General features: G+C 67.9%; 47 protein-coding genes and 2 tRNA genes (1 of these 49 cut by a window edge). 25 read left to right on the top strand and 24 right to left on the bottom strand.

The annotated features are described in order from the left end of the window. Positions 1 to 34 precede the first annotated feature (34 nt). Entirely contained in the window at positions 35 to 466 is a 432-nt protein-coding gene (locus BLT64_RS14255; protein ID WP_011747253.1) for a MarR family winged helix-turn-helix transcriptional regulator, read from the bottom strand. A 142-nt stretch (positions 467 to 608) separates the two neighbouring features. Here BLT64_RS14255 and hmgA point away from each other — a divergent pair, with 142 nt between their 5' ends. The 3 genes from hmgA (at position 609) to BLT64_RS14245 (ending at position 3,711) form a co-directional block, all read left to right on the top strand. Continuing rightward, a complete protein-coding gene (hmgA, locus tag BLT64_RS14250; protein WP_011747252.1) occupies positions 609 to 1,970 on the top strand; it encodes a homogentisate 1,2-dioxygenase in 1,362 nt (453 codons plus the stop codon). 325 nt (positions 1,971 to 2,295) lie between these two features. Continuing rightward, the gene (locus BLT64_RS26415; RefSeq protein WP_011747251.1) at positions 2,296 to 2,634 is read left to right on the top strand and encodes a hypothetical protein; all 339 of its coding nucleotides are present in this window, start codon (positions 2,296 to 2,298) and stop codon (positions 2,632 to 2,634) included. Between the two features lie 27 nt (positions 2,635 to 2,661). After that, positions 2,662 to 3,711, top strand: a complete 1,050-nt coding sequence (locus BLT64_RS14245; protein ID WP_011747250.1) for a linear amide C-N hydrolase — start codon at positions 2,662 to 2,664, stop codon at positions 3,709 to 3,711. Positions 3,712 to 3,975: 264 nt separating this feature from the next. On the opposite strand, the gene BLT64_RS14240 is transcribed toward BLT64_RS14245, so the two are convergent. From BLT64_RS14240 to BLT64_RS14220, 5 genes are all read right to left on the bottom strand, one after another. Further along, positions 3,976 to 4,052, bottom strand: a tRNA-Met gene (locus tag BLT64_RS14240). A 207-nt stretch (positions 4,053 to 4,259) separates the two neighbouring features. After that, positions 4,260 to 5,102: an ATP-binding protein gene (locus BLT64_RS14235; RefSeq protein ID WP_011747249.1), complete on the bottom strand. Its 843-nt coding sequence runs from the start codon at positions 5,100 to 5,102 to the stop codon at positions 4,260 to 4,262. Continuing rightward, complete coding sequence (gene tatC, locus BLT64_RS14230) at positions 5,095 to 5,937, bottom strand: twin-arginine translocase subunit TatC (RefSeq protein WP_011747248.1); 843 nt, start codon at positions 5,935 to 5,937, stop codon at positions 5,095 to 5,097. Before tatC ends, BLT64_RS14235 begins: the two co-directional genes overlap by 8 nt. Next, entirely contained in the window at positions 5,938 to 6,441 is a 504-nt protein-coding gene (gene tatB, locus BLT64_RS14225; protein WP_011747247.1) for a Sec-independent protein translocase protein TatB, read from the bottom strand. Between the two features lie 18 nt (positions 6,442 to 6,459). Then, positions 6,460 to 6,738, bottom strand: a complete 279-nt coding sequence (locus tag BLT64_RS14220; RefSeq protein WP_011747246.1) for a twin-arginine translocase TatA/TatE family subunit — start codon at positions 6,736 to 6,738, stop codon at positions 6,460 to 6,462. Between the two features lie 166 nt (positions 6,739 to 6,904). Between BLT64_RS14220 and BLT64_RS14215 the strand changes: the two genes are divergently transcribed. Next, on the top strand, positions 6,905 to 7,516 hold the full coding sequence (locus tag BLT64_RS14215) for a MarC family protein (RefSeq protein ID WP_011747245.1): 612 nt from the start codon (positions 6,905 to 6,907) through the stop codon (positions 7,514 to 7,516). After that, entirely contained in the window at positions 7,516 to 8,091 is a 576-nt protein-coding gene (locus tag BLT64_RS14210) for a retropepsin-like aspartic protease family protein (protein ID WP_011747244.1), read from the top strand. The genes BLT64_RS14215 and BLT64_RS14210 overlap by 1 nt, the downstream gene beginning before the upstream one ends. Before the next feature lie 53 nt (positions 8,092 to 8,144). Here the strand turns inward: BLT64_RS14210 and BLT64_RS14205 are convergent, their stop codons facing one another. Together BLT64_RS14205 and BLT64_RS14200 are read right to left on the bottom strand one after the other, a co-directional pair. Then, positions 8,145 to 8,594 carry a DNA polymerase III subunit chi gene (locus tag BLT64_RS14205; RefSeq protein ID WP_011747243.1) on the bottom strand — a complete coding sequence of 150 codons (450 nt, stop codon included), beginning with the start codon at positions 8,592 to 8,594 and terminating at the stop codon, positions 8,145 to 8,147. Further along, complete coding sequence (locus BLT64_RS14200; RefSeq protein ID WP_011747242.1) at positions 8,594 to 10,195, bottom strand: leucyl aminopeptidase; 1,602 nt, start codon at positions 10,193 to 10,195, stop codon at positions 8,594 to 8,596. Before BLT64_RS14200 ends, BLT64_RS14205 begins: the two co-directional genes overlap by 1 nt. 129 nt (positions 10,196 to 10,324) lie before the next feature. Here BLT64_RS14200 and lptF point away from each other — a divergent pair, with 129 nt between their 5' ends. The 6 genes from lptF to rsmA all read left to right on the top strand — a co-directional run bounded on the left by lptF (position 10,325) and on the right by rsmA (position 18,189). Next, a complete protein-coding gene (lptF, locus tag BLT64_RS14195) occupies positions 10,325 to 11,473 on the top strand; it encodes an LPS export ABC transporter permease LptF (protein ID WP_011747241.1) in 1,149 nt (382 codons plus the stop codon). Further along, positions 11,470 to 12,591: an LPS export ABC transporter permease LptG gene (gene lptG / locus BLT64_RS14190; RefSeq protein WP_011747240.1), complete on the top strand. Its 1,122-nt coding sequence runs from the start codon at positions 11,470 to 11,472 to the stop codon at positions 12,589 to 12,591. Before lptF ends, lptG begins: the two co-directional genes overlap by 4 nt. After that, positions 12,591 to 15,005, top strand: a complete 2,415-nt coding sequence (locus BLT64_RS14185; RefSeq protein ID WP_011747239.1) for an LPS-assembly protein LptD — start codon at positions 12,591 to 12,593, stop codon at positions 15,003 to 15,005. The genes lptG and BLT64_RS14185 overlap by 1 nt, the downstream gene beginning before the upstream one ends. Continuing rightward, positions 14,950 to 16,308, top strand: coding sequence for a peptidylprolyl isomerase (locus BLT64_RS14180; protein ID WP_260154932.1), 1,359 nt, complete (start codon positions 14,950 to 14,952; stop codon positions 16,306 to 16,308). The genes BLT64_RS14185 and BLT64_RS14180 overlap by 56 nt, the downstream gene beginning before the upstream one ends. Before the next feature lie 67 nt (positions 16,309 to 16,375). Then, a complete protein-coding gene (gene pdxA, locus BLT64_RS14175) occupies positions 16,376 to 17,344 on the top strand; it encodes a 4-hydroxythreonine-4-phosphate dehydrogenase PdxA (RefSeq protein ID WP_011747237.1) in 969 nt (322 codons plus the stop codon). Continuing rightward, positions 17,341 to 18,189: a 16S rRNA (adenine(1518)-N(6)/adenine(1519)-N(6))-dimethyltransferase RsmA gene (gene rsmA / locus BLT64_RS14170; protein ID WP_011747236.1), complete on the top strand. Its 849-nt coding sequence runs from the start codon at positions 17,341 to 17,343 to the stop codon at positions 18,187 to 18,189. Before pdxA ends, rsmA begins: the two co-directional genes overlap by 4 nt. Positions 18,190 to 18,192: 3 nt before the next feature. Here rsmA and BLT64_RS14165 read toward each other — a convergent pair whose 3' ends face one another. The 3 genes from BLT64_RS14165 to prfA form a co-directional block, all read right to left on the bottom strand. Then, entirely contained in the window at positions 18,193 to 18,981 is a 789-nt protein-coding gene (locus BLT64_RS14165) for a DUF4167 domain-containing protein (protein ID WP_011747235.1), read from the bottom strand. Between the two features lie 247 nt (positions 18,982 to 19,228). Further along, the gene (prmC, locus tag BLT64_RS14160; RefSeq protein WP_011747234.1) at positions 19,229 to 20,056 is read right to left on the bottom strand and encodes a peptide chain release factor N(5)-glutamine methyltransferase; all 828 of its coding nucleotides are present in this window, start codon (positions 20,054 to 20,056) and stop codon (positions 19,229 to 19,231) included. 4 nt (positions 20,057 to 20,060) lie between these two features. Continuing rightward, complete coding sequence (prfA, locus tag BLT64_RS14155) at positions 20,061 to 21,116, bottom strand: peptide chain release factor 1 (RefSeq protein ID WP_011747233.1); 1,056 nt, start codon at positions 21,114 to 21,116, stop codon at positions 20,061 to 20,063. 192 nt (positions 21,117 to 21,308) lie between these two features. Between prfA and BLT64_RS14150 the strand changes: the two genes are divergently transcribed. Then, the gene (locus BLT64_RS14150; RefSeq protein ID WP_011747232.1) at positions 21,309 to 22,331 is read left to right on the top strand and encodes a cytochrome-c peroxidase; all 1,023 of its coding nucleotides are present in this window, start codon (positions 21,309 to 21,311) and stop codon (positions 22,329 to 22,331) included. Positions 22,332 to 22,403: 72 nt separating this feature from the next. On the opposite strand, the gene BLT64_RS14145 is transcribed toward BLT64_RS14150, so the two are convergent. Further along, the gene (locus BLT64_RS14145) at positions 22,404 to 22,985 is read right to left on the bottom strand and encodes a YceI family protein (RefSeq protein ID WP_011747231.1); all 582 of its coding nucleotides are present in this window, start codon (positions 22,983 to 22,985) and stop codon (positions 22,404 to 22,406) included. Positions 22,986 to 23,273: 288 nt separating this feature from the next. Between BLT64_RS14145 and rpsF the strand changes: the two genes are divergently transcribed. From rpsF to BLT64_RS14125, 4 genes are all read left to right on the top strand, one after another. Continuing rightward, positions 23,274 to 23,669, top strand: coding sequence for a 30S ribosomal protein S6 (gene rpsF, locus BLT64_RS14140; RefSeq protein ID WP_011747230.1), 396 nt, complete (start codon positions 23,274 to 23,276; stop codon positions 23,667 to 23,669). Between the two features lie 18 nt (positions 23,670 to 23,687). Beyond that, a complete protein-coding gene (rpsR, locus tag BLT64_RS14135) occupies positions 23,688 to 23,915 on the top strand; it encodes a 30S ribosomal protein S18 (protein WP_011747229.1) in 228 nt (75 codons plus the stop codon). Positions 23,916 to 23,927: 12 nt separating this feature from the next. Further along, positions 23,928 to 24,512 (top strand): 50S ribosomal protein L9, encoded by a 585-nt coding sequence (gene rplI, locus BLT64_RS14130; RefSeq protein WP_011747228.1) that lies wholly within the window; start codon positions 23,928 to 23,930, stop codon positions 24,510 to 24,512. 160 nt (positions 24,513 to 24,672) lie between these two features. Then, complete coding sequence (locus BLT64_RS14125; RefSeq protein WP_011747227.1) at positions 24,673 to 25,467, top strand: hypothetical protein; 795 nt, start codon at positions 24,673 to 24,675, stop codon at positions 25,465 to 25,467. Between the two features lie 202 nt (positions 25,468 to 25,669). On the opposite strand, the gene tig is transcribed toward BLT64_RS14125, so the two are convergent. Continuing rightward, positions 25,670 to 27,004, bottom strand: coding sequence for a trigger factor (gene tig, locus BLT64_RS14120; protein WP_041529783.1), 1,335 nt, complete (start codon positions 27,002 to 27,004; stop codon positions 25,670 to 25,672). A gap of 766 nt (positions 27,005 to 27,770) precedes the next feature. After that, positions 27,771 to 29,096: a glutamate--tRNA ligase gene (gltX, locus tag BLT64_RS14115; RefSeq protein WP_011747223.1), complete on the bottom strand. Its 1,326-nt coding sequence runs from the start codon at positions 29,094 to 29,096 to the stop codon at positions 27,771 to 27,773. A gap of 78 nt (positions 29,097 to 29,174) precedes the next feature. Here gltX and BLT64_RS14110 point away from each other — a divergent pair, with 78 nt between their 5' ends. Both BLT64_RS14110 and BLT64_RS14105 read left to right on the top strand, forming a co-directional pair. Beyond that, positions 29,175 to 29,582, top strand: a complete 408-nt coding sequence (locus BLT64_RS14110) for a metallopeptidase family protein (RefSeq protein ID WP_011747222.1) — start codon at positions 29,175 to 29,177, stop codon at positions 29,580 to 29,582. Next, complete coding sequence (locus BLT64_RS14105; RefSeq protein ID WP_011747221.1) at positions 29,582 to 30,541, top strand: 1-phosphofructokinase family hexose kinase; 960 nt, start codon at positions 29,582 to 29,584, stop codon at positions 30,539 to 30,541. The genes BLT64_RS14110 and BLT64_RS14105 overlap by 1 nt, the downstream gene beginning before the upstream one ends. Here the strand turns inward: BLT64_RS14105 and BLT64_RS14100 are convergent. From BLT64_RS14100 to rpmH, 10 genes are all read right to left on the bottom strand, one after another. Beyond that, complete coding sequence (locus tag BLT64_RS14100; protein WP_011747220.1) at positions 30,538 to 31,056, bottom strand: SixA phosphatase family protein; 519 nt, start codon at positions 31,054 to 31,056, stop codon at positions 30,538 to 30,540. The genes BLT64_RS14105 and BLT64_RS14100 overlap by 4 nt on opposite strands. A 108-nt stretch (positions 31,057 to 31,164) precedes the next feature. Next, entirely contained in the window at positions 31,165 to 32,064 is a 900-nt protein-coding gene (gene argB, locus BLT64_RS14095) for an acetylglutamate kinase (RefSeq protein WP_041530094.1), read from the bottom strand. Positions 32,065 to 32,156: 92 nt separating this feature from the next. Further along, a complete protein-coding gene (yihA, locus tag BLT64_RS14090; protein WP_011747218.1) occupies positions 32,157 to 32,807 on the bottom strand; it encodes a ribosome biogenesis GTP-binding protein YihA/YsxC in 651 nt (216 codons plus the stop codon). Continuing rightward, the gene (locus BLT64_RS14085) at positions 32,804 to 33,562 is read right to left on the bottom strand and encodes an MOSC domain-containing protein (protein WP_011747217.1); all 759 of its coding nucleotides are present in this window, start codon (positions 33,560 to 33,562) and stop codon (positions 32,804 to 32,806) included. The genes yihA and BLT64_RS14085 overlap by 4 nt, the downstream gene beginning before the upstream one ends. Next, positions 33,559 to 35,466, bottom strand: a complete 1,908-nt coding sequence (gene yidC, locus BLT64_RS14080) for a membrane protein insertase YidC (protein ID WP_011747216.1) — start codon at positions 35,464 to 35,466, stop codon at positions 33,559 to 33,561. The genes BLT64_RS14085 and yidC overlap by 4 nt, the downstream gene beginning before the upstream one ends. A 222-nt stretch (positions 35,467 to 35,688) precedes the next feature. Then, complete coding sequence (locus BLT64_RS14075) at positions 35,689 to 36,960, bottom strand: EAL domain-containing protein (RefSeq protein WP_011747215.1); 1,272 nt, start codon at positions 36,958 to 36,960, stop codon at positions 35,689 to 35,691. Positions 36,961 to 37,020: 60 nt separating this feature from the next. After that, positions 37,021 to 37,914 carry a tRNA 2-thiocytidine(32) synthetase TtcA gene (ttcA, locus tag BLT64_RS14070; protein ID WP_011747214.1) on the bottom strand — a complete coding sequence of 298 codons (894 nt, stop codon included), beginning with the start codon at positions 37,912 to 37,914 and terminating at the stop codon, positions 37,021 to 37,023. A 51-nt stretch (positions 37,915 to 37,965) separates the two neighbouring features. Next, positions 37,966 to 38,208, bottom strand: coding sequence for a membrane protein insertion efficiency factor YidD (yidD, locus tag BLT64_RS14065; protein WP_011747213.1), 243 nt, complete (start codon positions 38,206 to 38,208; stop codon positions 37,966 to 37,968). Further along, positions 38,205 to 38,651, bottom strand: a complete 447-nt coding sequence (rnpA, locus tag BLT64_RS14060; RefSeq protein ID WP_041529782.1) for a ribonuclease P protein component — start codon at positions 38,649 to 38,651, stop codon at positions 38,205 to 38,207. Before rnpA ends, yidD begins: the two co-directional genes overlap by 4 nt. Before the next feature lie 32 nt (positions 38,652 to 38,683). After that, the gene (rpmH, locus tag BLT64_RS14055; RefSeq protein ID WP_011747211.1) at positions 38,684 to 38,821 is read right to left on the bottom strand and encodes a 50S ribosomal protein L34; all 138 of its coding nucleotides are present in this window, start codon (positions 38,819 to 38,821) and stop codon (positions 38,684 to 38,686) included. A 238-nt stretch (positions 38,822 to 39,059) separates the two neighbouring features. Between rpmH and BLT64_RS14050 the strand changes: the two genes are divergently transcribed. From BLT64_RS14050 to BLT64_RS14025, 7 genes are all read left to right on the top strand, one after another. Continuing rightward, positions 39,060 to 40,496 (top strand): ATP-binding protein, encoded by a 1,437-nt coding sequence (locus BLT64_RS14050; RefSeq protein WP_011747210.1) that lies wholly within the window; start codon positions 39,060 to 39,062, stop codon positions 40,494 to 40,496. Positions 40,497 to 40,580: 84 nt separating this feature from the next. Then, positions 40,581 to 40,657 (top strand) — tRNA-Arg (locus BLT64_RS14045). 554 nt (positions 40,658 to 41,211) lie between these two features. Then, positions 41,212 to 41,727 carry a DUF2478 domain-containing protein gene (locus BLT64_RS14040; RefSeq protein WP_041530093.1) on the top strand — a complete coding sequence of 172 codons (516 nt, stop codon included), beginning with the start codon at positions 41,212 to 41,214 and terminating at the stop codon, positions 41,725 to 41,727. A 24-nt stretch (positions 41,728 to 41,751) separates the two neighbouring features. Next, the gene (locus BLT64_RS27635) at positions 41,752 to 41,886 is read left to right on the top strand and encodes a hypothetical protein (RefSeq protein ID WP_011747207.1); all 135 of its coding nucleotides are present in this window, start codon (positions 41,752 to 41,754) and stop codon (positions 41,884 to 41,886) included. Next, entirely contained in the window at positions 41,879 to 42,340 is a 462-nt protein-coding gene (gene tsaA / locus BLT64_RS14035; RefSeq protein ID WP_011747206.1) for a tRNA (N6-threonylcarbamoyladenosine(37)-N6)-methyltransferase TrmO, read from the top strand. The genes BLT64_RS27635 and tsaA overlap by 8 nt, the downstream gene beginning before the upstream one ends. After that, the gene (locus BLT64_RS14030; RefSeq protein ID WP_011747205.1) at positions 42,337 to 43,368 is read left to right on the top strand and encodes an iron ABC transporter substrate-binding protein; all 1,032 of its coding nucleotides are present in this window, start codon (positions 42,337 to 42,339) and stop codon (positions 43,366 to 43,368) included. The genes tsaA and BLT64_RS14030 overlap by 4 nt, the downstream gene beginning before the upstream one ends. After that, a protein-coding gene (locus BLT64_RS14025; protein WP_230998701.1) for a FecCD family ABC transporter permease crosses the window boundary here: on the top strand, positions 43,361 to 43,964 show its 5' portion. Its footprint extends 389 nt past the window's final position; the window shows 604 of its 993 coding nt (coding positions 1-604); the start codon lies at positions 43,361 to 43,363; its stop codon lies off the right edge, out of view. The genes BLT64_RS14030 and BLT64_RS14025 overlap by 8 nt, the downstream gene beginning before the upstream one ends.

Here is a 43,964-nt window from a genome sequence, read left to right as displayed (position 1 = left end):
CGTTCCCCCGCCCTGGGCCGGCTGTTCGCCCTGTTTAGTCGCGGTTTTCCCTTTGGTCGATTTTGGCGAGGGCGCGGTCGAGGGCTTCGGCCTCCGGTCCCAGCTCGGCCAGCAGGTCCGCCTGGAAGGCCTCGGCGATGCGGCCGAGCCGCGCCATCAGCGCCCGGCCCGCAGGCGTCAGCTCCAGCGCGACCAGCCGGCGGTCGGCCGCGTTGCCCGATTTCCGCACCAGCCCCGCCTCTTGCAGCCGCGAGGCGGCGCGGCTGACCATCGACTTGTCCAGATGCACCCGCGCCGTGATGTCGCGCACGCTCACCGCGCCGGAATGGGCCAGATGCGCCAGAACCCGCCATTCGGGCGTGCTCAGCCCCGCTTCGGCCTCGTAAAGCGCGGCAAAGCGGCGGCTCAGCCGCGCGGCCGCCACGGACAGGCGATAGGGCAGGAACCGGTCCAGATCGAATGACATGCGCTTCTCCTTGGCCGGCAGAACAGCAGAAAGCCGTTGCGCCTGCAATAAAGATCGGCCCGGATGCAGATCCGCATTGACATCGTTGCCATCGCAATGACATAATCGTTGCAACTGCAATGACACCGCAGGGAGGAGCCCCATGACCCAGCACGACCTGCCCCCCGGCATGACCCGCGCCGCCGTCGCCACCGGCACGCATCCGGGCTACATGCCCGGCTTCGGCAACGATTTCGAGACCGAGGCGCTGCCCGGCGCCCTGCCGCAGGGCCAGAACAGCCCGCAGAAATGCGAATACGGGCTTTATGCCGAGCAGCTGTCGGGCACCGCCTTCACCGCGCCGCGCGGCCAGAACGAGCGGACCTGGTGCTATCGCATCCGGCCCTCGGTCCGCCATACCGGCGATTTCGCGGCGATCGATCTGCCGCATTGGAAGACGGCGCCGAACCTGCGCGACGACATCGTCAGCCTGGGCCAGTATCGCTGGGACCCGATCCCGGTCCCGGAGGAGGAGCTGACCTGGATCACCGGCATGCGCAGCATGACCACGGCCGGCGACGTGAACATCCAGGTCGGCATGGCGTCGCATGTCTACCTGGTCACCCGCTCGATGCAGGACGAATATTTCTTCTCGGCCGACAGCGAGTTGCTGGTGGTCCCGCAAGAGGGCCGGCTGCGCTTCTGCACCGAGCTGGGGGTGATCGACCTGGAGCCGCGGGAAATCGCCATCCTGCCGCGCGGCCTGGTCTACCGCGTCGAGGTGCTGGAGGGCCCGGCCCGCGGCTTCGTCTGCGAGAATTACGGCCAGAAGTTCGACCTGCCGGGCCGCGGCCCGATCGGCGCCAATTGCCTGGCCAATCCGCGCGACTTCAAATGCCCGGTCGCCGCCTTCGAGGACCGCGAGGCGCGCTCGCGCGTGGTGATCAAGTGGTGCGGCCGGTTCCACGAGACCTGGATCGACCACAGCCCGCTGGACGTGGTGGCCTGGCACGGGAATTACTGCCCCTACAAATACGACCTGCGCACCTATTCGCCGGTGGGCGCGATCCTGTTCGACCATCCCGACCCGTCGATCTTCACCGTGCTGACCGCGCCCTCGGGCCAGGAGGGCACGGCGAATATCGACTTCGTGCTGTTCCGCGAGCGCTGGATGGTGGCCGAGCACAGCTTCCGCCCGCCCTGGTATCACAAGAACATCATGTCCGAGCTGATGGGCAACATCTACGGCATCTACGACGCCAAGCCGCAGGGCTTTGCGCCGGGCGGCATCAGCCTGCACAATTGCATGCTGCCGCACGGCCCGGACCGCGACGCCTTCGAGGGCGCCAGCAACGCCGATCTGAAGCCCGAGAAGCTGGAGGAGACCATGAGCTTCATGTTCGAGACCCGCTTTCCCCAGCACCTCACCGAATTCGCTGCGCGCGAGGCCCCGATGCAGAAGGACTATATCGAAGTCTGGAACCGGCTCGAGAAGAAGTTCGACGGAACGCCAGGCGTCAAGTGAGGCCCCAAGGTCGAAGGCCGAGGGCCGAGGGCCGAGAGCCGGGGATATTTGCACAAGAAAGAAGGAGGCCGGATGTGGCTCTATTGCGGTCCTGGCTCGAAAGCGCCGCAAAGGCCAGCAGCATCCAGCCGCCCAGAGAGCATCGGACGCCGGGAGCACGGCACGGCCCACGAAACCAGGCCCGGCATTACCACCTGCCGGGTCGTCAACGGTGGAGCCCACGAACCTGAAGCCGATCTCGCCTGACTTGCCGGCAGCGATGATCCATAGTCACCCATGAAAGGCCGCCTGACCAGGAAGAACGACCCAGGTCGGGGGATATGGCATGAGACGAAATCCACTCGTCATCTCCACAGCGCTTGTCCCGGACCGACTGCGCCGCCTGCCTCTGCCGAAAACCGCTGGAACGGACGGACCGCCCCCATGTCTGGCCCACCGGATCGGGCGAGGATATGGCCCCATTCAACGCGCGCCCTCGGTTTCCTTCGACAAGTTCCTTTCCGATGTCCTCGACGACCTGGACAACCCGCTTTTCCTGTCGGGACATGCCCGCAAGGATCGCCTCGTCTTGCTGGGCGACATCAGCTATTCGTCAATGGACGTGGACTATGAAAGCGGCGGCACGCGGCTCGACGTGACCATGGCCGAACCGCTTTCGGCATGACCTGGCGTTTCTGAGCGGAGATGGACGATGTTTCGAAAACTGGCCGCAGCCTTTGCGCTGACCGCGACCCTGACGGCCCCCGTGGCCGAGGCCTGCACCCGCGTGACCTATCTCGGCCCGGAGGGGCGCGTCCTGACCGGCCGCTCCATGGACTGGAGCATGCCGATGGTGAGCAATCTCTGGCTGTTTCCCAAGGGCATGAAACGCGACGGCGCGGCCGGGCCGCGTTCGGTCGAGTGGGTCTCGAAATACGGCAGCGTCGTCGTGTCGGGCTATGACATCTCGACCGTGGACGGCATGAACGAGGAGGGGCTGGTGGCGAACATGCTGTGGCTGCTTCAGTCGCGATACCCCGAGGATGACGGGCAGACGCCGCGCATGTCGCTGGCCGTCTGGGCGCAGTTCTTCCTGGACAATTTCGCGACCGTGGACGAGGCGGTGCAATATCTGCGCGCGCATCCCTTCGACACGGTGACCAAGGACGTTCCCGCCCAGCCCGGCAAGCTGACCACGGTGCATCTGTCGCTGTCGGATGCGACGGGCGACAGTGCGATCCTGGAATGGATCGACGGCGAATTGCAGATCCATCACGGCCGCCAGTATCGCGTCATGACGAACGACCCGCCCTATGACCAGCAACTGGCGATCACCGATTACTGGAAGGGGATGAACCCACGCGAGACCCTCCCCGGGACCACCCGCGCCGCCGACCGCTTCGTGCGCGCCAGCACCTATGTCGACATGGTCGCGCAAAGCGACGATCCGCGCATTGCCGCCTCCGCGGTGTTCAGCGTGGTGCGCAATGCCTCAGTCCCCTACGGCGTCAGCATTCCCGACGCGCCCAACCTGTCCACCACGCGCTGGCGGGTCGTGGCCGATCAGAAAAGCCGCCTCTATTACGTCGAATCGGCGATCTCGCCCAATACCTTCTGGGTCGACCTGAAGGAGCTGGATTTTTCCGAAGGCGCGCCCGTGCGCAAACTGGACCTGGGCGTGGACATGGCGACGATCCATGCGGGCGAGAGTTCGGACGCCTTCGCCGATGCGGAGCCCTTCCCCTTCGAGCCGGCGGATTAGGCCGCGCCAAGGCCCCCGACGAGGATCGCCGTTCCCGGCCGGCCGCAGAGCGCCGCCGCCGCATACCCGGTGCGTCACCGGCTTTTCAGCAAAGGCGGCGGCAGGCTGCGCCAAGATGGATTGGCAGGGGGCTGCACAGAAGGCCCCTCTGGACCTGTTCACCGGATCGGACGAGCCTGCGTGAAACCGAAAGGTGCTCGATTCCCACAGACATTCCTGCCACCCCCGAACGGGGCGCCATGGATCCATCTGCAAGGGGGGAAGTGGTAGCGGAGGAGGGATTTGAACCCCCGACACAAGGATTATGATTCCTCTGCTCTAACCAGCTGAGCTACTCCGCCACGGGTGCGTGCGATTTACGGTGCGCGGCGGGGAGCGTCAAGGGGCCGAAAGCAGCTTTGTCAAAGTTTTTGACCAACCTGCCGCGCAGTCGGCCCCATTCGCCACGACAGCCGCCGGCCAGCTTCTTCGTTCCCCAAAATACTCAAAAAAACACGCGCGGCGGCGCGACCAAAACCGCCGCCACCCGCGTGGAAAAGCCCGTGCAATCAGACCGAAATCCCGCTGCGTCCCGCCAGGTCGGTAAAGAACTGCCAGGCCACCCGGCCCGAGCGCGAGCCGCGGGTCGCCTGCCATTCGATGGCCTCGGCACGCAGCCGATCCTCGGGGATCTGCAGGTCGTAGGCGTCGCAATAGCCGCGCACCATGGCGAGGTATTCGTCCTGCGAACAGGGATGGAAACCCAGCCACAGCCCGAAACGGTCCGAGAGCGAGACCTTTTCCTCGACCGCCTCGCCGGGATGGATCGCGGTCGAACGCTCGTTGTCGATCATGTCGCGCGGCATCAGATGGCGCCGGTTCGAGGTGGCGTAAAGGATCACGTTGGCCGGCCGGCCCGAGATGCCGCCGTCCAGCACCGCCTTGAGCGACTTGTATTGGGTGTCGTCATGGCTGAAGGACAGGTCGTCCGAGAACAGTACGAAGCGGCGGTCGCTCGCCCGGCCCAGGATCGCCAGCAGCCGCCCGACCGAGCCCAGGTCCTCGCGCGCGATCTCGACCAGAACCAGGGGCAGGCCCTGGCGCACCGCCTCGGCATGCACCGCCTTGACCAGCGAGCTTTTTCCCATCCCGCGCGAACCCCAGAGCAGCGCATTGTTCGCCGCATGGCCGCGGGCGAATTGCAGCGTATTCGCCAGGAGCGTGTCGCGCGCCCGGTCGATGCCGATCAACTGCACCAGATCGACGCGGTTGACCTCGGCGACTGGCTCCAGCCGGTCGGGATCGGGTTGCCAGACATAGGCGGTCGCCTCGGTGAAACTCGGCTCGGCCGCGGGCGGCGGCGACATGCGTTCCAGCGCCGCGGCGATGCGCGACAGGGCTTCTTCAGACATCGGCTTCCCGTTCTTCCAGTTCGCGTTTCTTCTCGATCCGGCGCACGAGGAAGATCGACACCTCGTAAAGCCCGTAGATCACAGTAAACAGCACGATCTGGCTGATGACGTCGGGCGGGGTGACGATGGCGGCCAGTATCAGGATCACCACGATGGCATAGCGGCGCACGCTGCCCAGCCCCTCGGAAGACACCAGCCCCGCCTTGCCCATCAGCGTAAGCGCCACGGGCAACTGGAAGGACAGGCCGAAGGCCAGGATGAACTTGGTGGTCAGCGTCAGGTATTCGCTGACCGAGCCCTGGAAGACGATCCCGGCCAGATGCGGATTCTGCTCGGCCGCCGCCGGATCGTCGGGCAAGGCCAGCGGGCCCTGCTGGAAGCCCAGGAAGAAATCATAGGCCATGGGCAGGATGATGTAATAGGCGAAGGCCGCGCCGATCATGAACATCACCGGCGAAGCGACCAGGAACGGCAGGAAAGCCGCCTTTTCGCTGCGATACAGGCCCGGCGCGACAAAGCGCCAAAGCTGGTAGGCGATGATCGGGAAAGCCAGCACGAAGCCGCCCAGGAAAGAAATCTGGATGGCGACGAAGAAGCCTTCCTGAAGCTTCAGCAGGATCAGTCCGCATTCCTGCCCACGCGTCTCGAGTGCGTGACAGATCGGCCGGGTCAGGAAGTTGTAGATCGGGTTCCAGACCGTATAGCACAAAACCATCGCCACGACGAAGGCCAGGACCGACCAGATCAGCCGGGTCCGCAACTCAGCCAGATGCTCGATCAGCGGGGCCGAGCTGTCGTCGATGCTGTCGGGGTTCTTGTCGGATTTCGCGGACACTCAGCGATCTTTCGTATCGGAGCGGCGCACCGCATGCAGGCGGCGCTGGCCGGGTATGTGATCGTCGGCCGCGATCGACGCCGCCGGCGCGGCCTCCGGCCCGGACCCGGATGCGGCAGGGCTGTCGGAGGGGCTGCCGGCCGGGTTCGGGCCGTCGCCGGGCTCGGGCCCGGTCGCGCCCGGATCCGGCACGGCCTGCGTGCTGCGCGAGGGGGCCTTGGGTTCCCATTTCTCGAACCGATCGGCCGCGCGCTCCAAGGCATCCAGCCCCAGCGCCTTCTTCGACGTCAGCGACTTGACGTCGCGCAAGGCGTTGCCGGCCTCGTCCAGGCCGGCACTCTTGGCGGCATCTTCCATGGCGCTGGAAAACTCTCTCGCCATCGAGCGGGCGCGGGCCGTGATCCGTCCCAGCGAATGGAACAGATGCGGCAGATCCTTCGGCCCGATCACGATCAGCGCGACGATGCCGATCAGCAGCAGCTCGCTCCAGCCGATATCCAGCATTGCGATGTCCCGCGCCGGTTACGAACGGTCGGTGCCGTGCGGCGTGACGTCGCGCATGGCCTCGTTGGTCTGGGCCTGGGCGCGGGTCGCGTCCTCGGCCGGGCTCTGGCCGATGGGCTTCTTGGCGTCCTCGGCGGCGCGGTCATATTCCTCGGCGCCGTCCTTGACGCCCTTCTTGAATGCGGTGATGCCCTTGCCCACCTCGCCCATCAGGGACGAAACCTTGCCGCGCCCGAAAAGCACCAGCACCACCACCGCGATGAGCAAAAGCCCCGGAAGGCCGATGTTGTTCAGCATGTCGTTTCCACTCCTTGCCGGCAGTGCCGGCGTTGACGGGCCATATGTAGTCCTCGACCATTGCAATGCAAAGCCCAAACGAGCCCTTGTCTTCCCAACCATGGCAGCCCGGCGGAAAATCCGCCATGCTTTCCATCGCATGAAATCCGGGGAATAAAGTAACGATATGGAGATAACCCAGATCATCAGCGCCTTCGTCACGCTGTTCGTCGTGATCGACCCGGTGGGGCTTGCGCCGCTGTTCATCGCGCTGACCCGTGGCATGACGCCGCAGCGGCGGCGGCGAATCGGCTGGCGGGCATTGGCCATCGCGGCGGGGCTGATGACGCTTTTCGGCCTTGCGGGCGAGGCGATCCTGACCGGCATCGGCATCTCGCTTTCCGCCTTTCGCATCGCCGGCGGGCTGCTTCTGTTCCTGACCGCGCTCGACATGCTTTTCGAACGCCGCACCGAGCGGCGCGAGGGCCAGGCCAGGGACGATGACGACGACCCTTCGGTCTTTCCGCTGGCGACGCCGCTGCTGGCCGGTCCGGGGGCCTTGGCCACGATGATCCTGCTGGTCGGCCATGATGCGAGCGCCGCCCACACGCTGATGATCCATGGGGTCATGCTGGCGGTGCTGGGGATCGCCGCGGCGCTGTTCGCCGTCGCCGGGCCGATCGCCCATGTGCTGGGCCGCACCGGCACCATGGTCGTCACCCGGCTTTTCGGCATGCTGCTGGCAGCGCTGTCGATCCAGTTCGTGATCGACGGGCTCAAGGGCTCGGGGCTGGTCTGATGGGCGAGGAGTTCGGCCGCTTCGCCTATCTCGCGCTGCTGCTGGTCGCGGTCGGGGGCTTCCTGCTGGTCGAGCTGCGCAGCCGGCCGGGCCAGGCGCTGCGGCAGGCGGCGGCCTGGGCGCTGATCTTCCTGGGCGTCGTGGCGCTGGCCGGGCTGTGGGACGATATTCGCGGCACGGTCTCGCCCCAGGCGCGCATGCTGGAAGGCGGCCGGATCGAGGTGCCCATCGGCAATGACGGCCATTACCACCTGACGGCGGAGGTGAACGGCACGCCGGTGCGCTTTGTCATCGACACCGGCGCCAGCACCATTGCGCTTGGGCCCAGGGATGCGGCCCGGGTCGGCATCGACCCCGACGGCCTTGCCTATGCCGGGCAGGCGCGCACCGCGAACGGCATCGTCCAGACCGCGACCGTTCTGCTCGATTCGGTCGCCATCGGCGATATCCGCGACACCCGCGTCCCGGCCGTGGTGCTGCGCGCCGATCTCAGCCAGTCGCTGATGGGCATGTCCTACCTGTCGCGCTTTGCCCGCGTCAGCATCGAGGGCAACCGGCTCATCCTCGAACGCTGATCCGCCCCGTCCTGCCCGGATAGGGGCTGGGGCAGGCTCGCGAAGACCCGCGCCTACTGCTTGCGCTCCCAGCGCCCGCCGGCTTCGGACCAGTATTCCGCCGCCACGTCCTCGGCCTTCAGCGCCCGCCATTGCGCGCGGGCACGCTCCAGCGCCTCGGGGTCGTTGCCGTCGAAGATGAGGCAGGCCCGTTCCAGCGCCAGGCATTCCGCGCCGGAAACCTCGGCCCCGTCCAGCGCGATCAGGCAGCGCGCCGCATTCGCCGCCGCCTGGCCCTCGACGGTCAGCAGCACCGGCTGGCGCGCGTCGTGCGGCCCGCCGGCCAGGCCATGCGGCAGGAAACCCTCGCGCAGCCACAGCGCCTCGTCCAGCGCCACCTGCCGCGCCCGGTCCCTGCCCCGCAGCTCGACCCGCCAGCCCGCCTGCAGGCTCTTGCCGATCAGCATCGGCAAGAGCTGCGCCGGACCCGAGCGGGTCAGGTGATAGAACAGGGCCGAACCCATCAGCCCTGCTTCTCGAAGCGGTCGCGCACCAGCCGGTCCAGCGTCATCACGCCCCAGCCCGAGGCGCCCTTGGGGGCCAGCGCGGTTTCGGCGGGCGGCAAGGCGACCCCGGCGATGTCCAGATGCACCCAGGGCACGTCCTCGCGCACGAAGCGCTGCAGGAACTGCGCGGCGGTGATCGAGCCCGCCGGGCGGCCGCCGGTGTTCTTGATGTCGGCCAGGCGCGAATCGATCAGCTTATCGTAACCCGCTCCCAGCGGCAGGCGCCAGGCGCCCTCGCCCTCGGCCTTCGCGGCGTTCAGCACCGCCGCGGCGAAGGCGTCGTCATTCGAGAACACCCCGGCATGCTCGTGCCCCAGCGCGATGATGACGGCGCCGGTCAGCGTCGCCAGATCGACCATGGCGGCAGGCTTGAAGCGTTCCTGCGCATACCAGAGCACATCGGCCAGCACGAGCCGGCCCTCGGCATCGGTGTTGATGACCTCGATCGTGTCGCCCTTCATCGAGCGCACGATGTCGCCCGGGCGCTGCGCGCGGCCGTCGGGCATGTTCTCGACCAGGCCGACCAGCCCGACGACATTGGCCCGCGCCCGGCGCAGCGCCAGGGCGCGCATGACGCCGGCCACCACACCCGCGCCGCCCATGTCCATGGTCATCTCTTCCATGCCGGCGGCGGGCTTGATCGAGATGCCGCCGGTGTCGAAGACCACGCCCTTGCCGACCAGCGCCAGCGGCGCGGCCTCGCCGCCGCCGTTCCAGCGCATGACCACGACCTTGGACGGGCTCTCGGAGCCCTGCCCCACGGCCAGCAGCGCGCGCATTCCCTGCCTGGCCAGTTCGTCCTCTTCCAGCACCTCGACCTCCAGGCCCAGCTCGCGCATGGCAAGCAGGCGGTCGGCGAAGTCGCCGGTGGTCAGCACGTTCGCGGGCTCGTTCACCAGATCGCGGGTGAAGAACACGCCCTCGGCCAGCGCGGCACCGTCGGCCGCCGCGCGCGCCAGCGCCTCGGGGTCCTTGTGCATGAAGATCACCCGGCCGCGCGGCGTGGCGCCCGAGCCCGCGTCAGGGGTCGGCTCGGTCCCGCCGGCCGCGTCGGACAGGCGCGCATCCTCGGGTGCGCCGGTGCGGCTGGTGGTCGCGGCAGGCTCGGCCGGCGCCTCGCCCCCGGCAGCAGCACCGTTGTCGGATTTCTTCGTCTTGTAGGCCGAGAAGTCATAGGCCCGCAGCGCCAGCCCCAGCGCCACCTCGGCCGCACGGCCATGGTTGCCGGCCAGGACCAGCGTCTCGGCCTTGCCCAGTTTCGCGCCGATGCTCGCACCCGCGGCGCGCGCCGTCGCCACATCGGCATCGGCGGGCAACAGGACGAGTTGCAGCGCCTCGGCCTTCAGCCCGGCGGGAAAGGCCAGCTCCAGCGCCTTGCCGGGCTTGACCGCCTTCCACGCCTCCGACTCGACGGCCCGCGCCAGCGCCTCGCGCGTCGCGCGCGGCAGACCGGCGGGAAGCCGCCCGGCCTTCGGCACCAGGATGGCGATGCGGCCGGCCCGCCCGGCCAGCCCCGCGACATCCGTCGCCGTAAAGGAAATTTCGACCGGATGAGTCATGTTCCTGCCCTTCGCGTTGCTCCATCTTGGCGGAAACTAGTCACGCCCGCGCGGCTTGACCAGAGCCGGGGCTTTCCCAACGGTCGCGCAGCGGCTAATCAGTCGGGGTCCGAGCCCGCGAAAGCCCCCATGCCCCGCATCGACCGCTACATCCTGTCGCAATTCATGACCCTGTTCGGGTTCTTTGCGCTGGTGCTGGTCTCGGTCTACTGGATCAACCGCGCCGTCTCGCTGTTCGAGCAGTTGATCTCGGACGGGCAGACGGCACTGGTGGTGCTGGAATTCACCGCATTAACGTTGCCGCTGGTGATTTCGGTCGTGCTGCCCATCGCGGCCTTCGCGGCCAGCGCCTATGGCACCAACCGGCTGTCCTCGGAATCCGAGCTGGTGGCGATGCAGGCGACCGGCATGTCGCCCTGGCGGATGGCACGGCCGGTGCTGGTCTTCGGCGTGCTGGTCGCGCTGATGGTGGCGCTGCTGGTCCATGCCGTCGTGCCCATGGCGCGCGGACGGCTGGCCGACCGCCAGGCCGAGATCGCGCAGAACGTCACCGCGCAATTCCTGCGCGCCGGCGCGTTCCAGTATCCGGTCCGGGGGGTGACGCTTTACATCCGCGACATCGCGGCGGACGGGCGGCTGGTGGATTTCTTCCTGGAGGACGCCCGCAATCCCGACAGCCAGACCACCTATACCTCGACCGAGGCGCTGCTGGTCAGGACAGACGAGGGGCCGCGGCTGGTGATGATGCAGGGCATGGTGCAGAACCTGCGCCATGCGGGCAACCGCCAAAGCCTGTCGGTGACGCGGTTTTCCGAACTGGCCTACGACCTCGGCACGCTGATCGACACCGGAGAGAGCCGCAAGCGCGACCTGCGCGCCTATTCGACCCTGCGGCTGCTGGACCCCGATCCCGAATTGCTGGCCGCGACCGGCGCCACCCGCGACCGCGCCCTGGCCGAGGCGCATGAGCGGCTGGCCAAGCCCTTCCAGGCGCCGGTGGCGGCGCTGCTGGGCTTTGGCATGCTGCTTCTGGGCGGCTTCAGCCGCTTCGGGGTCTGGCGGCAGGTGGTCTGGGCGGTGGTCGCCCTGATCGTGGTGCAGTTCCTGAGCACGGCGGCCGAGAACCAGGTCGCCGGCAATGCCTCGCGCTGGCCGCTGATCTATGTCTCGCCGCTGGTCGGGGCGGCGATCTGCTGCGCCGTGCTGTGGCTTGCCGCACGACCGCGACGACTGCGCAACCCGTCAAGCACGCCGGCAGCGAAAGGAGGGGCGGCATGATCCTTTCGACCTATGTCGCGCGGCGCTTCCTGCGCATGCTGGTGATGATCGCGGCGATCTTCGGCGCCATCCTGTTCCTGATCGACATCGTCGAGCAGATCCGCCGCTTCTCGGACGAGAATATCGGGCTTTCGGGCGCGGCGGGGCTGTCGCTCCTGAACATCACCGCCAGTTTCTATTCCATCCTGCCGCTGATCACCGTGCTGGCGGGGATCGCGCTGTTTCTGAACCTGTCGCGCAGTTCGGAACTGGTGGCGATCCGCGCCTCGGGGCGCTCGGGCATCCGGGTGCTGGCGGCACCGGCCGTGACCGCGGCGCTGGCCGGGATGCTGGCGGTGGCGGTGCTGAACCCGGTGGTGGCGGCGACCACGAAACGCTATGACGACGCGGTCGCGCAGATGCGCAGCGGCGGCGGCCAGACCGTCAGCGTCGGCGACAATGCGGTCTGGCTGCGCCAGGCGCTGCCGACGCGCAACGGGAACGGGGACGAGACCTCGGGCCAGGTCGTGATCCGGGCAAGCCGCGCAAGCCCCGACGCCACCACGCTTTACGATGCGACCTTCATGGTATTCGCGCCCGATACCGGCCCGACCCGGCGCATCGACGCGGCCACGGCCCGGCTGACGCAGGGTGCGTGGGAGCTGACCGACATCAAGGAATGGCCGCTGACCCAACCCAATCCCGAGACCATGGCCCGCACCGCGCCGCGGCTGGAACTGCCCACCGACCTGACCGCCGCCCGCATCCGCGACAGTTTCGGCCGGCCCGAGGCGATCCCGGTCTGGCAACTGCCCGCCTTCATCAAGGGGCTGGAGCGGGCGGGCTTCTCGGCCCAGCGCCACAAGGTCTGGTTCCAGATGGAGCTGGCCCGGCCGCTGCTGCTGGCGGCCATGATCGCCATTGCGGCCGTGTTCACCATGCGCCACATGCGCGGGCGCAGGATGGGGTTGCTGGTCCTGGGCGCCTTTGGCTGCGGCATCGGGCTGTTCTTCCTGCGCAACCTGGCGCAGGTGCTGGGCGACAATGGCGGCATCCCGCCGGCCCTGGCCGGCTGGGCGCCGCCCATCGTGGCGCTGCTTTTCGCCCTTGGGGCGCTCTTGCGGCTGGAGGACGGCTGATGGCACGCAGGCACAAGGGACGACACGGACGCCAGGCGGCCGGAACGGCGGCACGCGCCGCGCTGCTGGCGGCATTCCTGCCGGGCCTGGCGCTGGGGCAAAGCCTGACGCCCGAGGGTCAGACCCTGCCGATCTATGGCCAGTCCGAAGAGGGGACGCAGGCCCCGGCCGGCCCCGCGCTGGCCCCGACCGAGGATCTGGACAGCAATGCCCGCTATGCCGACGGCACCGAGGCGTCGCATACGCCGCGCATCGCCGCACGGCCCGGCGCGGTACGTATCACTGGCAGCGAAGACGAGGGCGAAGGCAGCCCGGCCACGCTGCTGGCCGATCAGGTCACGCTGGGCGCGGACAACAGGCTGACCGCCTCGGGCGGGGTGGTGATCTGGTATCGCGGTGCGCGGCTGATCGCCTCGCGCGTGATCTACGACAACGAAACCGGCGCGGCGGTGATCGAGGGGCCGATCCACCTGACCGAACCCGCACGGGCGGGCACGCCCCAGGAAACCATCCTGGTCGCCGACAGCGCCCAGCTGGACCCGAACATGCAGGACGGAATCCTGCGCGGCGCCCGGCTGGTGCTGGCGCGCGAGATGCAGATGGCCGCGCGCGAGATGCGCCGCAGCGAAAACGGCGCCGTCACCCGGCTGGACAACGTCGTCGCCTCCAGCTGCCAGATCTGCGCCGAGGACCCGTTCCCGCTATGGGAGATCCGCGCCCGCGCCATCACCCATGACGCGCGCACGAACACGCTGCATTTCGACCGCCCGCAGTTCCGCGCGCTCGGCATGCCCATCGCGAGCCTGCCCCGGCTGACGGCGCCCGATCCCACCGTCGAGCGGATGACCGGCTTTCTGCGGCCGCAGTTCCGCACCACCTCGGGGCTGGGTTTCGGCATCAAGCTGCCCTATTTCATCACGCTGGGCGAACATGCCGACATCACGCTGACGCCCTATGTGGCCACCTCGCGCACCCGCACGCTGGAGCTGCGCTATCGCCAGGCCTTCAGCAACGGCGCGATGGAATGGAACGGCGCCATCTCGCGCGACGACATCGAGGAGGGCGAGACCCGCGGCTATCTGTTCGGCGGCGCGCGCTTCGAACTGCCGCGCGGCTACATGCTGGGCCTGCAGATCCAGATGGCCAGCAACCGCGCCTATCTGCTGGATTACGACATCTCCAGCGCCGACCGGCTGTGGAGCGGGCTGACGCTGGACCGGGTGCGCCGCGACCGCATGGTCATGGCGCGGATCGGCAATTACGAATCGCTGCGCGACGACGAAGCCGAGGAATTCGCCCCCTCGGTGGTCGCCGACGCGCTGTGGAAGCGGCGCTGGACCCCTGGCCGGATCGGCGGCATCGCCAGCCTGGAATGGTCGCTGCACGCCCATCGCCGCTCGTCCAGCCAGGATCGTGACGGGCGCGACATGGCGCGCGGCTCGGTCATGCTGGGCTGGCAACGCAGCGAGATCCTGCCGGGCGGCCTGGTCGGCGCCGCCCAGGCTCAGGTGAACGCCGATTTCTACCGCATCACCCAGGACAGCGAGTACGACGACTGGGTGATGCGGGCCGATCCGACGCTGGCGGTCGAGCTGCGCTGGCCGCTGGCGCGCCATTCAGGCAGCGTGACCCATATCATCGAGCCGGTGGCGCAGCTCGTCTGGTCGCCCGAACGCGAAGCCGAGGACGACGTCCCGAACGAGGACAGCCGGCTGATCGAGTTCGACGAGGGCAACCTTTTCTCGCTCAACCGCTTTCCCGGCTGGGACGCGCGCGAATCCGGCCTCCGCGCCAATCTGGGCGTCGGCTGGACGCGGATCGATCCGGCAGGCTGGTCCATCGGCCTGACCGCGGGCCGCGTCTTTCGCACCGAACCCGACCCCGCCTTTGCCTTTGCCGGCCCGGACGGCCCGGATTTCACCGGCCCGCAGGGCAAGAAACGCTCGGACTGGCTGCTGGCGGCGCATTATTCCGGCGCGAACGGGCTGGCGATCGCGAACCGGGCGCTGTTTGACGACAGCTTCTCGATCAGCCGCAACGAATTGCGTCTGGGCTGGTTCCAGCCGGGACTGCAGGTCTCGGCCGGGTATCTCTGGCTCGATTCGGATGAAAGCGAAAATCGCGAAAGCGACGTTTCCGAACTGACCATGGCCGGGGGCTGGCAGCTGGCGCAGGGCTGGTGGGCCACGACCGAGACACGCTACGACTTTACCGCCGACCGCGCGCAGAAGGCGCAGCTGGGGCTGGAATATCGCAACGAATGCATAACCGTGGAAATGTCGGTCGAGCGGCGCTTTACCTCGCTGGGCGAGGTGCGGCCGGACACCCGCTTCGATCTGGGCATCCGGCTGGGCGGCTTTGGCCAGCAAAAGCCCGGTCCGGGAACGGTGGCGCGCCGCGCCTGCCTGCGCTAATGTCCGGCGAAACCATGCGGCGAGGGAGCTGATGCGGCGAATTCTTCTGGGGGCGGCCATGGCCGCGATGCTGGCAGCAGGCGGGGTTGCCCCGGCCTTTGCACAGGGCAATCCGTTCCAGCCGCTGGTCTATGTCAACGATTCGGTCGTCACCCGATACGAGCTGGACCAGCGCATGCGCTTCCTGCAGATCCTGCGCGCGCCCGATGGCGACCGCGCCTCGGCCGAGCAGGCGCTGATCGACGACCGCTTGCGCCTCTTTGCCGCGCGCCAGATGGGCATTGCCGCCAGCGACGCCCAGATCGATGCCGGCCTGGCCGAATTCGCCGGCCGCGCCAACATGGATGTCGAGGAATTTACCCGTGCGCTGGCCCAGGCCGGGGTCGAACAGCAGACCTTCCGCGACTTCATCGCCGCCGGCGTGGTCTGGCGCGAACTGGTGCGCCAGCGCCTCGTGCCGCAGGTCCAGGTCAGCGACGCCGAACTGGACCAGGAGATGCAGCGGGTGATCGAGACGCCGCGCATCACCCATGTCGCCCTGTCCGAACTGATCATTCCCGCCCCGCCCGGCCAGGAGGCGCAGGCCATGCGCCTTGCGGAATCGCTGGTGCAGAGCGTACGTTCCGAGGCGGATTTCGCGGCCGCGGCGCGGCAGCATTCGGCGACTCCCTCGGCCGAGAACGGCGGCCGCCTGCCCTGGGCGCCGCTTGAGAACCTGCCGCCCTCGCTGCGGCCGATCATCCTGTCGATGCAGAACGGCCAGATCAGCCAGCCCCTGACGGTCGAGGGCGCAGTGGTGCTGTTCTATCTGCGCGACAGCCGCGGCACGCTGCGGCCGGGCGCCAAGGAGCAGGTGCTCGACTATGTGCGCTTTCGCCTGGCCAGCACCGCCGAGGCGAACCGGATCGCCGCACTTTCTGACACATGCGCCGATCTTTTCGTGCATGCCCGCAACCTGCCGCCCGAGCAGATCCAGCGCCAGACCCTGTCGCAGGGCCAGATCCCGACCGCCGAGGCGATCCGGCTGGCGGTGCTGGACGACAACGAATCGACCATCGTCAGCCAGGGCGGCTCGGCCGAGATCCTGATGCTGTGCAAGCGCCAGTCCGCACTGCTGGCAGGCAATGCGCAAGAGGCGCCGGTGCCGGTGACCGCCGAAGGCGAAGAGGGTGCTGCGCCCGATCCCGATGCGCTGCCCGACCGCGAGCAGATGCGCGGCCAGATCTTCAGCCGCAAGGTCGGGCAGGCGGCCGACAACTACCTGGCCGAGTTGCGCGCCAATGCGATCATCCGCCGGCCGTAAGCCCGGTTGAGACGCCGGGGGCGCTTCGCCCCCCGGACCCCCAGAGAGTATTTGGGAAACGGAGAAGATGACTGAAGCCCGGCCCATCATTCTGACCTGCGGCGAGCCGGCGGGCGTCGGGCCGGAGCTTGCGCCCAAGGCGCTGGCCTCGGGCGTGCCCTTCGTGTTTCTGGGCGATCCCCGCCACCTGCCCGAAGGGACCGCCTGGGCCGAAGTGACGGCACCCGGCGAGCCGGTGGCCGATGGCGTGCTGGCGGTGCTGCGGCACGACTTTCCGGCCCCCGCCCGACCCGGCCAGCCCGATCCCGCCAACGCCCCCGCCGTGATCGAGGTCATCGCCCGCGCGGTCGATCTGGCCATGTCGGGCGCAGCCGGCGGCATCTGCACCCTGCCGATCAACAAGGAAGCGCTGAAGCGCGGCGCCGGTTTCGGCTTTCCCGGCCATACCGAATATCTGGCGCATCTGGCCGGCGACGTGCCGGTGGTGATGATGCTGGCCTCGACCACCGTCCAGCCGCCCTGCCGGGTGGTGCCGGTGACGATCCACATCCCGCTCTCCGAGGTGCCCCTGGCGCTGACGCCCTTGCGGCTGGAGCAGGCGATCCGCATCACCGATGCCGCGATGCGGCGCGACTTCGGCCTCGCGCAGCCGCGGCTGGCGATCGCCGGGCTCAACCCGCATGCCGGCGAGAACGGCGTCATGGGCGACGAGGAGGCGCGCTGGATGGCGCCGCTGATCGAGCGGCTGCGCCGAGAAGGGTTCGACCTGCGCGGGCCGCTGCCGGCCGATACCATGTTCCATCCGGCGGCACGGGCGCGTTACGACGCGGCGCTTTGCGCCTATCACGACCAGGCGCTGATCCCGATCAAGACGCTGGATTTCGCCGGTGGGGTGAACATCACGCTGGGCCTGCCCTTCGTGCGCACTTCGCCCGATCACGGCACCGCCTTCGACATCGCCGGCCAGGGCATCGCCGACGCGGAGAGCGTCATTGCGGCGCTGCGCATGGCACATGAGATGGCGGCGCGGCGATGAGCGCCATCGACGGGCTGCCGCCGCTGCGCGAGGTGATCGCGCGCCACGACCTGCGCGCCAAGAAGCAATTGGGGCAGAACTTTCTGCTGGACCTGAACCTGACCGCCAAGATCGCCCGTGCCGCCGGCGACCTGACGGGCTGCGACGTGATCGAGGTCGGGCCGGGTCCGGGCGGCTTGACCCGCGGGTTGCTGGCCGAGGGCGCGCGCCATGTGCTGGCCATCGAAAAGGATGCCCGCGCCCTGCCCGCCTTGGCCGAGATCGCCACGGCCTATCCCGGCCGGCTGGAGGTGATCCATGGCGACGCGCTGGAGATCGACCCGCTGGCGCATCTGACGCCGCCGATCCGCATCGTGGCGAACCTGCCCTACAATGTCGGCACTGAGTTGCTGATCCGTTGGCTGACCCCTGCCGCCTGGCCGCCCTTCTGGCAATCGCTGACGCTGATGTTCCAGAAGGAAGTGGCCGAGCGCATCGTGGCCCAGCCGGGCGGCAAAGCCTATGGCCGGCTCGCCGTGCTGGCGCAGTGGCGCACCGAGGCGCGGATCGTGATGACCCTGCCGCCCGAAGCCTTCGTGCCGGCGCCCAAGGTGCATTCGGCGGTGGTGCATCTGACCGCCCTGCCCGGGCCGCGCTACCCGGCCGATCCGGCGGTCTTGAATCGCGTCGTGGCAGCGGGGTTCAACCAGCGCCGCAAGATGCTGCGCGCCTCGCTGAAGGGCCTGCACCCGGAGATCGAGGCGCTGCTGATCCAGGCCGGCATCGCCCCCACCGCCCGGGCCGAGGAAATCGGGCTGGAGCAGTTCTGCGCGCTGGCGCGGGGCCTGGCCGCCGCGCCGCGCTGACATTCACTCGCCCGAGGCGTTTTCCTGCTGGGCCTTTGCGGCCTTGGCACCCTGCCCGCGCGCGGATTTTACCGCAGGCTTTGCGCCGTCCTCGGCCGGTTTCTTGCGGCTGCGCGGTGCGGCCGCGGTCGTGGTGCGGCTGCGACGGCGCGGTGCCGGCTCGGCAGCGGCGGGTTCTTCCGCAGGGGCAGCGGCCGGCTCGGCGGGTCCTTCGACGGCGCTTTCCGGGGTCTCGACCGGGCCGGCGGCATCCTCGTCCGAGGAGATCACCGGCGGCAACCCGGCATCGGCGGGCGCAGCAGCCGGCTCGGCACGCTCTTCCGTGCGAGGGGCGGGCTGGCGTTCTTCCCGGCGATCCTCGCGACGTTCCTCTCGGCGGTCATCGCGACGCTCGTCGCGGCGATCGTCGCGGCGATCGTCGCGCCGGTCCTGACGCTCCTGTCGGTGGCCGTGATGGCCGTTGCCGTTCTCGGATGCGGTCTGGCCGTTGCCGTCGTGCAGATCGTCGTCGCGATTCTGATGCTGCTGGCTCTGACGCTCGGCCTGTTCGCGCTGCGCCTCACCCAGAAGCCGGGTGTAATGTTCCGCGTGTTGCAGAAAGCTCTGCTCGGCCACCCGGTCGTTGGAAAGCTGGGCGTCGCGGGCAAGCGTCAGGTATTTCTCGATGATCTGCTGGGGCGTGCCGCGCACCTTGCCCTCGGGACCCGAGGAATCAAAGACGCGGTTGACGATATTGCCCAGCGAACGCTGTCGGTTCGACTTGTTACGCGAACGGGATTTGGATGATCTCATCAGCTGTTTGTCAGTTTATGACCGGCAAGGGCCGGCTAAGGTTGGGGTCATTCCTAGGGCGGGTGTCAGCGCAGGTGCGGAACTTGGTCCGGCTCCCGCGTCACCAGTGAAAAGCTGGGTTATCTGAGTATGACTGACCCGTGCGTGGGCAGCGCGCCCCCGTCACAACTGCGAATAAACATGCTGGCGCGTCGCTTACAAGCGAAAATTTCGCCAAAACCGGCGAAAGATGCGGATCCTTGCCGGATCAAAGCGGGTTGCGGGCGCTGACGACGCGGTCGCGGCCGTCCAGATCGGGCAGGATCCGCGGCTCGGCCAGGCCGACGGCGCGCATCAGCGCTGCCACGGCGGCGCCTTGCGTGGGACCGATCTCGACCATCAGCCGGCCGCCGGGCAGCAGATGCGCGGGCGCCCCGGCCGCGATGGCGCGATAGGCGGAAAGCCCGTCCGCCTCGTCGGTCAGGGCCGCGCGCGGCTCCCATTCCCGCACTTCTGGCGAAAGCCCGGCCATCTCCTCCAGCGCGATATAGGGCGGGTTCGAGACGATCAGATCGAACTGTCCCGCAACCGAGGCAAACCAGTTCGATTCAAGGAAATCCGCGCAAACCCCGATCCGCGTGGCATTTTCCCGCGCCACCTCCAACGCTGCGGGCGAAATGTCGGTGCCCAGCCCGCGCGCGGCCGGCCGCTCGGCCAGGAGCGAGATCAGGATCGCCCCCGTGCCGGTGCCCAGGTCCAGCACCGAGGCGAAGGGCTCGGTCAGCGCCGCCTCGACCAGCGTTTCGGTCTCGGGGCGCGGGTCGAGCGTGTCGCGGGTCACGCGGAACTCGTGCTTCCAGAAGGCGCGCCGGCCAAGGATCTGGCTGACCGGCTGGCGCGCGGCCCGGGCGGCAAGGGATGCGTCGAAACGTCGCAGCGCCTCGGGCGGCAGGGGCATGGCCAGCGCGGCGGTCAGGTGATGGCGCGGCAGCTCCAGGGCATGGGCCAGCAACTGCCGGGCGTCCTCGGCCGCGCCGGGCACCCCGGCCTCGGCAAGCAGGGCCGCGCCGCGGCGCAGCGCCTCGGCGCCGGTCATGGAATCACTCACCCTGCGCGGCCAGCCGCGCGGCTTGGTCATGCGCGGCCAGCGCCTCGACGATCTCGCCGATCTCGCCCTGCATGATGCGGTCCAGCGCATAGAGCGTCAGGCCGATGCGGTGATCGGTCATGCGGCCCTGCGGGAAATTATAGGTGCGGATGCGCTCGGAACGGTCGCCCGAGCCGACCTGGCTCTTGCGGTCGGCGGCACGTTCGGCATCAGCGCGCGACCGCTCCATGTCGTAGAGCCGGGCGCGCAGCACGGCCATGGCGTTGGCGCGGTTCTGATGCTGCGACTTTTCCGAACTGGTCACGACGATGCCGGTCGGCAGGTGGGTGATGCGCACCGCCGAATCGGTGGTGTTGACGTGCTGACCGCCGGCCCCACTGGCGCGCATGGTATCGATGCGGATATCGGCGGCGGGGATGTCGACATCGACCTCCTCGGCCTCGGGCAGCACGGCGACGGTGGCGGCGCTGGTATGGATGCGGCCGCCCGATTCCGTCTCGGGGACACGCTGCACCCGGTGCACGCCCGATTCGTATTTCAGCCGTGCGAAGACCCCCTCGCCCTCGATCCGCGCCATCGCCTCGCGCACGCCGCCGAGGTCGGACCGGACCAGCTCCAGCATCTGGAACTGCCAGCCCTGCGATTCGGCAAAGCGGCGATACATGTCGAGCAGGTCGCCCGCGAACAGCGCCGCCTCTTCGCCGCCGGTGCCGGGGCGGATCTCCAGGATCGCCGGCCGGGCGTCGGCGGCGTCGCGCGGCAACAGCGCGACGCGCAGCGCATGTTCCAGGGCGGGCAGGCCGGCGCGCAGGCGCGACAATTCGTCCTGCGCCAGTTCGCGCATCTCGTGATCGGCCAACATGGCCTGGGCCTGGCGGATGTCCTCCTGCACCGAGCGCCATTGGGCGATCTGCGCGACGACGGGCTTCAACTCGGCGTATTCCCGGCTGATCGCGGCGATTTCCTCGGCCGCAGGCCCGGCATTCAGCCGCGCCTCGAGATATTCGAAGCGCTCGACGATCTGGATAAGGCGGTCTTCCGGCAGCATTCGTTGCAATTAGCCGCTGCTTCAACGGCCGGCAAGGCAGAACCTCGAAAACATCTGACCCAGATCAAAGCGCGACGGACCGTCATGGTGCAGGTTTCCGCGAGACGCGCCCACCAAGCCAAAGGAGGCACCCAAGTGAAACTCGTCCCCTTTCTGACAGCGACGAGTCTTGCCCTGTCCGCTCTGCCGGTCATGGCACAGACCGAAGCCATCGACGACAGCGCCCTGCGCGAGGAAGCCAAGGGGGTGTTCGAGGCGCTTCCCGAGAAGATGACGGCGATCAAGCAGACCGAGGAAAACCCCGAGGGCATCGCGCTGACCGCCGAAAAGATCGAGCTGGGCAAGATGCTGTTCTTCGACCCGCGCATGTCCAGTTCCGGCCTGATTTCATGCCAGACCTGCCACAACGTCGGCCTGGGCGGGGTGGACGGCCTGCCGACTTCGATCGGGCACGGCTGGCAGCGGGGGCCGCGCAACGCCCCCACCATGCTGAACGCGATCTTCAACGCCGCGCAGTTCTGGGACGGGCGCGCGGGCGACCTGGCGGAACAGGCGAAAGGTCCGGTCCAGGCCGGCGTCGAGATGAGCAACACCCCCGATCAGGTGGTCCAGACCATCAATTCGATGCCGGAATATGTCGACGCCTTCAAGGCCGCCTTCCCGGATGAGGCAGAGCCGGTCAGCTTCGACAACTTCGCCGTTGCGATCGAGCAGTTCGAGGCCACGCTGATCACGCCGAACAGCGCCTTCGACCGCTTCCTGGCCGGCGACGATGCGGCGATGTCCGACCAGCAGAAGCGCGGCCTGCAAGCCTTTATCGAGACCGGCTGCACCGCCTGCCACTACGGCATCAACCTGGGCGGGCAGGACTATCACCCCTTCGGCCTGATCGCCAGGCCCGGCGCCGAGGTGCTGCCCGCAGGCGACAAGGGCCGCTACGAGATCAGCCAGACCGCGGATGACGAATACGTCTTCCGGGCCGCGCCGCTGCGCAACGTGGCGCTGACCGCACCCTATTTCCATTCGGGCGTGGTCTGGGATCTGGCGGAAGCGGTGCAGATCATGTCCTCGGCCCAGATCGGCACCGAACTGACCGATCAGCAGGCCAACGACATCACCGCCTTCCTGGGCGCATTGACGGGCGAGCAACCGGTGATCGACCACCCGATCCTGCCGGTGCGCACCGACACGACACCGCTGCCCACGCCGATGTAAGGCACGCACAGGCGGAAATGACAAAGGGGCCCTCTCGGGGGCCCCTTTTTCGCTTGCGATCCGTGCGGCGGATCAGTCGGCCTTGACGGCTTCGACGGTGATCTTGATCTCGACCTCGTCCTCGACGGCCGGGGCGAACTTGCCCAGGTTGAACTCCGAACGCTTGATCTCGGCCTCGGCATCAAAGCCGGCGGCCTCCTTGCCGGTCATCGGGTGGGCGGCGATCTGGTTCAGGTCGACATCCAGCACGACCTGCTTGGTCACCCCGTTCAGCGTCAGGTCGCCCGTCACCTTCGCTTCCTTGTCGTCCTCGGGCTCAACCTTGGTCGACTTGAAGGTCGCGACCGCGCCGCTGGCATCGGTGTTGAAGAAATCCGGCCCGAACAGGTGCTTGTCCAGTTCCTCGGACACGGTGCGAAGCCCCGACAGCGGGATGGTCGCCTCGACGCTGGAATTGGCGGGGTTTTCGGCATCCAGCGTCAGCTTGCCGGTGACACCGTTGATGATGCCCGTGCTGGTCGAAAAGCCCATGTGGTTGTATTCGAAGACGACCTGGCTGTGCGAGGGATCGAAGTCGTAGACGACCGGCTCGGCCATGGCGGCGGTGGCGCCGAACAGGGTGATCGCGGCGACGGGGGCAAGGATGGGTTTCATTCTGGACTCCGGATTGAAAATGTCATGCACGGTTCTGCCAGAAAATGCCCAAGCATCAACAAGGGTTTCCGACAAACCCCCTGACATTTTCGTGTTTCGCCGCAGCGCGGAAACTGTTTCGCCGCAGCGGCGATCTTGCGGCACTTTCCAGGGTTTTGCCTTGCATTCCCCAGCGTGATCGCTATAAGGCCGCATCCTTCCGCAAATGCGAAACCGGCGCAGCCTCTCGTGGCGGGGCGCGGAAGGGTTGTCCCGCCGTTGAAGTGCGCCCCGAAGAAAGGTGCAGACATGCCGCTTTACGAGCATGTGCTGATCGCTCGCCAGGACCTGTCGAACGCGCAGGCCGAAGGGCTGATCGAACATTTCTCGACCGTGATCGCCGACAACGGCGGCAAGGTCGTGGACAACGAATACTGGGGCGTGCGCACGCTCGCCTACAAGATCAACAAGAACCGCAAGGGCCACTACGCCTACCTGCGTTCGGACGCCCCCTCGGCCGCCGTGCAGGAGATGGAGCGCCTTGCCCGCCTGCATGACGACGTCATGCGCGTGCTGACCGTCCGCGTGGACGAGCACAAGGACGGCCCCTCGGTCCAGATGCAGAAGCGCGACGAGCGCGAGCGCGGTGATCGTGGCGACCGCGGCGAACGCCGCGAGCGTCGTGACCGCGACGACCGGAATTAAGGGAAAGGAACCAGGATCATGGCCAACAAACCCTTCTTCCGCCGCCGGAAAGTCTGCCCCTTCTCGGGCGACAACGCCCCCGCCATCGACTACAAGGACACGCGCCTGCTTCAGCGTTACATAAGTGAACGCGGCAAGATCGTGCCCTCGCGCATCACCGCCGTCTCGGCCAAGAAGCAGCGCGAACTGGCGCGCGCCATCAAGCGCGCCCGCTTCCTCGCCCTGCTGCCCTATGCCGTGAAGTAAGGAGAGACGATCATGCAAGTCATCCTGCTGGAACGCGTGGCCAAGCTGGGCCAGATGGGCGAAGTGGTCAAAGTCAAGGACGGCTTTGCCCGCAACTTCCTTCTGCCGCAGGGCAAGGCGCTGCGCGCCTCGGACGCCAATATCCAGGCCTTCGAAGCCCGCAAGGCCGAACTCGCCTCGCGCAACGACGAGACCCGCGCCGAAGCCGAGAAGATCGCCGAGAAGCTCGACGGCCAGACCTTCGTCATCATCCGCTCCGCCTCGGATGCCGGCGCGCTCTACGGCTCGGTCACCCCGCGTGACGCCGCCGATGTCGCCATTGCCGAAGGCTTTGCGGTCGAGCGTCGTCAGGTCGTCCTGACCGCCCCGATCAAGGAGCTGGGCCTGCACGAGGTCCGCGTGCACCTGCACCCGGAAGTCGATGTGACGATCAAGCTGAACGTCGCCCGCTCGGCCGAAGAGGCCGAACTCCAGGCGTCGGGCAAGTCGATCCAGGAACTGGCCGCCGAAGAGGAAGCCGCCGCGGAATTCGAGATCGCGGAACTGTTCGACGACATCGGCTCGGCCGGTCGCGACGAGGACGAAGCCGCGAACTGATCGCGCCTTCATCGGAAAACGGAAGAACGCGCCGCAACCTCGGCGCGTTTTTTCATGCCCGGACGGCAGCGCCCCTTGCCCACGACGCGCGGGCGGCGGAACATTCGCCGGATTTCGGGGTTGAGGCACAAAGCGACCCTTCGCCAGAGGATTTGCCGGAATGCGCCATCAGGACGACCTGCCGCCGATAACCCACACCGAGGCCGATGACACCAGCCAGACCCGCTTCGGCCCCCGCCCGGTGCCCAAGGGGCATCGCCATCCACCGGGGCCGGTGGAATCGCGCCGCATCCCCCCGCATGGCGATGTCTCGCCCGATGGCAGCCGGCCTTGGCCCCGCCCCTCTCGCGGGGCGAAATGGCTGGTGCTGGGCGGCACCGGGGTGGCTGCGGCAGCCCTGACCGCCGGCAGCGTCATCGCCGCGCGGCACCTGCTGGGCCTCGCCTCCCAAGACACGCCCCCGCAACGCCGCCGCGACAGCTTCGCGCCGCAGCATGTCGCGCCCGATCCGGCCGCTCGCAAGCCTGCAGCGCCGCCCCCGCCTCGGCAGCACGAAGCCCGCCGCACGGCAAGGCCCGAAGCGGAACCCAAGCACCCCCGCCCCAGCCGCCGCCCACCGCGGCAGGGCCTGCTGCAAGAGGTCGAGGCCAACACCGCCAGCCTGACCAACGGCGTCGAGAACGTGATGCGGGCGCTGACGGCTGCCGTGGCCGGCTTCCGCACCGTCGCCGGACAAGCCAGCACCATCGTGCAGGAATTCGGCGATGCCGCGGCAATGGTGCGCGACATCATCGACCGCAAGCCCAGCCCGCCGCAGCCCCGCGCTTCGTCGCAAGACAAGCGCCACGGCGCGCATATGCCGGACCTGCGCGACGACCCGTTGCTGCACGACCCGATGGAGGGGCCCGACCCCGGCGGCCCCGCCGACCACAATCCTCGCGTGCACCGACTCTGACGCCAAACGGTCCGTTCCCCAATACCTAGTCAGCCTTTCCGTGCCGCCAGCGCGGCATCCCCCCGCGGTCCGGCCAAGACTTCTTCGTTCCACAAATACTCACCTGCGCAACGGTGCCACGATCCCGCCCGCACCGCCTTGGCACGACAACGAAAAAGGCCGCCTCAATGGGCGGCCTCTCTCATCGCGATCAAAACGCGGATCAGACCTGATCCAGGGCCTCGATGGCCTTTTCCAGCTCGTCCTTGGTCACGGGCTTTTCCGAAACCTTGGCGCCCTCGACGATATGGTCCACGACCTTGTCCTCGAAGATCGGCGCGCGCAACTGCTGCTGCGCCTGCGGGTTCTGCTGGATGAACTCGAAGAAGGCGCGCTCCTGGCCCGGGAACTGACGGGCCTGGCGCAGCACGGCCTGGGTCATCTCCTGATCCGAGACGGTGATCTCGGCCTTCTGGCCGATCTCGGCCAGCAGCAGGCCCAGGCGGACGCGGCGCTCGGCCAGCTTCTTGTGCTCGTCCGTCGGCTCGATCTCGCCATGGTTATGGCCGTGCTCCTCCGGATGCTCCTCGTGCCAGAGCTGATGCGCGATCTGGTGCGCCTCGGCCTCGACCAGCGATTCGGGCAGGTCGAACTTGACCATCTCGTCCAGCCGATCCAGCAGCGTGCGCTTGAGCACCTGGCGCGAGGCGCCCTTGTATTCGGCCTCCAGCCGCTCGCGGATCTGGCCCTTCAGCGCGTCCAGGCTCTCGGCGCCGAACTTCTTGGCCAGTTCGTCGTCGATCTCGGCCGCCTTCGGCGCCTTCACCGCCTTGACGGTGGTCTCGAAGACCGCGTCCTTGCCGGCCAAAGCCGGGTGGCCGTAATCCTCGGGGAATTTCACCTCGACCTTGACTTCGTCGCCGGCCTTGGCGCCGACCAGCTGTTCCTCGAAGCCGGGAATGAAGCTCTTGGAGCCCAGCACCAGGGGATAGTCCTCGGCCGAGCCGCCCTCGAAGGCTTCGCCATCGACCATGCCCTTGAAGTCGATCACGATCTGATCGCCGTCCTTGGCCTTGGTGCCCTTCTTGCGATCCTCGAAGCTCTGGGCGTTCTTGGCCAGGTTCTCCAGCGCCTCGGTCACCTGCTCCTCGCTGGCCTCAACCACCAGCCGCTCCAGCTCGACGCCCGAGAGGTCGGCTTCGGGAATAGCCGGCAGCGCCTCATAGGCGACGGTGACGACGACGTCGTCGCCCTCTTTCCAGGTCTCGCCGTTGACCATCTCGATCTTGGGCTGAAGGGCGGGACGGTCGCCCGATTTCTCCAGATGGTCGCGCAGCGCCTTGTCGATGGCCTCTTGCATAGCATCGCCCATGATACGCTGGCCGAACTGCTTCTTCAGCAGCGCCATCGGCACCTTGCCCTTGCGGAAGCCCTTCATCTCGACCTCGGGCTGGGCCTCTTTCAGCTTCGCATCCACCTGCGCCGCCAGGTCGGCCGCCGGCAGGGTGAATTCATAGCCCCGCTTCAGCCCTTCGTTCTGGGTTTCCTTGACCTGCATTTGTCTTCCTTCATCCACGAACCATCGCGCGGGTCCCAGAGGCATTACGGCCTCACCGGCGCCAGGACCTGCCGTCCCGCGCCCCCGCCTGTTTCAGCGCGCTAGCTATGGGATTTTGCCCCGCATAGCAAGGACGAAGGCGGGATTCGCGGTGCCTGCGCCGGGTTTCGGGCTGCACGCCCCAAGAGGCGATGCAGGAAAATACCCGACCCCGATGCGACCCAGGGGCGAAAGGACGGATCACCCGGCAGTCCTTGGTTGAATTGGGCATTATGGCTTCATCGCGGATCGACTGCCCGTCGGGATTCGATTGACGCAAGGTCAGTTAGGGCAAGCGATCTTTCGCTTGCCGACGCGATCTACAGCCAGAAGTTGCAGCCCCCGGGAAATCAACGAGCTGCCGTTATTAGGTCAGCAAACGTAACCTAACTTATGGATATATTCCCTTCTTCCTGCCGGCAGTGCATACAGGCATCGTTCCGTAAGCGGTTGTTTGTTAACCTTGGTAAGCGGTTCTTTTGTTGTTTGTTCAAACCTGACCGGGCGGGTGCATGTCTGCCCCCGCCCGGTTGTGAAACGGCAGGGAACTGCCGGATTCCCCCAGTCACGATTGCATGTTTATCAGGCAGGATCTGCCCCGACTCGCTCATGGCGATTGTGTGCCATGGCAAACAAAACGATCAAATCAGAGACTTGAGACAACAGTTCTCGAAATGGCAAAGGCCGCCTTCCCAGGCGGCCTTTTCGCATTGCACCGGGGCTGAAATCAGCCGCGCGCGCGCACGACCTGCAACAGCGGCATGACCTCGGACATGTCCGGCCCATGCGCCTGGCCGGTCAGCGCCTTGCGCAGCGGCATGAACAGGCCCTTGCCCTTGCGGCCGGTCGCCTGTTTCACCGCATTGGTGAACTCGCCCCAGGTCGCATCGGTATAGGGCGGCGGCGGCAGCAGCTTCATCGCCTCGGCGATGAAATCGGCATCCTCGGGATCGATCTGCGGCTCGGCCCCCGTCGAGAAGATCTGCCACCAGCCGGCCAGATCGTCCAGCTTGGTGATGTTCTGCGAGGCGACGCGCCAGAACCGCTCGACCAGTTCGTCGGGCACGCCAAGCGCGGCAATGCGGTCCCGGACCTCGGCGAGGGGGCGCGACTGGTTCGCCTCGCGGGTCAGCGGCCACAGATCCTCGGCATCGAACTTGGTGGGCGAGGCGCCGAACTGGCCCAGATCGAACCCTTCGGCCAGTTCGTCCAGCGACATCTTCAGCTCGACCGGCTGCGACGAGCCCAGCCGCGCCATCAGCGACAAGAGCGCCTCGGGCGCCACGCCGCTCTCGCGCAGGTCGCGGATCGACAGCGTGCCCAGCCGCTTGGACAGCTCCTCGCCCTGCGCGCCGGTCAGCAGGCTGTGATGGGCAAAGGCCGGCGGCTCGGACCCCAGGGCGCGGATGATCTGGATCTGCGTCGCGGTATTGGTGACATGGTCGGCGCCGCGCACGATATGGGTCACGCCCATCTCGGCATCGTCGACCGAGCTGGCAAAGGTATAAAGCACCTGCCCGTCGGCGCGGATCAGCACCGGGTCCGAGACGCTGGCCGCATCGATGGAAATATCGCCCAGGATGCCGTCGGCCCACTCGATCCGTTCCTGATCCAGCAGAAAGCGCCAATAGCCGGCACGGCCCTCGGCGCGCAGCCTGTCCTTGTCCTCGGCCGAAAGCTTCAGGCCGGCGCGATCATAGACCGGCGGCTTGCCCATGTTGAGCTGCTTCTTGCGCTTCAGGTCCAGTTCGGTCGGGGTCTCGAACACCTCGTAGAGCCGCCCGGCGGCGCGCAGCCCCTCGGCCGCCTCGGCATAGCGGTCCAGCCGATCCGACTGCCGCTCGATCCGGTCCCAGGTCAGGCCCAGCCATTCCAGGTCGCGCTGGATGCCGTCGGCATATTCCTGCTTGGACCGCTCGCGGTCGGTATCGTCCAGCCGCAGGATGAAGGTGCCGCCCGCCTTGCGCGCGATCAGATAGTTCATCAGCGCCGTGCGCAGGTTGCCGACATGGATATGGCCGGTGGGCGAAGGGGCGAAACGGGTGGTGGTCATGGGAGGTCTCCTGTCCGCTTCGCTCTTTCACAAACGGCGGTTTTTGTCCATATCGGGACCAAAGACAGAGGTTAGCCGATGCTTGACTGGAAGAATGCCGAGGCCCCCGACGCGGCCATAATCGAGGAACTGGCGCGCGAGGCGATCGCCGGGCTGCCGCCGGAATTCGCCGGTCCCGCCGCGCAGGTCGTGCTGCGCATCGAGGATTTCGCCAGCGAAGAGTTCCTGGACGAGCTGGAGATCGACGATCCGCTGGAGCTGACCGGGCTTTACGACGGCGTGCCGATGACCGAGAAATCGGCGACCGATCCCCAGCATTTCCCCGATACGGTCTGGCTGTTCCGCCGCGCCATCCTGGACGAATGGGCCTCGCGCGGGAACGTGACGCTGGGCCAGTTGGTCGCGCATGTCGTGGTCCATGAATTCGCCCATCATTTCGGCTGGTCCGACGACGACATCGCCACCATCGACCGCTGGTGGGAATGATGGACCAGGCACCGATCCTGACCATCACGCTGAACCCGGCGCTGGACGTCACCACCGCCGCGCGGCAGGTGGTGCCCGACATCAAGCTGCGCTGCGAGGCGCCGCGCTTCGACCCGGGCGGCGGCGGCATCAATGTCAGCCGGGCGATCCGCGCCATGGGTGGCGACAGCACCGCGCTGGTGGCGCTTGGCGGCGCGACCGGGCAACGCATCGCCGGGCTGCTGGAGGAAACCGGCATCCCGCTCATGACCCTGCCCGCGCCGGGCGAGACGCGGCAGTCCCTGACCGTGGACGACCGCACCATCCGCCAGCAATACCGTTTCGTCATGCCCGGCCCGGAATGGTCCGCGGCCGATGTCGAGGCCGCGCTGGACACCGCCGCCGGGGCAGCTGCACCCGGTGCGCTGGTGGTGCTGTCGGGCTCGAACCCGCCGGGGGTGCCGGTGCGCTTTGCCGCCATGCTGGCCGAGCGGCTGCGCGGCACCGGCGCGCGGCTGATCGTCGACACCTCGGGCAAGGCGCTGGCCGAGGTCGCATCCGCCACCGACCGCCGGGTCGAGATCCTGCGCATGGACGACGAAGAGGCCCAGGGGCTGGCCGGCCGCCCCCTGCCCTATCGCGCCGACACGGCCGCCTTCGCGGCGGGGCTCGTCGCCTCGGGTGCGGCGCATGGGGTGATCGTGGCGCGCGGTCGCGACGGCAATATCATCGCCACCGACCAGGGCATCTGGCATGCCGAGGCCGCGCGGGTGCAGGTGGTCAGCAAGGTCGGCGCCGGCGACAGTTTCCTGGCCGGCTTCACGCTGGGCCATGCCCGCGGCTGGCCGGTCTGCGATGCGCTGGGGCTGGCGGCGGCCGCCGCCTCGGCGACAGTGCAGACCCCCGCGACCGAGCTGTGCCGGGGCGAGGATGTCGAGCGGCTGTTCGCCGCCCGCATGGTCACGCGGATGGGCGCCTAGCCGCGCCCGTCCATGCGCACGAAATCCAGCACGCTGCCCTGCGCCGGGCGCAGTTCGGACCAGGCGCCGATCTGGAAATCGACCACCAGGGTCGCCGCCGTCGGATAGCGACGGAAATCCGGGTCCAGCGGCGCCCGCGCCGGCAACATGGCGGCGAATTCCGCGATGCCGGGATTGTGGCCGATCATCATCACCGTGGGCGCCGAGGCGCTGCGCAGGATCTCCAGCATCTTCTCGGGCGTGGCGTGGTAAAGGCCCGGCTCGTAACGGATATGCGGCCGCACCTCCAGCGGCGCCATGGCGATGCCGGCCCAGGTCTCGCGCGTGCGCTCGGCGGTCGAGCACAGCACCTCCTCGGGCTCATAGCCGCGGCTGGCCAGCCAATCGCCCAATTCACGGGCCGAGCGGCGGCCGCGCGCGTTCAGCGGCCGGTCGTGATCCGGTTGCGCCGGATCGTCCCAGGACGATTTGGCATGACGGGTCAGGATCAGGCGGCAGTGTCCGAGTGGAGTCATCGAATTGCCTTTTCGGTCATGCGGTTAAGGTTGGGCAGCGGGACCGAGCCTGCCATAGCTTCCGCCGCGCGGGCAAGCCCTGTCTTCACCCCTCGCGCGCGCTTGGGCTCACAGCCCGCTGTCGCCCTGACGCAAGCCGCGCGGCTTGACCCGCGGCTCGGTCGAGCGGATCAGCGAACCCGCGCCATGCTCGGTGAACAATTCCAGCAGGCAAGCGTTCGGCACCCGCCCGTCCAGGATCACCACCGCGCGCACGCCCTCGTCCAGCGCCTTCAGCGCCGTCTCGGTCTTGGGGATCATGCCGCCGGCGATGGTGCCGTCGGCGATCATCGCCCGCACCTGGTCGGGATGCATCGCGGTCAACACCTCGCCCGAGGCATCCTTGACGCCCGCGACATCCGTCAGAAGCAGCAGCCGGTCGGCCCTGAGCGCGCCGGCTATCGCCCCCGCCGCCGTGTCGCCGTTGACGTTGAAGGTCTCGTTATCCTCCATCCCCGTCGCCACCGGGGCGATGACCGGGATCAGCCCGGCATTGTAGAGGTCGCGGATGATCTGCACGTTCATCTCGACCGGGCGGCCGACAAAGCCCAGCTCCGGGTCGTCCGGCTCGCAGACCATCAGGTCGTCGTCCTTGCCGGAAATGCCGACCGCGCGGCCGCCGGCATCGTTGATCGCCTGCACGATGCGCTTGTTCACAAGGCCCGACAGCACCATCTCGACCACCTCGACCGTCTCGCGGGTGGTGACGCGCTTGCCGCGCACGAAGCGGCTTTCGATGCCCAGCTTGCCCAGCAGGTCGTTGATCATCGGGCCGCCGCCGTGGCAGACGACCGGATGGATGCCGACCTGCTTCATCAGCACGATGTCGCGGGCGAATTCGGCCATGGCCTCATCGTCGCCCATGGCATTGCCGCCGAACTTCACCACCACCACGGCGCCCGAATAGCGCTGCATATACGGCAGGGCCTCGGACAGAGTGCGGGCGGTGGCGATCCAGTCACGGTTCATCTTCTGCTTTCTCATCGAAGGCCCCTGTTCGTCGCAACCGACCCTAGGACGCGGGCGCCGATCAGTCCAGAGCGCCGCGGCCAGGATTCGGCTCAGTCAAGACTGGCGATGATGGCGCGCAGCGTGGCGATGCCCTGGCCCTTCTCCGAGCTTGTGATCACAAGCTCGGGATAGGCGGCGGGATGCTTTTGCAACGCCTCCTGCACCTGCGCGACGGTGGCCTCCATGGCCTGCGCGCCGATCTTGTCGGCCTTGGTCAGCACGACCTGGAAGGGCACGGCCGAGCGGTCCAGCAGCTTCATGATCTCGTGATCGACATCCTTCACGCCATGGCGCGAATCGATCAGCGTGAAGGCCCGGCGCAGGGTCGGCCGGCCGGACAGGTAATTCTTCAGCAGCGCCTGCCATTTCGCCACCACCGCGACCGGCGCCTTGGCGAAACCATAGCCCGGCAGGTCCACCAGATAGGCCCGCTCGCCCAGGGTGAAATAGTTGATCTCCTGCGTGCGGCCCGGCGTGTTCGAGGCGCGCGCCAGCGACTTGCGCCCCGTCAGCGCGTTGATGAGGCTGGACTTGCCGGCATTCGAGCGGCCGGCAAAGCAGACCTCGGGACGATCCGCGGGCGGCAGCCCGTCCATGGCGACCACGCCCTTCAGAAAATCCACCGGGCCGGCAAAGAGCAGGCGCGCGGCCTCGGCCGACTCGGCGTCGGGCTCGGGGGCGATGGGAAAGGCGACCTTCATGCTTGCACCTCGTTACCCAGGGCGATGTCGCCGCCGGTCACCACCTCGGCATAGATGCCGAAATCGCGATGGCCGAATTGCGCCTCCAGCGCCGCGGGCATGTCGATGTCGATGCGGCCCGTGGCAGGATCGGCACTGGTCGCCGGACAGCGGCCGATGGTTTCGGTCACGCGCAGCTCGACCGTGCCCACGGTCAGCACATGGCCGATCAGGTCACGCTCGGCATAAGGCGCCCAGCCCTCCAGCCAGAGGTTGCCGCGCCAGCGTTCGACGCCCAGAGGCTTGCCCAGCCGCGCTTCCAGGTCGGCCAGGCTCGACAGCGACAGGATCGAGATCCAGGGCTGGTTCGCGTCGGTCCAGCCTGTCGGACCGCGCACGAGCCGCGTCGGCGCCGGCTTTTCCGCCGACCAGAGCGGGCGCACCCATTCCACGAGACGCGGCCCCTCGGTCGCGGGGTCGAAATCCAGGTCGGGCAGGTCGGGATGGGTCAGGCGGATGCGACCCCCCTCCGCCCCCTCTCCCCAGCCGCCTTGGACGGCCTGCAGCCCGGCCGAAGCCGCACCGCGCAGGAAACAGGATTTCGGCAGCCAGCGCCCCGGCACATCGCCGGCATGGCGCTCCCCCCCCTCGGTCAGCAGGGCCCAGAGCCGGTCCCCCGGCAGGCGTCGCGCCGCATCCAGACGGGTGCGGCGCAGGTCCTCGCCGCCGATCGCCTTGATCGGATGCCGGCGTATCCGGGCGATGCGGGCGGTCATTTGCCGCCCTTGTCCCCGCCCTTGTCCCCTGCCTTGGCCCGCGAGGGCAGGCTGGAGCGGATATTGCCGAAGAAGTCCGGCCGGTGGCCGTGCATCGACATGATCGTATACTGCTGGATGATGGTGATGGTGTTGTTGGTGATCCAGTAAAGCACCAGCCCCGAGGCAAAGCCGCCCAGCATGAACATGAACACCCAGGGCATCCAGGCGAAGATCATCTTCTGCGCCGGATCGGTGGGGGCCGGGTTCAGCTTTTGCTGCATCCACATCGAAACGCCCAGCAGGATCGCCAGCACCGGCAGGGTAAAGCTGTGCAGGAAGCTGCCCTGGCCCGGCGCCGCCCAGGGCAGCAGGCCGAACAGGTTCCACAGGCTCGACGGATCGGGCGCCGCAAGGTCGCGAATCCAGCCGATCCAGGGCGCGTGGCGCAACTCGATGGTGACGAAGATCACCTTGTAGAGCGCAAAGAAGATCGGGATTTGCAGCAGCACCGGCAGGCAGCCCGCGGCGGGGTTCACCTTTTCGCGCTTGTAAAGCTCCATCACCTCTTTCTGGAACTTCATCCGGTCGTCGCCGGTGCGTTCCTTGATCGCCTCCATCTGCGGTTGCAGCTCCTTCATCTTCGCCATCGAGATGTAGGATTTGCGCGCCAGCGGGAAGACCAGCAGCTTCAGCACGAAGGTCAGCGCGATGATCGCCCAGCCCATGTTGCCGATCATGCCATGCAGCCAGTGCAGCAGGCGGAAGATCGGCTTGGTCAGGAAGTAGAACCAGCCCCAGTCGATGGAATCGACGAAACGGTCGATGCCGGGATTGGTCTGATAGCCGTTGATGACCTCCCAGACCTTGGCGCCGGCGAAAAGATAGCTGGAGCTGGTGCCGGTCGCGCCGGGGGCGACGGTCTGCACCGGCATCCGCGCCTCGGTCTGGTAGATGTCGGCGCCGGGGGCGTATTTCGCCACCGCGGTAAAGGACTGGCCAGGCGCGGGTGCCAGGGTGGTCATCCAGTACTTGTCGGTAAAGCCGATCCAGCCGTTCTCCTGCACCTCGACCAGCTCGGCAGGCCCCTCGCCCGGCAGCGGGTCGAGCTTGGTCATGTCCTTGTATTTCTTTTCCAAGAGCTTGCCGTCGGTCATGCCGACTGCGCCCTCGTGCAGGACGAAGAAGTTCTGGGTGTCGGGCTTGCCGTGACGCGCCAGGATGCCGTAGGGCGCCGCCGAGAAGGGCGCGGTCCCGGTATTCTCCAGCGTCTGGGTCACGGTGAACAGGAACTTGTCGTCCAGCTCATAGGTGCGGCGGAAGATCTGCCCGGCGCCGTTGTCCCAGCGCAACGTGACCGGCTGGCCGGGGCCGAGCTTCGCGCCGGATTCGACCTCCCACACCGTAGCCGGGCCGGGAACCAGCGCCGGATCGGTGCCGGCCGCCGGCATCCAGCCATAGACCGCGTAATAGGGTTTCTGCACCGCAAGTTCCGCACCGCCGCCCGGCGCCACCGGGCTGCCCTCGGCCTGCACGGTGGTTTGCGCGGTCGGCGACAGCAGGCGCACGAAGGGCGACCTGGTATCCAACGTCTCGCGGTAGCCGGTCAGTTCAAGATCGTCGATGCGACCGCCCGCAAGCGAGATCGTGCCCGCAAGCGAGGAGGATTCGATCGCCACCCGCCCGGCATTGGCCGAGGGATCGCTGCTGGCCGCCGCTGCCTCCAGCTCCGGCGCCGCGCCTTGCGGCACCGCACCCGGCGTCGCAGGACCGCCGGCCTCGGGCTGGGCCGTGCCCTGGGTGCTGGCCGCTGGCGTATCCTGCGCGGGCGGCACCGGCTCGGGGGCGAAGAAGATCGACCAGACGAGCATGACGAGGGCGGAAAGCACCATCGCCAGGATGAGGTTGCGGTTGTTGTCTTGCATTCCGGACCAGCCCTTCGTCGTCACCCAGTCTGAGGGTTCGGGCCGCTTCAACAGAAGCGACCGGCAAAGGTCAAGGGAATTTGCCGGAAAACCGGGTCAGTTTCCACCCGACCCGAGGCTCTGCCCGCCTTGCCCCGGCGCCGTTCCGCATCGAACCGGCATGTCACGCGCCCGCGCCTATTTCGGCCAGCACCGCGTCCCATGCCGGATCTTTCCCGGCCTTCACGCCTTGCGGCGCAGGTCGAAGGGCGCGGGCAGCGACTGGTCGCGATCCAGCAGGAAGCCGTCGACCGCCGCAGCCTCCAGCGGCGGCACCACGGCCGGCCCCTGCACCGCGTTGAAGCCGATCTGGGCCAGGAAGGCATTCTCTTCTTGCGTCGCCACCCCATCGGCCAGGGTGGCAAGGCCCAGGTGGTCCGCCAGCGCGAGGATGGCCAGGATCATGCGTTGCTGGTCCGCATGCCGGTCGCAGCCGGAAACGAACCCGCGCCCGATCCGCACCCGGCCGATGCCGAAGCGGCGCAGATCGTCCAGCCCGGCGCTGCCGGTGCCGAAGTCGCCCAGGGCGATGGCGCAGCCTGCGGCCCTCAGCCGCCGTAAGCTGGCGGTCACCGGCATGCGGCCGCCGCTGCGGCCGATCGGCTCGCTCACCTCGATTTCCAGCCGCTGCGGGGCCAGGTCGTTCCGGTCCAGCTCCCACAGGATCGTATCTGCGATGGAGGCGTCCCCCAGCACCCTGTCGGACAACGGAAGGGACAGCAGAGGCACCGGCCTGCCCAGGCGGTCCCAGCCCCTGAGGCCGGCAAAAGCCTGGCGCAGCACATCGGCGACGACCTGTCCCAACGTCCCGTCATCAAGCCGCAGCTCAAGTTCGGCCAACCCGCAACTGTCGCCGCCGTCCAGCCATATCCGGGGCAGAACCCGCAGCGCCGCTACCTGACCCGTATCGCAGCAAAGCTGGGGCTGGAACAACAGTCCGACGCGGTCGAGCGCCAAGGCAGGGGGCGCAGCCTCCCGCCCGGTTTCGACATAGCGGACTTGCCCCACGGGCGAAAGCGGGCCGGACCCCTGCAAGGCCAGCCGGCCATGGGCGTAAAGCGCCGCCGCCCCCTGCCGGCCGGTTTCGTCTCCAACGATCGCAGCATTCACCAGTGGGCGGATGCGCAGCCCAGGCAGGCCGATCCCGTCCGCGCAGATGGCCTGCAAACGCGCCAGCAGCCCAGGCACCGCCTGACAGCCCCCGAAGGCAAGAAGGCCCAGGATTTCACCACAGCCGCGACTGCATCCTTGGGGCAACAACCGCAGTTCCGCCACCAGTCGCAACAGGAGACGGTCCAGCATCTGCTCCAGCAGCGCCGGGCCGATACTGTCGCGCAGCACCTCGACATTCTCGACCCGCAGGACCAGCGCAAGCCGGACCTTGCCCCGTGTCGCCCCCTCGCCCCTGACAAGCCTTGCCAGCCGTGACGCGGCCGCCGCGATTCCGTAAGCCATTGCCTGATCCGAATCTTGTTCCACGGATCGCAGGCTAGACCGGCGAAGCTTTTCGTTCCGTTAATGTTCGCGCAGGATCGGGACGTCTTTTTCCCTAAAATCCGACATATCCGGCATGAGCGCGGTGAAGTCGAACAGCTTGGGGTCCGGCAGATGCGAGGGGCGCACGTTCATCAGCGCCCGGAACATCACCCGACGCCGGCCGGGGCTGCGCGATTCCCATTCGTCCAGCAGCCTCTTGACCTGCATGCGCTGCAACCCTTCCTGGCTGCCGCACAGGTCGCAGGGAATCACCGGATAGTTCATCGCGCGGGCGAAACGGTCGCAATCGGCCTCGGCCACGAAGGCCAGCGGGCGCAGCACGTTCAGGTCGCCCTCTTCGTTCAACAGCTTCGGCGGCATCGAGGCCAGCCTGCCGCCATGGAACAGGTTCATGAAGAAGGTTTCTAGGATGTCGTCGCGGTGATGGCCCAGCACCACGGCCTGGCACCCCTCTTCGCGGGCGATGCGGTAGAGATTGCCCCGGCGCAGGCGCGAGCACAGGCTGCAATAGGTCCGGCCCTCGGGCACCTTTTCCTTCACGATGGAATAGGTGTCCTGGTATTCGATGCGGTGCGGCACCTGCCGCTGGGTCAGGAACTCCGGCAGGACGGTCGCCGGAAAGCCCGGCTGGCCCTGGTCGAGATTGCAGGCCAGCAATTCGACCGGCAGGAGCCCGCGCCATTTCAGCTCGTGCAACACGGCAAGCAGCGTATAGCTGTCCTTGCCGCCCGACAGGCAGACCAACCAGCGGTCGCCGGGGCGGATCATGTCATAGGTCTCGATCGCGGCGCGGGTCTCGCGCACCAGGCGCTTGCGCAGCTTGCGGAACTCGGTCGAGCCGGGCGCGCCGTGAAACAGCGGATGGATCTCCTCCGCTTCAAGATCCTGGGTCTCGCCGGTCTCGTCCCGCATCTGTCGATCCTTATCGCGCCTTGGCGCCCTGATTAGCATGAAAGCGCCGCGTCAGTCCTGCCGCGGCGCCTCGCTCCCCGGCACGGGGTCGAAGCCATGCCCGCCCCAGGGATGGCAACGGCAGACCCGCCGCGCCGCCAGCCAGCCGCCCTTAGCCGCACCATGCCGTTCCAGCGCCTCGAGCGCATAGGCCGAACAGGTCGGCTGGAAACGGCAGCCATGCCCGACCCAAGGGCTGGCCACCAGTCGATAGGCCCGCACCGGCAGCGCCAAAAGATGCGCGAAGGGGCTCATTTCCCGGCCTCGCGCGATGATCCGTGCACCCGCGCCAGTGCGGCGGCAAGATCGGCCCGCAACTCGGCGAAGCCGCGCTCGACCGTGGCGCCGGGGCGCCCGACCAGCACATAATCCCAGCCCGGCCGCGCCACGCCCGGCATGACTTCGCGCGCCAAGGCACGCAGCCGGCGCTTGGCGCGGTTGCGCGTCACGGCATTGCCCAGCTTCTTCGAACAGGTGAAGCCGACGCGGATCGCCTGCCCCGCCTCGCCCTCGGGCCGGCGACGGGCCTGGAGCAGAAAGCCCGGCATGCCCTGCCGGCGGGCCGAGGCCGCGCGCAGGAAATCCGCCCGCTTGCGCAGGGTTTCCAGTCGCATCCCCGAAACGTCAGAAGCCGCCCTGTCCGGAATCGCATCTGCGACGGTCCGGTCAGCGGCGGCGGTTCTGGTGGCGCTGTCCATCACGGCAAGCCCACGCCCTGCGGCGCGAGGGCTTACGCGCTGAGGGTCTTGCGGCCCTTGGCGCGGCGGGCGTTGATCACCCGGCGGCCGCCCTTGGTCGCCATGCGTGCGCGAAAGCCGTGGCGGCGGGCGCGAACCAGGTTCGACGGCTGGTAGGTGCGTTTCGACATCTTTCAACTCCGGGTCAGGGCGTGCCAGGGTATGGGCCATCGGCCCACGCAAGACGCGCCGGTCATTCGAGGCCCGCTGGATAGTCGCCCCCGCAGACCAAGTCAACCACATAGAACGGATTTCGCCACAGTTGCGGGTTCCGGGGAACCGGGACCATGTCACGCAGGTTTGAACTGCGTAATGTCAGCCACTATGTGAAGCAACGGCGCCGAGACGAAGGGAATAGCAAAGCTCACCATGCCCCTGAATAGCTTATCGGGCCGATTCGCGGTGATCACGGGCATTTTCGTGCTCCTGGCCGAATTGCTGATCCTGCTGCCCTCGATCGCGAACTATCGGTTGGATTTCCTGGAATCGCGGCTGGAGCGGGCGCAGATCGCCAGCCTTGCGCTGCTGGCGACGGACGAATCACTGGCCGCGGACCTGGAATCGGAACTGCTGGAGAATGCCGGCGTCTTCAACGTCGTCCTGCGGCGCAACGACGTGCGCCAGCTTGTGCTGTCCTCGCCCATTCCCGGGCCGATCGCGGCCACCTACGATCTGCGCGACCAGCCGTTCTGGACCTCGATCCGCGACGGCATGGCGCAGTTGGCCGATCCGCAGAACCGGGTGATCCGGGTGATCGGCGCGCCGGTGAACCAGGCCGGCCAGCTGATCGAGATCACCACCGACACCGAGCGGCTGCGCACCGAGATGATCGATTACGGCCTGCGGCTGTTGCTGATCTCGGCCGCCTTCTCGGTCCTGACCGCGCTGCTTCTGAACCTGGCGGCGCAGCGGCTGCTGCTGGTGCCGATCCGGCGCGTCATCAGCCACATGACCGCCTATGCCAATGCGCCCGAGGACGCGCGCTCGATCATCACCCCCAACGCGCGGCTGACCGAACTGAACGAGGCCGAGACGGCGCTGGCCGCCATGCAGCGCACCGTCACCTCGGCGTTGAAGCAAAAGGACCGGCTGGCGCAGCTGGGCCAGGCCGTGGCTCGCATCAGCCACGACCTGCGCAACATCCTGACCACGGCGCAGATCTTTGCCGACCGGCTGGAGACCAGCGCCGACCCCGCCGTGCGCCGCGCCGCGCCCAAGCTGGTGAATTCGATCAGCCGCGCGGTGAACCTGTGCGAGACGACGCTGGCCTTCGGCAAGGCCGAAGAGCCGGCGCCGGCCCTGTCGCGCTTCAACCTCTCGGCCTTGGTGACCGAGGTGACCGAGGGCGAGGCGCTGGCCTCCGACCGGCCGGACGGGGCCGAGCCCATCGAGTTCCTGACCGACATCCCGCCCAGCCTGATGATCCGCGCCGACCGCGACCAGCTGTTCCGGGTGCTGTCGAACCTGGTGCGCAATGCGCGGCAGGCCATCGAGGCCACGCGCCGGCCCGGCACCATCGAGATCGGCGCCGGCGAGGACGAGCAGGAATGGTGGATCCGCATCGGCGATACCGGCCCCGGCCTGCCCCAAAAGGCGCGGGATTTCCTGTTCCAGCCCTTCTCGGGCGGCTCGCGCAAGGGCGGCACCGGGCTTGGCCTTGCCATCGCGGCGGACCTGGTGCGCAATCACGGCGGCCGGCTGGAGCTTTTGCGCAGCGACGAGGAAGGCACGCAGTTCATCCTGCACCTGCCGCGCGAACTGGCCGGGCTTGCCGCGCAGGTAGAGGCTGCGGCAGGCCAGCGCTGACGCCGATGTCAGAAAAAGTTTCCGCCGAAGCTCATTTTGGCCTTGCGCCCCCCCGGCGCTCACTCTAAATCACCGCCTCACAGCGGACCCGTAGCTCAGCTGGATAGAGCACCAGACTACGAATCTGGGGGTCGGGCGTTCGAATCGCTCCGGGTCCGCCATTTATCATCCAGACATCATTATCGTTTCTACGCCGCCCCATGCGGGCGCCGGCATGTGCAGGCATGCTCCGAAAAGGCCGAATTGCGGCTTGGAGTAGGTGGTTGCGACGTATCGCAACCCGTCCCGGGCACGCCGCCGACCGCCAGCCGGATGGGCCGAATCTGTCGCATGAATTGTGAGGCTGAGGCCAAGGCATATCCTCACGGCGAAGACCACACCGCGCAGGATTGAAAAACATGGCGCCGTCCACCCAAGCATAAGCGTTCTACGACGAATCGTCGGGCAGGATCGCATTGTCATTGTCCGATGTGCACAAGGAGGCAGCGTCCCAGGACGAAACGGTCAGGTCGCCCGCCGGTCCAGCCGCGGGAATACCCTGTGATACGAGGTGCTGGCGTGCCAGGATCGGGGCACAGCGGATCGGGAATGCTCGCCCGGGCGCAGAGGCTTTCGGCAACCCCGCGACAATTCCGCCCCCTTGTCATCGGGACACGATATGCTTCATCATGCACATCGTTAGGCAGGCCAACCGCAGGGCCAGGGAGGAATGGGCATGGATATCCGATATGTCTGCTCGGACGACGAGCGCAGGACCGACGCGGTGCTGACCGGCGTGGCCGAGCGGGCGGCGCACGCGGGGATCGGGCTTGCGGGGACGGTGCAGCCGGTCGACCCGGATCTCGCACAGGAAAAATGCCATATCGTCCTTGCCCTGCTGCCCGACGGGGCGCGGCACGACATCAGCTTTCCACTGCAACCGGGCGTCACCGGCTGCCGTCTGGATGCCGGCGCACTGGAGCAGGCGGTGCTGGTCGTCCACGAACGGCTGCCCGGGGCGCAGGGACTGGTCGTCAACAAATTCGGCAAGCAGGAGGCCGCCGGGCGCGGCCTCGTCACCGCCATCGGCGACGCCTGCGCGCGGGGGATCCCGGTGCTGGTCGGCGTCTCGCCGGCATGGCTCGATGCCTTCCTTGCCTTCTCGGATGGACAGGCCCAGCCGCTGCCTGCCGATGAAGAACGGGTCTTCGCATGGCTGCGGGACGCCTGCTCACACCCCGCGACCGCCTGAACACCAGATCCCGAGGTCATCGCCATGAAGCTCAGCGCCAGAAAGATCCTGCCCGGCACCGTGATCGAGATCGCCGGGGCCGCACTTGGACCGACGGTCGACACCCGCGCCTCGGCGGTGATCGAGGCGTCCGACGTGATGGTCGGGACGGATGGCTGAGACCTGCGCCGATCCCATCCGGCCGCATGAGCTGGCCGTGCCGATGCCGGAGCGCTTCGACGCGCAGCTCTGGTTCATCGGCCGCATCCATACGCCATGGACCAGGCGCGGCGAATGCCCGCGCCGGGGCGACCCGGACAACGGCCCCGCCTGCCGGATCGAGGTCTTCGAACCCTGGACCCCGGGCCTTTCGGGCATCGCGAAACACGGCCACCTGCAGATCCTCTATTGGATGGATCAGGCGCGGCGCGACCTGGTGTTGCAGAACCCCAATTACGGCGACCGCGCGACGGGGACTTTCGCCCTGCGCTCGCCCGTGCGGCCCAATCCGGTCGCCTCGTCCATCGTGCGGCTTCTGGCCGTCGAAGGGCCGGTGCTGACCGTGCGCGGGCTCGACTGCCTGGACGGCACGCCGCTGATCGACATCAAGGCCGAATTCGGAGCCGCGCCATGATGCCGCTTTCCCGCCGCCTTCTTGTCGGCGCCTTGCTGGCGGCGGCATTCGCCCTGCCCGCACCGGCCTTCGAAGGACGGACCGTCACCGACGCCACGGGTCGCACGGTGCAGATCCCCGCCGATCCGGCGCGGGTCTTTGCCGCCGGCCCCCCGGCCGCGGTGCTGCTCTATGCCCTGAAGCCCGAGGCGATGGTCGGCTGGGTCAGCGCCCCCAAGCCCGAGGCGCTGCCCTTCCTGCGCCCCGACGCGGCCGGCCTGCCCGAGCTGGGCCGGTTGACCGGCAGGGGCGATACGCTGAACCTCGAGGTCCTGCTGTCCTCCGGCCCCGACCTGATCGTCGATTACGGAACCGTCAACGACACCTATATCGACCTTGCCGCCCGCATCCAGGACCAGTTGGGCCTGCCCTATGCCCTGATCGACGGCAGCTTCGCGCATATGCCGCAGGGGATCCGAGAGATGGCCGGCATCCTCGGCGTGCCCGGGCGCGGCGAGGAACTGGCGGCCTATGCCGAAGGAACCCTTGCCGATCTCGACGCCCTTCTGGCCGGGATACCGGAGCAGGACCGCCCGACTGTCTATCTGGCGCGCGGCCCCGAAGGGCTGGAGACCCCTGCCAGGGGCTCGATCAATGCCGAGATCATCGAGCGGGTCGGCGCCCGCAACCTGGCCGAGGCCGAAACCCGCGGCCTTGCCACCGTGTCGCCCGAACAGGTCCAGGCCTGGGCGCCCGAGGTCATCATCACCATCGACCGGGATTTTGCCGCCAATGTCGGGCGGATGCCGGAATGGCAGGGCATCCCGGCGGTGGCGAACGGCCGGGTCTACCTGGCGCCCGCGGCGCCCTTCGGCTTCATCGACGCGCCGCCCTCGGTCAACCGGCTGGCGGGACTGGTCTGGCTGTCGCACAAGCTTTATCCCACCGCCGCGACAGGCGACCTGCGCGCCGAGATCGCCGATTTCTACGACCTCTTCTATGGCATGCGCCCCGACGAGGCTGCGCTGACGGGCCTGCTGGGTGAGTGACCGGCGCCTGACCGGGATGCTGGCGCTGGGGCTCGTCGTGGCGATGATGGCTGCGGCGGCGATCGGGCCCTTCGCCCTGTCGCCCGGCCGGATTCTGGCGGTTCTGTCCGGCGACAGGTCGGATGCGCAGGCGGTCACGGTGCTGTGGAACATCCGCCTGCCGCGGGTGATGGCCGCCGCCATGGTCGGCGCGGCGCTGGCGGCAGCCGGGGCGGCCTATCAGACCACGTTCCGCAACCCGCTCGTCTCGCCGGATATTCTGGGCGTGTCCGCGGGCGCGGGCTTCGGCGCGGTGCTGGGCCTGCTGCTGGGCCTGCCGGTGATGGCGATCCAGCTTCTGGGTTTTGCCATGGGGCTGGCCACGGTGGGGCTGGTCCTGGGCCTGACCCTGGCGCTGCGGGGCACCGGACAGGTGCTGGTCATGGTGCTGTGCGGCATCGCCATCGGGGCCCTGGCGGGAGCCGGCATTTCGCTGGTCAAGCTGCTGGCGGACCCCGAGCAGCAATTGCCCGCGATCACCTTTTGGCTGATGGGCAGCCTTGCCGGCGTGAAGCGCCCCGATCTGGCGGCTGCGCTTCCCGCGCTGCTGATCGGCG

Origin of the sequence: Paracoccus denitrificans (assembly GCF_900100045.1) — a bacterium.
In the GTDB taxonomy this organism is placed as follows: Bacteria; Pseudomonadota; Alphaproteobacteria; order Rhodobacterales; family Rhodobacteraceae; genus Paracoccus; species Paracoccus denitrificans.
The sequence above is the reverse complement of the archived record's forward strand: the minus strand, read 5'-3'. Positions and strand labels throughout refer to the sequence as shown.

Excerpts from the sequence above, each read along its gene's own strand:
- BLT64_RS14050 (WP_011747210.1), top strand. The coding sequence starts at position 39,060 with ATGCCCCTGAATAGCTTATCGGGCCGATTCGCGGTGATCACGGGCATT.
- prfA (WP_011747233.1), bottom strand. The coding sequence starts at position 21,116 with ATGCTGCCGGAAGACCGCCTTATCCAGATCGTCGAGCGCTTCGAATAT.
- rpmH (WP_011747211.1), bottom strand. The coding sequence starts at position 38,821 with ATGTCGAAACGCACCTACCAGCCGTCGAACCTGGTTCGCGCCCGCCGC.
- lptF (WP_011747241.1), top strand. The coding sequence starts at position 10,325 with ATGCCCCGCATCGACCGCTACATCCTGTCGCAATTCATGACCCTGTTC.
- BLT64_RS14245 (WP_011747250.1), top strand. The coding sequence starts at position 2,662 with ATGTTTCGAAAACTGGCCGCAGCCTTTGCGCTGACCGCGACCCTGACG.
- rplI (WP_011747228.1), top strand. The coding sequence starts at position 23,928 with ATGCAAGTCATCCTGCTGGAACGCGTGGCCAAGCTGGGCCAGATGGGC.
- BLT64_RS14200 (WP_011747242.1), bottom strand. The coding sequence starts at position 10,195 with ATGACTCATCCGGTCGAAATTTCCTTTACGGCGACGGATGTCGCGGGG.
- tig (WP_041529783.1), bottom strand. The coding sequence starts at position 27,004 with ATGCAGGTCAAGGAAACCCAGAACGAAGGGCTGAAGCGGGGCTATGAA.
- gltX (WP_011747223.1), bottom strand. The coding sequence starts at position 29,096 with ATGACCACCACCCGTTTCGCCCCTTCGCCCACCGGCCATATCCATGTC.
- BLT64_RS14145 (WP_011747231.1), bottom strand. The coding sequence starts at position 22,985 with ATGAAACCCATCCTTGCCCCCGTCGCCGCGATCACCCTGTTCGGCGCC.
- BLT64_RS14150 (WP_011747232.1), top strand. The coding sequence starts at position 21,309 with ATGGCACAGACCGAAGCCATCGACGACAGCGCCCTGCGCGAGGAAGCC.
- BLT64_RS14215 (WP_011747245.1), top strand. The coding sequence starts at position 6,905 with ATGGAGATAACCCAGATCATCAGCGCCTTCGTCACGCTGTTCGTCGTG.
- BLT64_RS14110 (WP_011747222.1), top strand. The coding sequence starts at position 29,175 with ATGCTTGACTGGAAGAATGCCGAGGCCCCCGACGCGGCCATAATCGAG.
- BLT64_RS14210 (WP_011747244.1), top strand. The coding sequence starts at position 7,516 with ATGGGCGAGGAGTTCGGCCGCTTCGCCTATCTCGCGCTGCTGCTGGTC.
- BLT64_RS14165 (WP_011747235.1), bottom strand. The coding sequence starts at position 18,981 with ATGAGATCATCCAAATCCCGTTCGCGTAACAAGTCGAACCGACAGCGT.
- BLT64_RS14075 (WP_011747215.1), bottom strand. The coding sequence starts at position 36,960 with ATGGCTTACGGAATCGCGGCGGCCGCGTCACGGCTGGCAAGGCTTGTC.
- BLT64_RS14205 (WP_011747243.1), bottom strand. The coding sequence starts at position 8,594 with ATGGGTTCGGCCCTGTTCTATCACCTGACCCGCTCGGGTCCGGCGCAG.
- rnpA (WP_041529782.1), bottom strand. The coding sequence starts at position 38,651 with ATGGACAGCGCCACCAGAACCGCCGCCGCTGACCGGACCGTCGCAGAT.
- pdxA (WP_011747237.1), top strand. The coding sequence starts at position 16,376 with ATGACTGAAGCCCGGCCCATCATTCTGACCTGCGGCGAGCCGGCGGGC.
- BLT64_RS14030 (WP_011747205.1), top strand. The coding sequence starts at position 42,337 with ATGATGCCGCTTTCCCGCCGCCTTCTTGTCGGCGCCTTGCTGGCGGCG.
- prmC (WP_011747234.1), bottom strand. The coding sequence starts at position 20,056 with ATGACCGGCGCCGAGGCGCTGCGCCGCGGCGCGGCCCTGCTTGCCGAG.
- BLT64_RS14185 (WP_011747239.1), top strand. The coding sequence starts at position 12,591 with ATGGCACGCAGGCACAAGGGACGACACGGACGCCAGGCGGCCGGAACG.
- rpsR (WP_011747229.1), top strand. The coding sequence starts at position 23,688 with ATGGCCAACAAACCCTTCTTCCGCCGCCGGAAAGTCTGCCCCTTCTCG.
- argB (WP_041530094.1), bottom strand. The coding sequence starts at position 32,064 with ATGAACCGTGACTGGATCGCCACCGCCCGCACTCTGTCCGAGGCCCTG.
- BLT64_RS14220 (WP_011747246.1), bottom strand. The coding sequence starts at position 6,738 with ATGCTGAACAACATCGGCCTTCCGGGGCTTTTGCTCATCGCGGTGGTG.
- tatB (WP_011747247.1), bottom strand. The coding sequence starts at position 6,441 with ATGCTGGATATCGGCTGGAGCGAGCTGCTGCTGATCGGCATCGTCGCG.
- tsaA (WP_011747206.1), top strand. The coding sequence starts at position 41,879 with ATGGCTGAGACCTGCGCCGATCCCATCCGGCCGCATGAGCTGGCCGTG.
- yidC (WP_011747216.1), bottom strand. The coding sequence starts at position 35,466 with ATGCAAGACAACAACCGCAACCTCATCCTGGCGATGGTGCTTTCCGCC.
- rpsF (WP_011747230.1), top strand. The coding sequence starts at position 23,274 with ATGCCGCTTTACGAGCATGTGCTGATCGCTCGCCAGGACCTGTCGAAC.
- BLT64_RS14235 (WP_011747249.1), bottom strand. The coding sequence starts at position 5,102 with ATGTCTGAAGAAGCCCTGTCGCGCATCGCCGCGGCGCTGGAACGCATG.
- lptG (WP_011747240.1), top strand. The coding sequence starts at position 11,470 with ATGATCCTTTCGACCTATGTCGCGCGGCGCTTCCTGCGCATGCTGGTG.
- yihA (WP_011747218.1), bottom strand. The coding sequence starts at position 32,807 with ATGAAGGTCGCCTTTCCCATCGCCCCCGAGCCCGACGCCGAGTCGGCC.
- BLT64_RS14100 (WP_011747220.1), bottom strand. The coding sequence starts at position 31,056 with ATGACTCCACTCGGACACTGCCGCCTGATCCTGACCCGTCATGCCAAA.
- BLT64_RS14255 (WP_011747253.1), bottom strand. The coding sequence starts at position 466 with ATGTCATTCGATCTGGACCGGTTCCTGCCCTATCGCCTGTCCGTGGCG.
- ttcA (WP_011747214.1), bottom strand. The coding sequence starts at position 37,914 with ATGCGGGACGAGACCGGCGAGACCCAGGATCTTGAAGCGGAGGAGATC.
- BLT64_RS14040 (WP_041530093.1), top strand. The coding sequence starts at position 41,212 with ATGGATATCCGATATGTCTGCTCGGACGACGAGCGCAGGACCGACGCG.
- BLT64_RS14105 (WP_011747221.1), top strand. The coding sequence starts at position 29,582 with ATGGACCAGGCACCGATCCTGACCATCACGCTGAACCCGGCGCTGGAC.
- yidD (WP_011747213.1), bottom strand. The coding sequence starts at position 38,208 with ATGAGCCCCTTCGCGCATCTTTTGGCGCTGCCGGTGCGGGCCTATCGA.
- rsmA (WP_011747236.1), top strand. The coding sequence starts at position 17,341 with ATGAGCGCCATCGACGGGCTGCCGCCGCTGCGCGAGGTGATCGCGCGC.
- BLT64_RS27635 (WP_011747207.1), top strand. The coding sequence starts at position 41,752 with ATGAAGCTCAGCGCCAGAAAGATCCTGCCCGGCACCGTGATCGAGATC.
- BLT64_RS14085 (WP_011747217.1), bottom strand. The coding sequence starts at position 33,562 with ATGACCGCCCGCATCGCCCGGATACGCCGGCATCCGATCAAGGCGATC.
- BLT64_RS26415 (WP_011747251.1), top strand. The coding sequence starts at position 2,296 with ATGAGACGAAATCCACTCGTCATCTCCACAGCGCTTGTCCCGGACCGA.
- BLT64_RS14125 (WP_011747227.1), top strand. The coding sequence starts at position 24,673 with ATGCGCCATCAGGACGACCTGCCGCCGATAACCCACACCGAGGCCGAT.
- hmgA (WP_011747252.1), top strand. The coding sequence starts at position 609 with ATGACCCAGCACGACCTGCCCCCCGGCATGACCCGCGCCGCCGTCGCC.